General features: G+C 69.7%; 32 protein-coding genes. 11 read left to right on the top strand and 21 right to left on the bottom strand.

Annotated elements, in window-relative coordinates; genetic code table 11:
- Positions 1-194: 194 nt before the first annotated feature.
- The 9 genes from ABF401_RS08325 to ABF401_RS08285 form a co-directional block, all read right to left on the bottom strand.
- Positions 195-6,527, bottom strand: a complete 6,333-nt coding sequence (locus tag ABF401_RS08325; protein WP_353509077.1) for an Ig-like domain-containing protein — start codon at positions 6,525-6,527, stop codon at positions 195-197.
- Positions 6,524-7,297: an FHA domain-containing protein gene (locus ABF401_RS08320; RefSeq protein ID WP_353509076.1), complete on the bottom strand. Its 774-nt coding sequence runs from the start codon at positions 7,295-7,297 to the stop codon at positions 6,524-6,526. The genes ABF401_RS08325 and ABF401_RS08320 overlap by 4 nt, the downstream gene beginning before the upstream one ends.
- Positions 7,298-7,412: 115 nt before the next feature.
- Positions 7,413-9,203 carry a serine/threonine-protein kinase gene (locus ABF401_RS08315; protein ID WP_353509075.1) on the bottom strand — a complete coding sequence of 597 codons (1,791 nt, stop codon included), beginning with the start codon at positions 9,201-9,203 and terminating at the stop codon, positions 7,413-7,415.
- A gap of 1 nt (position 9,204) precedes the next feature.
- The gene (locus tag ABF401_RS08310) at positions 9,205-10,968 is read right to left on the bottom strand and encodes an FHA domain-containing protein (protein WP_353509074.1); all 1,764 of its coding nucleotides are present in this window, start codon (positions 10,966-10,968) and stop codon (positions 9,205-9,207) included.
- A complete protein-coding gene (locus ABF401_RS08305) occupies positions 10,965-11,816 on the bottom strand; it encodes a PP2C family protein-serine/threonine phosphatase (protein ID WP_353509073.1) in 852 nt (283 codons plus the stop codon). The genes ABF401_RS08310 and ABF401_RS08305 overlap by 4 nt, the downstream gene beginning before the upstream one ends.
- The gene (locus tag ABF401_RS08300; protein ID WP_353509072.1) at positions 11,813-12,325 is read right to left on the bottom strand and encodes a hypothetical protein; all 513 of its coding nucleotides are present in this window, start codon (positions 12,323-12,325) and stop codon (positions 11,813-11,815) included. Before ABF401_RS08300 ends, ABF401_RS08305 begins: the two co-directional genes overlap by 4 nt.
- Positions 12,326-12,426: 101 nt before the next feature.
- On the bottom strand, positions 12,427-13,929 hold the full coding sequence (locus ABF401_RS08295) for a hypothetical protein (RefSeq protein ID WP_353509071.1): 1,503 nt from the start codon (positions 13,927-13,929) through the stop codon (positions 12,427-12,429).
- Positions 13,926-14,459, bottom strand: a complete 534-nt coding sequence (locus ABF401_RS08290) for a hypothetical protein (RefSeq protein ID WP_353509070.1) — start codon at positions 14,457-14,459, stop codon at positions 13,926-13,928. Before ABF401_RS08290 ends, ABF401_RS08295 begins: the two co-directional genes overlap by 4 nt.
- A 508-nt stretch (positions 14,460-14,967) precedes the next feature.
- Complete coding sequence (locus ABF401_RS08285; RefSeq protein ID WP_502908205.1) at positions 14,968-16,449, bottom strand: CCA tRNA nucleotidyltransferase; 1,482 nt, start codon at positions 16,447-16,449, stop codon at positions 14,968-14,970.
- A gap of 321 nt (positions 16,450-16,770) precedes the next feature.
- Between ABF401_RS08285 and ABF401_RS08280 the strand changes: the two genes are divergently transcribed.
- The 9 genes from ABF401_RS08280 to ABF401_RS08240 all read left to right on the top strand — a co-directional run bounded on the left by ABF401_RS08280 (position 16,771) and on the right by ABF401_RS08240 (position 26,715).
- Positions 16,771-17,256: an NUDIX hydrolase gene (locus tag ABF401_RS08280; RefSeq protein WP_353509068.1), complete on the top strand. Its 486-nt coding sequence runs from the start codon at positions 16,771-16,773 to the stop codon at positions 17,254-17,256.
- A complete protein-coding gene (locus ABF401_RS08275) occupies positions 17,253-19,541 on the top strand; it encodes a DUF6049 family protein (protein ID WP_353509067.1) in 2,289 nt (762 codons plus the stop codon). The genes ABF401_RS08280 and ABF401_RS08275 overlap by 4 nt, the downstream gene beginning before the upstream one ends.
- Before the next feature lie 106 nt (positions 19,542-19,647).
- A complete protein-coding gene (locus tag ABF401_RS08270; protein WP_353509066.1) occupies positions 19,648-21,654 on the top strand; it encodes a protein kinase family protein in 2,007 nt (668 codons plus the stop codon).
- Positions 21,655-21,657: 3 nt separating this feature from the next.
- The gene (gene sigM, locus ABF401_RS08265; protein WP_353509065.1) at positions 21,658-22,227 is read left to right on the top strand and encodes an RNA polymerase sigma factor SigM; all 570 of its coding nucleotides are present in this window, start codon (positions 21,658-21,660) and stop codon (positions 22,225-22,227) included.
- 57 nt (positions 22,228-22,284) lie between these two features.
- Positions 22,285-22,764 (top strand): cupin domain-containing protein, encoded by a 480-nt coding sequence (locus ABF401_RS08260; protein ID WP_353509064.1) that lies wholly within the window; start codon positions 22,285-22,287, stop codon positions 22,762-22,764.
- 135 nt (positions 22,765-22,899) lie between these two features.
- A complete protein-coding gene (locus ABF401_RS08255) occupies positions 22,900-23,634 on the top strand; it encodes an RsmA family anti-sigma factor (protein WP_353509063.1) in 735 nt (244 codons plus the stop codon).
- Positions 23,635-23,772: 138 nt separating this feature from the next.
- On the top strand, positions 23,773-24,840 hold the full coding sequence (gene trxB, locus ABF401_RS08250) for a thioredoxin-disulfide reductase (protein ID WP_353509062.1): 1,068 nt from the start codon (positions 23,773-23,775) through the stop codon (positions 24,838-24,840).
- Between the two features lie 99 nt (positions 24,841-24,939).
- Entirely contained in the window at positions 24,940-25,263 is a 324-nt protein-coding gene (trxA, locus tag ABF401_RS08245; protein WP_331930561.1) for a thioredoxin, read from the top strand.
- A gap of 141 nt (positions 25,264-25,404) precedes the next feature.
- Entirely contained in the window at positions 25,405-26,715 is a 1,311-nt protein-coding gene (locus ABF401_RS08240) for an N-acetylmuramoyl-L-alanine amidase (protein ID WP_353509061.1), read from the top strand.
- Here ABF401_RS08240 and ABF401_RS08235 read toward each other — a convergent pair.
- The gene (locus ABF401_RS08235; RefSeq protein WP_353509060.1) at positions 26,706-27,389 is read right to left on the bottom strand and encodes an N-acetyltransferase; all 684 of its coding nucleotides are present in this window, start codon (positions 27,387-27,389) and stop codon (positions 26,706-26,708) included. The two genes, ABF401_RS08240 and ABF401_RS08235, sit on opposite strands and share 10 nt — an antisense overlap.
- A gap of 156 nt (positions 27,390-27,545) precedes the next feature.
- Here ABF401_RS08235 and ABF401_RS08230 point away from each other — a divergent pair, with 156 nt between their 5' ends.
- Positions 27,546-28,565 carry a glutathione S-transferase family protein gene (locus ABF401_RS08230; protein WP_353509059.1) on the top strand — a complete coding sequence of 340 codons (1,020 nt, stop codon included), beginning with the start codon at positions 27,546-27,548 and terminating at the stop codon, positions 28,563-28,565.
- Between the two features lie 62 nt (positions 28,566-28,627).
- On the opposite strand, the gene ABF401_RS08225 is transcribed toward ABF401_RS08230, so the two are convergent.
- The 11 genes from ABF401_RS08225 to rpmH form a co-directional block, all read right to left on the bottom strand.
- The gene (locus ABF401_RS08225; RefSeq protein WP_353509058.1) at positions 28,628-29,461 is read right to left on the bottom strand and encodes an alpha/beta fold hydrolase; all 834 of its coding nucleotides are present in this window, start codon (positions 29,459-29,461) and stop codon (positions 28,628-28,630) included.
- A gap of 92 nt (positions 29,462-29,553) precedes the next feature.
- On the bottom strand, positions 29,554-30,444 hold the full coding sequence (locus ABF401_RS08220; protein ID WP_353509057.1) for a metallophosphoesterase family protein: 891 nt from the start codon (positions 30,442-30,444) through the stop codon (positions 29,554-29,556).
- A 159-nt stretch (positions 30,445-30,603) separates the two neighbouring features.
- Positions 30,604-31,485 (bottom strand): Fpg/Nei family DNA glycosylase, encoded by an 882-nt coding sequence (locus tag ABF401_RS08215; protein ID WP_353509056.1) that lies wholly within the window; start codon positions 31,483-31,485, stop codon positions 30,604-30,606.
- A gap of 1 nt (position 31,486) precedes the next feature.
- Positions 31,487-32,578 (bottom strand): ParB/RepB/Spo0J family partition protein, encoded by a 1,092-nt coding sequence (locus ABF401_RS08210; protein ID WP_353509079.1) that lies wholly within the window; start codon positions 32,576-32,578, stop codon positions 31,487-31,489.
- Positions 32,579-32,841: 263 nt separating this feature from the next.
- Entirely contained in the window at positions 32,842-33,822 is a 981-nt protein-coding gene (locus tag ABF401_RS08205) for a ParA family protein (protein WP_353509078.1), read from the bottom strand.
- 835 nt (positions 33,823-34,657) lie between these two features.
- A complete protein-coding gene (rsmG, locus tag ABF401_RS08200; RefSeq protein WP_353509055.1) occupies positions 34,658-35,518 on the bottom strand; it encodes a 16S rRNA (guanine(527)-N(7))-methyltransferase RsmG in 861 nt (286 codons plus the stop codon).
- An 89-nt stretch (positions 35,519-35,607) separates the two neighbouring features.
- On the bottom strand, positions 35,608-36,243 hold the full coding sequence (locus ABF401_RS08195) for a Jag family protein (RefSeq protein ID WP_353509054.1): 636 nt from the start codon (positions 36,241-36,243) through the stop codon (positions 35,608-35,610).
- Positions 36,244-36,386: 143 nt separating this feature from the next.
- Positions 36,387-37,481: a membrane protein insertase YidC gene (yidC, locus tag ABF401_RS08190; protein ID WP_353509053.1), complete on the bottom strand. Its 1,095-nt coding sequence runs from the start codon at positions 37,479-37,481 to the stop codon at positions 36,387-36,389.
- A gap of 58 nt (positions 37,482-37,539) precedes the next feature.
- Positions 37,540-37,935, bottom strand: coding sequence for a membrane protein insertion efficiency factor YidD (gene yidD / locus ABF401_RS08185; RefSeq protein ID WP_353509052.1), 396 nt, complete (start codon positions 37,933-37,935; stop codon positions 37,540-37,542).
- Positions 37,905-38,273: a ribonuclease P protein component gene (gene rnpA, locus ABF401_RS08180; protein WP_353509051.1), complete on the bottom strand. Its 369-nt coding sequence runs from the start codon at positions 38,271-38,273 to the stop codon at positions 37,905-37,907. Before rnpA ends, yidD begins: the two co-directional genes overlap by 31 nt.
- Positions 38,274-38,280: 7 nt before the next feature.
- Positions 38,281-38,418, bottom strand: a complete 138-nt coding sequence (rpmH, locus tag ABF401_RS08175) for a 50S ribosomal protein L34 (RefSeq protein WP_331925413.1) — start codon at positions 38,416-38,418, stop codon at positions 38,281-38,283.
- 531 nt (positions 38,419-38,949) lie between these two features.
- Here rpmH and dnaA point away from each other — a divergent pair.
- Positions 38,950-40,593 carry a chromosomal replication initiator protein DnaA gene (dnaA, locus tag ABF401_RS08170; protein WP_353509050.1) on the top strand — a complete coding sequence of 548 codons (1,644 nt, stop codon included), beginning with the start codon at positions 38,950-38,952 and terminating at the stop codon, positions 40,591-40,593.
- Positions 40,594-40,635: the final 42 nt, after the last annotated feature.

The raw sequence follows: 40,635 nt of genomic DNA, 5'->3' as shown, positions 1-40,635 counted from the left end.
GTGACGTGGCGCTTGCCGAGCACGGCCCGCTCGATGTTGCCGACGAGCTGGTCGAAGGTGTGGGCGAACCACGTCACCTGGTCCTGAGTGACACTCATGAGTTCCGTTCTCCTGTGGTGCAGTTGGTCGAAGTGGTCGTATGCCGCTGAGCTCGCTCCGCGGTCACGCTGCGTCTGGCGCGGGGTCGGGCCACGTCAGCCGCCCCAGGGGTTGCGGGTGAACGAGTCGCTGCCATTCGAGCCATGGCAGGTCACCTTGACCCAGCCGGTCGGGAACCCGAAGTACTTGCCCGACGTGTTGGTCCCGTTCCGCGGCTGGATCGAGCCGTTGCTCCCGTCGTCCCAGTTGTACGGCCAGGTGCCGTCACTGCTGCTGAACGTGCACCGGATGTTGCCCTGGAAGTTGCTCAGGTCGTACTGCAGGTACTGGCAGTCACCGCTGTCGCATCCCGGGCGGACCCCGGTGTCGCCGTACGGTCGCAACCAGTTGACCTTGGGAGCCGGCGGTGGTGGGGCCGCGTTCGTCGTCGCCGACTTCGGACCGGCCGTTGGACCGTCGCCGGACCGGTCGGCAAAGGGCGTCACGGTGATGGATCGGGTCGTCGAGTAGCCGAGGCCGCTGAACGTGTAGGACGTCTGGTTCGGGCCGAGGGTCGTGTTGACGTCGCCCCTGACCCGGTAGCCCCGGATCGCGTTGCCGTTGTCGGCCGGCTTGCTCCACGAGAAGGTGATCGAGCTGCCCGTGTGCGACTCGCTGATGCCACCGACACCCTTGGTCGGGCCGTACGGGTTGAAGGTGACGTTGTTGGACCAGGCCGAGCAGATCCCGGCCGTGTTGCAGGCGCGGATCTCCATGGCCCGCTGGTTGATCCCGACATTGCCGGTCGTGCCACCGGAGCTCGGCGCCGGCCAGCTGCCCCCGTAGGCGCCGTCGGTCGTCCGCCACTCCACGTGGTCGTAGCCGGCTGAGCGGTGGCTGCCGAGCGAGTAGCTGGCGACGGCGCGGTAATCGGCGTTCGGCGTGCTGACCGCGGAGAGTCTCGGGGTCTGCGGCATGCCGTTCGCCGTGTAGGAGGAGAAGTTCGTCCGCTCCGAGGTGGCCGGGCCGCCATTGGTGGCCGTCACGGTGTACTGCACCGTCTGGCCGCCGTAGGGGATCGTGTCGGTGGCGACCCGCTGGGCGCCGCCGGAGACGCTCGCGACGGGGACCCAGGTGCCCGTCGACCCGGTGCGGCGGTAGACGTCGTACTGGGTGATCGGCGGTCCGTTGGGGTCGGTCGTCGGCCAGGTGATCGTCACCTGGGCGTTGTCCTGGTCGGGTGCCGGGGAGCGGGGGTTGAGGGTGGGCGCCGCCACGGGAGCCGGTTTGCCGAAGGACTGCCCGGTGACCTCGGGCCCGTAGGGCCCCCAGCCCAGGTCGTTGCGGGCCTGGACGCGGATCTTGTAGGCGTCGTTGTTGACGAGACCGCTGACGATGGTCGAGAGCTGGGGCGCCGGGACCACCTTGGTGCCGGTCTGCCCGGCGTTGCCCCCGACATTGACCCACTGCACCTGGTACTGGGCGATCGCGGAGCCCTCGTTGACCGGAGCGGTCCACGAAACGGTCAGCCGGCGGTCGCCGGGGACGACATTGCTGATCGCGGTGGCCTTGGGCAGCGTGTCGGGGCGAACCGGCGGCGAGGAGGCCCCCGACCGCTCCGACCAGCCCACGGCGTTGCGGGAACGGACGGTGAACGTGTAGTCCTCGCCGTTCGTCAGGCCGGTGATGGTGCACGGCGACGCCTGGCAGCTCTGGTCCCTGCCACCGGGGCCGTTGACCCCGACCTCGTACTCGAGGATCGGCAGGCCGCCGTCGTAGGCGGGCGGCCGCCAATCAACGCGCGCCGTGCCGCCGAGGACCCGGTCGGCGACGGCCACCGGGGCGTCGGTCCGGTCTGGCTTGCTGCGCACGGTGACGGTGACCTCGCCGACCGCTGGTGGCCGGCCCGGCGCGTCGGTGACGCGGACCTCGATCCGGGCATCACCGCGAGCCTGCTCCGATGCTGCGACGGTGAGCATGCAGCCGGCAGCCGTTGCCGTCACCCCGGTGCCGGCGCGCACGGTGGCCGCGGTGATCTCGCACTGGGGCGATCCGAGGGGACTGTCCAGGTGCTGCGCCACGTTGACCTGCTGCGTCGTCCCTGCGATGAGCCCTTCGATGTGGGCGGGCCGCAGGGTCGCGCTGGGCGGCTGCGCCGTCACGCGGACCCGGAGCGTGAAGCGCTCGGCTCCGCCCTTGGCGCCGATCGTCACGGTGCCGGTCGAGCCGGCCCGCGCGGCGGGCTCCGCCTTGAGGACGACCGTCCGTCCGCCCTGCCCCGTCTGGCGGAGGTCGACCCGGTCGACGGCCTGGTCCCAGACGGCTTCGTAGCGGACCCGCGACTGGTCGAGGGTGTCGGGCAGCCACGCGCGGCAGAGCCGTGGGATGTCGACGCTCCGGGCCGGGCCGTCGGCGACGAGCCGGACCTCGTGGTCCGGGCAGCGCAGGACCGGGACGTCAGGTCCGATCTGGACCGGGATGGTGACATAGGCCGTCTGAGCCGACGTGTCCTGCGCGCCAGTGGCGTTGGTGACCTCGAGCATGAGCGCGGCCGGGCCGACGTACCCGTTCGTCGAGGTGAGGGTCAGCTCTGTCGAGGACGTTGCCGCCTGCTGGAGGTGCTCGGCGGGCGAGGTCGAGATGGTGTCCGGCGACGTCAGCGAAACGGCGCCGCCGCGGGGGTCCCTGACGTAGTCGGCGAGGGTGACCTTCGCCGTCGCGTCCGCATCCATCCGGATCGTCTTGCCCTGGACGACGTAGGGCTGGCCGTTGTTCCCCGCGGGGACGTAGATGAGCGCCATGGCGACCGCGCCGTCGGCGTCCTCGATGGTGTAGGGCACGACGCGGGCCTCGGGCCGGAGCTGGACGCGGACCTTGCGGCCCTCGATCGTCGCGCCGTCGCCGATGACCTTGGTGATGGTCAGCGACTTCTGGTCACCGTCGAGGTCCCGGTCGTTGGCCAGGGCGTCGACGAGGATGCTCGTCTCGCCGTCCTTGGCGACGCCGGTGTCGTCGACCGCGATGGGCGGGTTGTTGAAGTCCTTCTGGCCCCGCACCGTCAACGTTGAGCGCGACGGGTCGAACATGCCGTTCGTGATGCCGTAGGCGAGCACCTTTGCAGGGCCCTCCTCCGGCGCGACGACCTTGACGGAGTCGTCCTGCTGGCGCGTGAAGTCCTTGAGGACGTCGGCGTCGTTGAGCGTGGCGAAGTCCTCGAGCTCGACGGCGTCGCCGCTCGCGATGAGATCGTTGGCGAGCAGGTCGGCGTGGACGGTGCGGCCCGGGGCGGCGACGATGTCGTCCTCGACGGCGACCGGCGGCTGCGGGTCGCCGGGCTGGACCACACCGACGCGGATGAAGCCCTCACTCGTGAGACCGAACCGGTCACGGAGCTGGTAGCGGATCACCTCGGTGCCGGCGCTGCGCGGGTAGGCCTCGTAGCGGATGGTGGCGGCGCCGAAGCCGAGCACGCGCCCGAGCTGCAGGTCGACGGCGTCACCCTTCTCGCCGACGATTCCTCCGACGAAGGCGAGGTCACCGTCCGGGTCCACCCCGGAGGTAGGGACGGTGATGGAGAGCGTGTCGCCCGCGGTGACGCTGGCCGAGAAGCTGCGCGCCGTCGGCGGGCGGTTGGGCCGTGTCTCGCTCGGCAACGGGTTGATCGTCACCGTGACCCGGCCGGTGGCCGATCGGGCCCGCAGGCCCTCGGGATGGGCCGCGTACTCGAGGACTGCCGTCCGGGGAGCGGTCGCCTTGGCGTCGGGCTCGGGGACGTAGCGCAGCACGCTGCCGGACGCGAAGGCCTGGCCACCGCCGCTGCGGACCCGGACACCCAGCGGGTCCAGCTTGAGCGGGATGCCCTCGGACATGGAGTCGTTGTCGAGCACCGGGATCGTCACGGCGTCACCGACCCGGACGGCTGCCGTGTCATCGAGGACGGTGGGCCGGATCGGCTCGTCGGGATCCGGCCGCTGCACCACGGAGAGCTGGCCGACGGCCGACTGGGTGCCGTCACTGATGGTGTAGGCGACCGTCCCGCGACGCTCCTTGTTCCCGTCGAGCGGCGCGGTCGCCTCGACCCGCACCCACCGGCCCTGGACCACGCTGACCCGCAGCCAGGCGTTGTCCGTGACGACCCGTTGGACCACGAGCACATCGCTGCGCGGGCTGTAGTCGTTGGACAGCACGTCCGCGATGACGGGGGTCAGCCCACGGACCACGGCCGAGTCGGGTGATGCGACGGGCGGCAGCTCCTTGTCGGGGTCGGGCAGGATGTCAACCCGCACGCGACCGACGCTGACCCCGGAACCCGACTGAGCGGCATACGTGATGGTTGATGTTCCTGGTGTCGCGCCGGTCACGGTGAGGACGCCGGTGTCGGTGTTCGTGTCGATGGTCAGCTGTCCGGGTCCCTTGACCTCGGAGGCGAGGCGCAGGCGCGCCTCCGGGTCGGTGGGGTCGGCGCCCGGGATGTCGTTGCCGAGCGGCTGCAGTTGCACCGGCTTGCCCACGACACCGCGCAGGACGTCCGGCTGGGTCCGCGGGGCGACGGCGCGGTCGTCGTCGCCGAGCACCTGGACGGTGATCGCTGACGTGGTCACGCCCCCGTTGTCGTCGCTGACCTCGTACTCGACCTGCTGGTCCCCCTTCTTGCCGAGGGCCCGCACGATGAGGGCCCCGGACCCGTCGACCCCGGTGGCGGCCGGGTCGACCGGCGAGACCTGGAGCGGGTCGTTCTCCGCATCGCGCCAGTCGGCGATGACCCCGACCTTCACCGTCGCGTTGCGGGCGACCGGGTAGCTCGCCTTGGCGAGCTTGGCACTGCCGCCGCGCAGCTTCGGCGGCGTGTTCTCGTCCGGACCCACGATCGTGACGGTGACCTTGGCGGTGGCCCGCCCGTTCTTGGCGGTGGTGCCGTTGTTGACGGTGTACTCGAAGGTGAACCGGTCGGCCTTCGGTTCCTCGGGGACGGTGACCTGCACGGTCTGACCGTCGGCGGAGGCGCTCGTCGTGACGTCCGCGATGGACGCGGTTCCGACGTCGCCGGGGCTGATGGCGAGGATCGAGCCCTGCGAGTCGGTGTCGTTGTCGAGCACGTGCAACGTCGAGGTGCGCCCCGGACGGACCTTCAGGTGGTCCGGTTGGGCCTTCGGCGGGGTCTTGTCGACCTCGTCGTCGATGAGGTTCTCGTCCTTCTTCTTGTTCTTGTTGTCAACCTGCGGCGGTGGGATGACCGAGTTCCAGTTGTCGATCTTGACCCGGTCGCGGTCGATGTCCCAGACGTCGCCGGAGTCGAGGTCGTTGAGGACGATGAGCCCGCGGTTGACGCGCAGCTTGACTCCGTCGACCCGCACGCCGTTCTTCATGGCGCCGAGGCCGACGGTCTGGGTGTCCTGCGGCGAGCCGCAGTTCCTCCCGTAGAAGGAGTTCGAGGGAGCCGCCCACGCGGCGTGCACGCACGAGCCGAGCCGGACGGGGGCCGAGAGGAAGAGCTCGGCGGGGCTGCCCGAGCCGGGCGCTGCCTGGGCGAGCGTGACTCCCGGGCCGGCTGGTTCACCGGTGAGCGGCACCTGGACGAGCCGTGACTCGTCCTGGAGGAGCACGGCGGTGCTGTCCGGTCCGGGCTGCTGCAGCGCCGCATAGGCCGGCTTGCCGGGCTCGGCCCGGCCCACCGAGACCTGCTGCGGCTGCTCGAGCAGGTCGGAGTACACCAGTCCGGTGCCCGAGTCATAGACGACCCAGTGCGGGCCGACGGCCGTCACCTGGGCGCTCTTCGTCGCGAAGCCGAGCTTGACGAGAGCCGGCTTGGCGAACTGGCCGCCGGAGGGCTTGAGGATCGCGAGGACGCCCTTGGCGCTCGACAGCGCGTAGGCGGTCCCGTCGACACCGACCGCGACCGTTGCGCTCGGGCCCACCGTGACGAGCGGCTTGGCCTGGGTCTGCAGCTGGTCCAGCCCGGCGATCCCGCCGCGGTTGTCGACGCGCTGGGCGCGCAGCTCGCCCTTGGCCGGGTCGACCATGGCGATGGTGCCGCCGCGCAGGTCCACCGGCTCCGTCTCGAAGACCCGGTTGCCGGTGGCCGGCTCTGCCTTGGGCAGGACGATCGACTGCGACGTGGCAAGCGTGCCCTCGGCCGGGTTGATCGGCAGGAGCAGGTTGCTCGCCTTCGAGAGGCCGACGACGGCCGCACCGTCCTGGACGACGTCGAGGCCCGACCCGGGCGTCCCGTCGGAGAGCACGCCGGCGTCGAGTTGTCCCGCGGCCTTGTTGATCCGGCCGAACCGTGCTTGGTCGGCGTTGGTGACCCAGATCCCGCCGTCGTTGAGGTCGGCCTTGCGCACGACCTCTCCATCCGATCGGGTGGCAACCCACACGAGCAGCCCGGCAACGAGGGCCACCACGATGGTGGAGATGACTCCGATCCGTCGCTTCGTCGCGGCGGTGCTCATGCCTTCCCCCGATCGGCCGAACCGGCGCCCTCCACTGTGCGGTCCACCGGGCCGTCGTGCTCATCGTCGTCGATGAGCGCGAGGTCCTCCTCGACGACGAGCTTGGTGGAGAGTGCGTGCTCGACGAGCCGCGCCTTGCGGTTCGAGGCGACGCGCCCGACGCCACCGTGCAGGCCGCGCGTGCCGGCGTCGGCCAGTTTCTGGCAGACGTTGTCGAGCTTGCGGTTGAAGCGGGTGAGCGTCCAGCCGAGCCGTTCGGCCGCGGCTGCGGAGGACGGGATCTGCGTCGTCCCGGCCTCGCGCCGCCGAAGGAACGGCTCGCACAACGCGACGATGAGCAGCTTCTGGTCCGGCGTCAGGCTGACTCGCCCGACCGTCGCCTCACCGACCTCGTCGCTGGGCGTCGCGATGGTCGGTTCTGCCTCGACCGACTTGAAGACCGGGCTCGCCACGACGATCTCGAAGTCGTACGTCGTCGGGCCTGCCGTGAACCAGACGATGAGCTTGTGCATGGCCAGGGGGATCCGCGCCCCCGGGTTGAGGAACGCCTGGAAGAGGCCCTGCTCGTCCGCGACCGTTGCGCTGAGCGTCGATCCGGTGTTGGTGAGCCACCAGAAGCCCGCATCGTGCGAGATCCGCAGGAAGGTGCGGTGCAGGTAGGGGTTGTCGTCGATCTCGACGTTCCCCGACCGCCCGATCGTCAGTCCCTCATCGGGTGAGACGGGGTATGTCTCTCCGCAGAAGTCGACTGTCACCTTGCTGTGGATCACGCTTCGAGGCCCCCTGACCCTGTCCCTGTGTCTCGTGTCATTCGAACGTGGTGTGTGTCTACGTGGTGGTGCTTCGTCCCGGTTCATCCGAGCGGTTTGGCGGATTTGTCCAGATCTACCGCGCAGTCTCGCATTCGACCTGAGACCGTGGCGACTCACGCCCACCCCGGTTCACGGTGACGACCGCGCAGAGCTGCTGGCCCTTGGGCACCTTCTCGGTGAAGGTCGTCTTTGTGAGAATCCTCGGGGCCGCCTTGACCGCCTCGCTCTGCCTGGGCGCGACAAACAGGCGATAGCTGTCCCCCACGGCCGGCTGGGGGTACGACCACCGGAACGTGACCGAGCCGTCGCCCGACTCCGCCGCCACCGTCGGCGCGTCGAAGACCGCGTCGGGCACGGCGTTGTCGTCGCCAGGCATCGACACGGTGGGGCTGGGCCGCGGTCCGGCGTCGGTCTCGGCGTCCGAGCCCTCCGGTCGGAGCACGAGGAAGGCCACCACGCCGACGAGGACGACAAGTCCGCTCACGAGACCCCACAGCAGGGCCGGGGTGGGGCGAGCAGGCCCTTGGGGCCGAGCCGTCGTTTGCGGCGTTGGCTCGGACTGGGTGGGTTGCGTGCCCACGGGCCGCCGCACCGTGGGCCCGTCACCGTCGTCATAGCCACCGCCGCCGGCGCTGCCGTCACGGACGAGGGGCGCCGTGCGACTGCTCGACATCGGGTCGGTCACTGCGGTTGGACGCACGGGTACTGGGGCAAAGAGGGCCGACGTGGGCGCGAGACCGGCTCCGGTCGGGGCGAACGGAGCTGATGGGGCAGCTGATGGGGCTCCTGCGTCGCGGCGCCGCCGTGTGTCCGCGTCGAGCGACGTCGCGGGCGAGGACGGTTGGGCGACCACGGTCTGGGGTGCCTTGATCCGCGTGCGGTCGTCGTCCAGGGTCTCGGGCCCCGCTGGTGACCCGTGGACCTGGCTGACCAGTGTCGTGTGACCCTGCTCGTCGAGCACGACGATGGGGGTCCGGGCCAAGCGCTGCTGCTGCTCGACCGCCTGCAGCGCCCTGGCGAGATCGAGGGCCGCCGCCGGTCGCCGGGAAGGATCCTTGGCCAGCGCCTGGGCAAGCAGCCGCTCGAGACCCGGGGGCACGTCCGGGCGGCCCGTCGGGGGTGGTGGGGTGCTGCGGATCCGGGGCAGGAGGGCGTAGGCGGAGTTGTCGCCGCCCGGCACCTCAAAGGGCGACCGGCCCACGAGCAGGTGCCACAGGGTTGCCGCAAGGGAGTAGACGTCGGACCGCTCGTCCCCGTTGCTCTGACCGTAGAGCACCTCCGGTGCTGCCCACGGTACGGAGACACCCATGTCATCCGTGGACTCAGCCACGTCGCCGTCTCGGCCGTCACGCCCGCCCCGACCGGCGATGCCGAAGTCGGTCAGGCCGGGCGCCCCGTAGGCGCTGATGAGGACGTTGGCCGGCTTGATGTCGCGGTGGGTGATGTGCGCCCGGTGCGCCGTCTCGACCGCGCTCGCGAGCTGGATGCCGGTGCGGAGCACCTCCTCGACCGTGAAGCGCTCCGCCCTCGCCCGCATCGCGAGGTTGGGCGGCGGGTAGTACTTCATGACGAGGTAGGGCCGCCCGTCGTCAGCCGTTCCGGACCGGAAGACCTGGACGATGTAGGGGTGGTCGCCGAGCTGGGCCATCGTGTCGGCCTCGTCGACGAACTGGGCCCGAAGCGCGTCGGTCAGTCCCTCGGACTTGAGCACCTTCACCGCCACCGGCATGCGGGGGCTCTGCTGCTCGTACAGGTAGACGTCGGCGTACCCCCCCGAGCCCAAGGGCTGGACGAAGACCAGGCCCGGGATCTGGGGTGGGGCACCCCGCCGCGGATGCCTGCCCGCGTGTCGCGTGCTGGCCATGTCAGCTCATCCCTGGATCGAAGACGAAGGACACCTCGTCGGCCATGGCAACGACGGAGCCGGGCTCGAGGACCTGCTGGTCGTTGGCCCGGAGCCGGACCGGCTGCCCGCCCGGCAAGGCAACGGTCGTCCCGTTCGTCGTGCCGAGATCGCGGATGAGCACGTGCCAGCCCTCGAGCACCACCTCGACGTGGTTGCGCGACACGTCCCGCTCAGGGCTGGGCACCTTGACGACGTGGGGTCGGTCCGTTGCTGCGAGATCGGAACCGAGCGTGGGTGCCCGACCCATGAGGACGTTTCGATCGAGGGTGACGACGTCACCGGTGGAGAGGCGCAGCGCACCGAGCGGGGGCCTGACCATGGTGAACGTGTCCTGAGGAGGTATCCCCCCGCCGCAGATGCGGCAGGAGTCGCCGTGCGGAGGCGTTGGGTGGCCCTGGGAGCAGAGGACGGCGACAACGCTCGGCCCCGAGGCGCCACCCGACTGGTCGCCAGACTGGGCGGCGTGGCGGGCCTGGATCAGGGCACTACGGTCGACGGTCAGCTCGTCGGCGTCCTCGTCCCCTGCCGCCGGAGGGTCCACCTCAAGGGGGGCGGCTGGCGGCGTGGCTGGCTGAGTGACGGGCGGTGGCAGCAGGCTTGGCGCCGGCGGAGGCGTGTGTCGCCCGGAGAACGTCGGAACGGCTGGCCGCGGTTCGGCCGTCGACCCGTGGTCGGGACTGGGTGCGGCTGAACCCGATGCCCACGGGACGGACGAGATCAGGCCTCCGCCGGTTGCAGGGGGTGACGCCGAAGGAGCCGCTGGCGGCAGGGTCGGCGGCGTTGGCGATACGGGTGGCACTGGTGGCACTGACGAAGGGGCCGGCGCCTCAATCGGATCCGGCTCGCCTGCGCCTGCCGACTCCGCCTCGGCAAGAAGCTGTCGGTGCTCGTCGACCGTGACCGTGTGGCCGAACAGGTAGTCGTAGCTGGGGGCGGCCGCCTCGTCCGGCTCCGAGATGTGATGGTCGTCCTCGGAGGGGGTGGGCTTGACCGACCAGGTCGACTCGACGTCGTCGGTGGCAGTGGGCGGCGGGGTGGCACGCCGAGGCAGAACGGCCGGTCCCCGACCCCACGAGGGGAGCTCGGGCTCGCTCTCACTCGAGTGTGCAGAACCTGCCGACGTCAACTGCACACTCGACTCAGCAGGCGGCGCAGCCCCACTCGAGTGTGCAGAACCTGCCGGCGCCAACTGCACACTCGACGCAACCGGCGGCGCACCCCCACTCGAGTGCGCAGAACCTGCCGACGCCAACTGCACACTCGACTGGGCGGAAGGAGGCGGGGGTACGCGGGCCACGCCACCGGCACGGACGATCAGCGTCTGGGCGGGAGCCGGCTCGGTCGCCTCCTTGCCCTCGAGTACCCGGAGCTCCACGCGCTCCGGGTGTGTGTCGAGGACGAGGTCGGTCCAGACCCGGGGGTTGAGGGCACGGACCTCGTGCTCGGTGCCGTCTGTCATCGTCAGCCTGGCCGACACGGGCCCGAACGCGACAATCCGCGTCCGCGGCTTCCAGTGAACGCCGACGAAGTGGTGCGCCTTGCGCGGCCCGCCCGCGGTCAGGACGTCGATGACGTCGTCGAGCTGTCCGCCGTCCGCGGCATCGCTCGCGGTCAGGGTGCGGTCGTCGTCCTCCTCGAGGGCGATGAGCAGATGCATGCCGGGCCCACCGATGTGGGTCCAGCCGTCGGGGGCGCGGTGCACGACGACCGAGGGATCACTCACACCAACGACCTGCTCTCCCCTGTCGGCTCCTCACCCGCCGGCGGCTCATGGCGGGGACGACCGACCGCCTCGCGGGGAGCCGTGTCCTCGTCGACGTCTGCCCCGGACTCGTGTGCCTCCAGCGTGACGACGATGGCCGTGACGTTGTCGCGGCCGCCGGCCTGAACCGCCCTGCGCACCAGCTCGTCCGCGGCCTCCTGAGGGTCAGCGACATCGAGGAGAACGGCCTCGATGTCCGGCAGCCCCAGCTCGTTGGAGAGCCCGTCCGTGCAGATGACGAAGGCCTCTCCCGGGTACGGCGGGAAGACCCAGTGGTCGACCTGGCCCATGGGGTCCCGACCCAGCGAGCGGGTGATGACGTTGCGGCCGGGATGGTGTTGGGCCTGTTCGGCGGTGATGATCCCCCGGTCGACGAGCTCCTGGACCTCCGAGTGGTCGACGGTCACCTGCGAGAGGTGCCCGTCGAGCAACCGGTACACCCGCGAGTCGCCGATGTTGAAGACGACCCAGTGCTGCGAGCCGCCGCCCCCGGAGACGAGGGCGAGCCCCGCGACGGTGGTCCCCATTCCGGTCTGCTCGGGACGGCGGGCTGCTGACTCGAGAATCCGCCGGTTCGCCTCAGTCAGCTGCTCGACGATGTCGCGAGCCTGCAGGACCGGCCGCTCGGCCAGCTCGATGAGGGCGTCCGTGGCGATCCCGCTCGCCACCTCTCCGGCAGCATGTCCGCCCATGCCGTCCGCGACGACGAACACCGTCCCAACGACGCGGGCGCTGTCCTCGTTGTGCTGGCGCACCCGGCCAACGTCGGTGGCGACACCATGCGAGATCGCCGACTGGTCCACGGTCATCCGACCGGGTTCCCCTCAGCCTCGACAGGAGCCCAGGGGCGAACGCGAACCGACGCAAGGACCGAGCGGATCAGCTCGTAGTCCTGCTCGGCGGCCGGCCCGCCCACCGACCCGCTCAGCTGGACGACCCAGCCGGCGGCACCCGCCCGCTCCGGTCGCACGACGTGAAAGAGGTTGGCCTGCAGGATGGTCTCGACGTCCGCGTCTGGCCAGGTGGCATCACAGCCCACGAAGCGGGCGTCACCCAGCTCAGCGGCATACGGCTCACTCGAGACCCCACCACGTGACTGGGCGAGCGCCTCGATGCGACGGAGCGACTCCTCCTCGGTGAAGTCGGCACCGCACTGCTCGATGCTGACGACGACGTTGGGGTCGAAGCCATCCTCCCGGGGCAGCTTGGCGGCCACGGCGGTGCCCGGCGCGTGCACGGGCAGCCAGCCCTCGGGGACGTCGACGGCCACGGACGGCGGGCCGGGGAAGTCCCGGCTCGGATAGGCCAAGGTGCTCATCGAGGTCCTTTCATCGCTCCGTTGGCGGGGCCTTGGTCCCATGCCGGATGGCCGGAGCGCGGCAAGTCAATCAAACGTGCGCCAAATGTGACAGATCAGGCTCATGGGAAGAAGCCACCGATCGTGCCGATGGGATCCTTGACCGCGGCTCCGATCCCGTCGGCGACGTCATCCAGACCGGTGTCCTCGAGGAACTCCTTGGGGTTGACGTCGACACTGAAGTTGACTCCGCCACCGATGCCGATCGCCGCTCCGACATCGACCTTGACCTTCACGCTCTCCGCGCTGAAGTTGGCGTCGATGTTGGCGTGCGCTCCGATCCCGGCGTAGACCTCGCCGCCGGCCGTGCCGCCCACCCCGGCGATGCTGCCGCCGACCTCGCCCCCGGCCTTCACGCCCGCGAAAGCCTCCGCGCCGGCGCTGGTCCGGATCCCGTCCTTCCCGATCGCGACCGAGGCGTCGGCCTTCGCCTCGGCACCGGCCATCGCGTTGCCGCTGGCGTGCGCCGCCAGCGGGCCGTTGTCGTAGGCGACCCCGGCCTCCCCCTTGACGCCGACCATGGCGGAGGCGTTCGCCTTTGCGGCCAACCCGTCCTTGCCGAGCGAGACGGAGGCATCGGCCTTTCCCTCCGCGCCGACGAAGCCGCTCGCGTTGTACTTCCCGTGGGCGCCGAGGTTGCCCTCGACGCCGCCCCTGAGCAGGTAGGCGCCCGCCGTCCCACCGAGACCGGCCGCGAGCGCCCCGTCCTTGATGCCGAACTCGTGGTAGCCCTTGACCTCCGTGCCCGGTCCGCCGCCATAGGCCATCCGGACCGCGTGCTCCTTGTCGGTGACCTTGCCGTCGGCGTCGTAGTACACCGGCTCGTAGTCGGTGTGGCCCTGGTGTTCGGTCCGCTCCATCCAGTTGACGCCCTCGACCCCGCGGTTGATCGCGGTGCTGGCCCCCGGGTGTCGGTTGGCGAAGGCGTCCTCGTCCTCGGAGTTGTCGGTCGGCAGCCACGGCCGGTCGACCCGGCTCTCGCTCTCGCTGCGCCAGCCGGACTCGTGTTCGAGCTGACGGTCGCGGTAGTCGCCGGCGTGCGTGTACCGGTCGTAGCGAACCCGGCCGTCCTCGCCCTCCGTGGCGTTCTCGTAGGTGTGCCGGCCGTCCTGCGTCGTGTGGCGGTAGCTCGTCCCGGACTCGTCACCCATGCTGTCCGGCTGCTTGTCCGGGTCGAGCTGGAACTTCTTGCCCTTGGTCTTGGTGACGTCGTTCAGCCCACCACCACCCGAGCCGGCACCCGACCCGGCGCCGCCGCCCCCAGCTCCGCCCGATCCGCCCGACCCGCCCAGACCGGATGCGGAACGCTGGTCGGCGACGTTCGCCTCGAGCCGCCAGGCCATCGCCTCGAAGACGCCGCTGCACGCCTGCAGACCCGGAACGGCCCTCGTGTTGAAGTGCCGGACCAGGGCCCGGACGTTGTCGCCGCCCCAGCCGGCCTCGATGGAGCGCATCGCGCCGCGGGACGTCGCCTCGATCCGGGTCAGCTCCGCCTGCATCCCCTTGATGACCCGAGCCGACCGGGCGAGCGCCTCGACGTCGGCGCCCTTGGCGTAGGTCGTCATCGGGCCGCCTCCTCGTCGAGCAGCGGCGTCGTCCCCGGGCCGGGCGTCACCTGCAGTCCGCCGATCACGCGACTGAGCTCGGCGTTGTCCTCCCGGTGACGGGTCGACCCGATCGTGCCCGTCACGGTGATGCGGACCAGCCCGCCGTCGACGTCACGCCGGACGAAACCGAAGAGGTTGCGGACGAGCAGCGTGCCAGCCGCTGCGTCGACGTAGCTGAGGTCCCGCCCGAAGAACGTGACTCCCCCGATGTTGTGGCCATAGACCTCGCCGGCCTCGCCCTCGAGGCGCTCGCTGGCGAGCCGCTCGACTCCGTCGAGGTCGTAGCGCACCGTGTGGTCGGCAGGCACCTCGTCGACCGTCACGAGGACGTTGGGCCGGAACTGCCCTTCGGCGGCGGGCCGTATCGCCACGAGCGCCGCGCCCGCGAGGTCACCGACGGCGGGCACCGCCTGCCAGCCCTCGGGCAGCTCCAGCCGCAGGGCGGGTCGCCCCGGGAACGTGGCGCTCGGATAGGTCAGTGTCGGCATGGTGCCCCCTTCGTCAGGGGCAGGCTAGGGGGTGGGCCGCCTGAGGGCGATGGGGAGCGCTCCCCGCCGACAAACGAACAACGACGATGCCGTATGCCGCTGGGCTCGCCGGGTGCCCGAGGTACCGCGGCTGCCCGCCGGGGTGCCATCCGTGATCCCTGTGGACAACTCTGACGGGATGCTCCCCTCGGGGACCTGGCGTGCCGACCTGACACGACACGTGAGGAAGCACATCGGAAGGCTGCGAAGCACTGACATCATCGTCGGCGACGCTCTGGCACCCAGCCTGACGTCGATCACGATATCCGTGGCGTGAGCATCCGCAATCCGTTTGCGGAGCTCTGAGGTCAGGGTAGTTGGCGAAGCGCGATGAGCGGCCCACCAGGTGAGCAGCTTCTCGCTGGCGGCGTCCTTGCCGGTGGGCTCCTCGTCGAGCCGCCGCAACGATGCGGCCAGGGCCGTGGGCTACCTCTCCGCCCTAATCAATGATGCCTACCTGATGCACGCCTCAGTCATCCCGCGCGGCCCACCAGGCGAGCAACTTCTCGCGCGCGGCGCTCTTGCCGATGGGTCCGTCATCGAGCCGCACCGACAACAGGTACTTGTACGCCTCGCCGAGCACCGGCCCCGGCTTGATGTCCAGGATCTCGGCGATCTCGTTGCCGTTGAGCTCGGGCCGCACGGCCGCGAGCTCCTCCTCCGCCGCGAGGCGCTCGATCCGCCGCTCGAGGTCGTCGTAGGCCACTGACAGCCGCTGCGCCTTGCGGACGTTGCGGGTCGTGCTGTCTGAGCGGGTCAGACGGTGGAGTCGCTGCAGGAGCGGACCGGCATCCGTGACATAGCGGCGCACTGCCGAGTCGGTCCACTGACCCTCGCCGTAGCCGTGGAAGCGAAGGTGCAGCTCGACGAGCCGCGCGACGGCCTTGACGACCGTCTTGTCGTAGCGCATCGCCTTGAGCCGCTTGCTGGCCATCCGTGCCCCGACCAGCTCGTGGTGGTGGAAGGAGACCCCGCCCCCCGGCTCGAAGCGTCGGGTGGCCGGCTTGCCGATGTCGTGCAGGAGCGCGGCCAGGCGCAGCACGAGGTCCGGGCCGGGCACCGACTCCTCTGTGCCATCTGGCGGGCCCTCGAGCGCGATGGCCTGCTCGAGAACCGTCAGGGAGTGCTCGTACACGTCCTTGTGCCGGTGGTGCTCGTCGACCTCCAGGCGCAGCGCAGGCAGTTCGGGGATGAAGTGGTCGGCCAGGCCCGTGTCGACGAGCAGGCTGAGGCCGGGTCGCGGGGCCGGAGCACAGACGAGCTTCGTGAACTCGTCGCGGATCCGCTCGGCGGAGATGATCTCGAGAGTGGCCGCCCGCTCGGTCATCGCGGTCCGCACCTCCTGGGCCACGTCGAAGCCGAGCTGACTCGCGAAGCGGGCCGCGCGCATCATCCGCAGCGGGTCGTCGGCGAAGGACTCCTCCGGAGGCGCGGGCGTCATGAGTCGCCGGGCCGCGAGGTCGACCAGGCCGCCATGGAGGTCGACGAACTCGAGGCTGGGAAGCCGGATCGCCATCGCGTTGACGGTGAAGTCGCGGCGGACGAGATCGCCGTCGAGGGTGTCGCCGAACATCACCTCCGGCTTGCGGCTGGTCCGGTCGTACGTGTCCGCGCGGTACGTGGTGATCTCGATGTGGTGCGAGTCCCTGCGCAGGCCGATGGTGCCGAACTCCCGCCCGATGTCCCAGTGCGTGTCCGCCCACCCCTCGACCGTGGCCAGGATCTCGTCCGGACTCGCTTCCGTAGTGAAGTCGAGGTCCGGGGAGGTCCGCCCCAGAAAAGCGTCCCGCACCGGCCCACCGACGAGCGCGATCTCGTGCCCCCGCTGCTCGAACAGCTTGCCGAGCTCCTGCAGCAGCGGGAGCACGGGCGCGAGCTGGGCGACGGCCCCGCGCAGGAGCTCCAGCTGGTTCGGGTCGGGCACGTTCGGGCGGTCGGACACGGGGACCAGCCTAGGTGAGCGCACAGGTGCCCTTCCGCCACCAGCCGACGGCCGTCCCAGCCTCCGACTATTCACCCGTGGCGCACCCGTCGGCGTCGATTCGGCAGGAAGGGCACCGACATTCGAGCCACGGCGCAGGTGTCGGAGGCCGTGGTGGGGCGCTCAGTGGAACGCAACACCCTCGATGCGCGTTGGGCGGGCGGAAGGAGGGGAAGGCACGTGGTGCGCGTGAGCGAGCACAGCAGCATACGGGAATGGCGCTTGAGAAGGGCGTTGGGGCCGGCGTGTGAGGCGGGGGCGGGAAACAGGTCCCTTGGTTATGGTGGCGGCATGACCGCGCAGACCGCCCCCATCCCCCACATGGGGCGGCGGTTGCCCGCGGTCGAGGAGCGCTCTGCCGGCGGCATCGTCGTCGACATCCAGGACGGCTGCGCCCTCATCGCCATCATCGCGAGACGCAATCGCGCCGGGCGCATCGAGTGGTGCCTCCCCAAGGGCCACGTCGAGCCGGGGGAGACGCTCGTCGAGACCGCCGCCCGAGAAGTCGCGGAGGAGACCGGCATCACCGGGCGCGTCCTCGTGGAGCTGGGGACCATCGACTACTGGTTCGCGACGTCCACGAAGCGGGTGCACAAGTTCGTCCACCACTACCTGCTCGAGGCCCTGAGCGGCGAGCTGACCATCGAGAACGACCCCGATCGCGAGGCGATCGACGTCGCGTGGATGCGCCTGGACGAGGTGCACCGCCGGCTCACCTTCCCCAACGAGCGCCGCATCGCGCAGGCGGCGTGGAGCCGGCTGGCAGGCACGGCGTGACCCGGGCCCGGCCGTGGCGCGCCGCCCTCCGGACGGTCGCCGCCGCGACGTTCCTCGCCCTCACGGCCCTCCCGGGTGCGGCTGCCTCGCCGCCGAGCCAGGCACGCTCGGTGCCAGTGATCGAGACCGAAGAGCCCGTCCCGCACAGCGCCTCGGTGACACCCGACACCGAGAAGGCCATCGTCACCCTGACCTCGGTGTCCCCCACCGTCATGGACGGGCGCGGAGAGACGCGGATCGCCGGCACCCTGACTGCCCCGACCTCCGGCCCGCTCGTCGGCACGACCATCGACGTCGTCCTCGGCTCCCGGCCGCTGACCGTCCGAGGCGACATCGACCGGTGGGTCAAGGGAACCGGCAAGGCGTCCGGCGAACGTGTTGCAGAACTGGCGAAGCCGCTGCCCGAGGTGGCGGCGGGTCAGACCGTGCCCTTTGCGATCGACCTCGAGGAGCGACGCGTCCGCACCGACGCCGCCTTCGCCGCGTTGCCGATCTCGATCGAGGCCTACCAACGGGGAGCCTCGACGCCCGTCGGGATGACCCGGACGTTCCTCGCCTGGAACTCACGGGTCGAGTTCGTGCCGCTCCAGCTGGCCGTGGCGATCCCGGTCACACTCGACCCGGAGCTGAAGCTGTTCGAGCGCGATGACACGGTGCGGCGCGAGGCGTGGGCCGCGGCCATCGGGCCCGGATCCCGCGTTGACCGGATCGTCGAGGGCACCGCCGGATCGTCTGCCACGTTGGCCGTCGACCCGTCGGTGCTCCTGGCCGCACCCGGCGAGACAGCGTCAGAGCGCCCTCCCCCAACCGCGCCCACGGGAGGGCCATCCGGCTCGCCGACGACCGGAACCGCGTCTCCGCCCCCGACGCCAGAGACACCAGCGACCTCCGCGGATGGGACGGCGGACGCGGCGGACGGTGAGGGGTCCCCGCTCGTCGACCGGCTCGTGTCCAGCCTGCAGGGGCGGAACCTCATCGCACTCCCCTATGCCGACGCTGACGTCGCCGCCACCAGCGACATCGACCCGGGCAACCTCGTCGCTCGCGAGCTCGTGTCACGGGCCTCCAAGGTGGGCGCTCGCATCGGAGCGCCGGTGCGCGGTGACATCGCCTGGCCGGCGGACGGACTGCTGCCGGCGGGCCGGGACGCGGCCATCCAGTCGCTGTACTCGAAGTCGGCAACGGGGAAGGCTGCCGGGATCATCGTCGACCAACGGGCCATCAGCGCGGCCTCCCCCTACACCCCGACGGCGCGCCGGGTGTCTGACAAGGGCAGCCGCCTCCTCGGCTACGACGTGCGACTCTCGGCGCTGCTGCCCAAGCGGTCCGACCCGACGCCCGTTCTCGCCACCCAACGCTTCCTCGCTGAAACGCTCGTGCTCCTCGGCGAGCTCCCGGGCATCGGCCGGTCCGTCCTGGTCGCCGCGCCCCGGAACTACGACCCCGACCCCGCGGGTCTGGCGGCCTTCCTGCACGCGACCACTGACTCCATCCCCTGGCTGACCACCGCGCCGCTGGAGACTCTGGTGCGAGACGACGTGACAGACGCCCGCCGCCCACAGGAGCGGCCGGCGAAGGCGCCACCCTCGGCCGCACCCAAGCGGACCCTGAGCGAGTTCCGGCTCCGGCAGCTCGCCCAGCAGCGTCTGACGATCGACGCCGTGTCCACCGTGGTCGAAGACGGCGCGGCGTTCGAGCGCACCTACGGCGAGCTCCTCGACGAGCTGACGAGCACCCGGTGGCGCTATCAGCCGGCCGCCTGGTCGAAGCTGCACAACTCGGTGAGCGCCGACGTCCGCAACGCGACGTCAGCCATCAGGGTGGTGCCGCGGCGCATCAACTTCCTCGCCGAGAACGGCACGCTGCGGATCACGCTCGAGAACGGGCTCGGCTACGCCGTCGGGAACCTCCGTCTCGTGCTCTCGCCGATGAACCCCCGCATCCAGATCCGCGAGCAGCCCGGCCCGGTCAGCATCGCGGCAGGACCGGGGGCGCTGCGCAACGTGACCGTGCCGGTCCACGCAGTCGCCGCTGGCCGAGCCGACATCCTCGCGTATCTCACCACGGCGGACGGCACACAGATCGGATCGGCGGCCACGATCCCTGTCTCGTCCAACCCTCTCGACACGACGTTCTACTGGATCGGCGGCGTGCTGGCCGGCCTCGTGCTCCTGGCCGGGGTGGCTCGCGCCGTGCTCAAGGGCACGTCGCGCATCGACGAGATCGGCGATCTGGACACGATCGCCGAGCGTGACGAGGCCGCACAGAGCCGGAAGAACGACTGAGTCGCCCTAGGATGAAGCAGGGCCGCGCTCCGGATCGCAGGTGCGGACGTGGTCACCGCAGAGGTTCCCACGCCCTCTCGTTCGACGCGGCTCAGCACAGGAAGGGGTGACGCAGGTGCACGGCATTGGACCGGGAACGGTGCTCGGAGGACGCTATGCCGTCACTCTACGCACCTCCGAAGGGCCCCATCACGAGCGGTGGCGGGCCACCGACAACACCTTGGACCGCGAGGTCGTCCTCGTGTGCTTCCCCGTCGCGTCGTCCGTCGCCTCGGCGACCCTCGATGCCGCCCGCCGTGCTGCCGGCATCGAGGATCCCCGGCTCGTCCGGGTCCTCGACGTGGGCACCGACGTGGACATCGCCTTCGTCGTCGAGGAACCCTTGACCGGCGCCATGCCGATGTCGCACATCCTGCATTCGGGCGGACTGCCCGCGGAGGAGGTGCGTCGGATCGTCGGCGAGGCTGCGAGCGCCCTGGAGAAGGCGCGTCACCGGGGGCTGCACCACCTCACGCTCACCCCCTCATCGCTCCTCCGTATGCCAGACGGCGACGTGAAGGTCCGTGGCCTCGCGACCGATGCGGCGCTCGTCGACGCCGAGCGATCCTCCGACGAACTGGCATCCCGGATCGACGCCGTCGGCCTCGTCAAGCTCATCTACGCCGGCCTCACCGGCCGGTGGCCCGCAGGCCCGGCGGGGGCGAGCCGCGCACGCCCGGTCGGGCTCGAGCCCGCGCCGACGATGATCGGAGGCGTCGCCGCGCCGTCCGAGATCGCGGTCGGGATCCCCAACGACCTCGACCTCGTCTGCCGCATGACGCTCAACGAGGACCGCGGCCCGGTGTCCCCCGGGGACCTCGCCCTCCAGATCGCGCCGTGGCCATCGGAGCCACCGACGAGCGACGGCGCCACCGGGATCCGGCTGCCGGCGCAGTCCTCCGAGATCACCCCGGCGGGCGGGTCGCCTGCCACCGCACCGAGATACGGACCTGCCGTCGCGGGACCGAGCGGCGATCTCTACGCCCGCTTGGCCGGCCGCCGAGGAACCCACGATCCGGGCGGGGACGCCGCGGGCGCCGGGGCCAGCGCGGGCGCCGCGGGCGCCGCAAACGGCTCGGCTGCAGGGGCCGCGGCGAGCGGCGCTGCCAGTGCCGGTGTCGCTGCTGGCGCGGCAGCCGCAGGCGCGGGACTCGCCAGTGGCGGCCAAGGCGCGGGCGATGCCCTCAAGCCTGCTGGTGCAGCCTCGGGGGTCGCGAGCGCGATGGGGGAACGGGTCAGCTCCTTCGCCCGAGCGGCTGCCGACAAGGCGACGGCACGAGCCGCCGAGCGCCGGATCGGACGACACGACGAGCCCTTCCATGGCGAGGACATCGCCATCGACCAAGCCTTGGAAGAACCTCCTACGGCGGAGATCGCCGCTCCCCTCGTTTTCGGCGGCACGCCCGAGCGGCCCACGGGGGCCCAGTCGCGCATCGCGCTGGCCATCGTCGGCGCCCTCGTCCTCGTCGCGCTGGTCATCGGCATCAACAACGTCGCGAAGATCGGCGAGTCCGACAGCCCGGCCGAGGCCCGGCCCACCGTCACCGTGACGCGCACGCGAGCGACACCGACCGCGTCCGCAACGACCCAGCAGGCGCCGCCCCCGACGACCCCCAGCGACACGCAGTCCCCGAATGACCAGCCCGTGAGCATCGTCGGCGGTTCCAGCTTCGATCCGCAGGACGACGGCGAGGAGAGCCCGAACCAGGTCCCGCTTGCCTTCGACGGTGACCCGAGCACGGCGTGGAAGTCACGGTGGTACGGCAGTGACACGTACAACCGCAGCAAGGAGGGTGTCGGCCTGGTGCTCGACCTCAGCGCACCGACGAAGGTCCGTGAGGTCGAGCTCACCCTCCCGGCCGCACAGGACGTGTCGGTCTTCCTCGCCGACGAGGCCTCCCTGGACCGCACCCAGGAGATCGGAAAGGTGCGGGACACGAGCGGGAGCGTGACCATCAAGGCGCCAAAGGACATCGAGGCCGGCACGAAGGTCATCGTGTGGGTCACGCGGCCGGCACCTGACGAGGCACCCAACCACTACCGGGCCCAGATCGCCGAAGTGGTGGTGCGCTGAGTCGTGGGTCCTGCCACCCCCGTCCCCCTCGCTGAGGCCAGCGATCGGGACCTGCTCGAGCGCCATGTAGCGGGAGATGATCACGCCTTCGGGGAGCTGTTCCGACGGCACAAGGACCGGATGTGGGCCGTTGCCCTGCGCACCTGCCGCGACCCGGAGATCGCCGCCGACGCTGTCCAGGACGGCTTCATCTCGGCCTTCCGAAGGGCCGGCTCCTTTCGGGGCGACTCTGCGGTGACCACGTGGCTGCACCGGATCATCGTCAATGCCTGCCTCGACCGCCTGCGTCGGCTGCGCCCGACCGCCGAGCTTCCGGAGTACGAGCTCGCCGACAGCCGGGACCAGCATTCCTCGACCGAGGTCCGGATCGACATCGAGGGGGCGCTCGCCACGCTCCCTGCGGGGCAGCGCGCCGCCCTCGTCCTCGTTGACATGCACGCCGTCCCCGTCTCCGAGGCGGCCGTGATCCTCGGGGTGGCCGAGGGAACGATCAAGTCACGGTGCGCCCGCGGCCGGGCTGCGCTCGCCCAGCAGCTGGGCCTGACAACCGAACCGCCCGCGCGGGGTAGGTGACCCGTGCCACGAACGCGGGAAGATGTCTCCTGACCCGTGCGACAGAGAGGAACTGTGATGCAGATCAGCGACAACGGGCCCCGGCCGAATGCGTTCGACATCGAGACGGCCACCCGGGAGAACGAGAACTACCGCACCGTTGCCTGGACCGGCACGTATCTCCAGGTCACCCTCATGTCCATCCCCGTCGGCGAGTCGATCGGCCTCGAGGTCCACCCCGACACCGACCAGTTCCTGCGCCTCGATGCCGGCCGCGGCAGGTGCGTCATGGGGCCGGCGAAGGACCAGCTCGACTTCGAGCAGGAGGTCTCGGACGGGTGGTCGATCCAGGTCCCGGCCGGTCGCTGGCACGACGTGGTCAACACCGGTGACGAGCCGCTCCGCCTCTACGCGATCTATGCCCCGGTCCACCATGCACCGGGCATCGTCCAGCGATCGAGCGCCGACGCCGAGCGCGATGAGTCGGCCGGCGTCGACGAGCCACCGGCCTGGAGCCACCAGCCGGAGGGCGGTGCCCCGGACCAGCACGCCGGCTGAGCTGGGCAGAGTCCGCCGCGAGTGAAACCCCCGTGGAACCCCCCGGCGATACTGCACGTCGAAGCACGAGGTCGGCCCCCTGACCGCGGCAGCGCTGGGACGGCCCCCGTCAAAGCACCACCCCGAAGGAACATCGTGGACCTACCCGGGCACCCACCTGAGGCCGCCGACGAGCTCGATCCTGCAGTCGAGGCACGGATCCGTGAGCTGCTCGCTGCTGCTCCCGGCCCCGGTCCCATGCCGGAGCACGTGACCCAGCGCATCGAGTCGCTCCTCAGCGACGAGGTTGCCCTACGGGTCGACCCCGGCCCACTGAACCGCTCCACCCCGGACCAGGCGATCGTCGCCCCGCTCATCCGTCAGCGCCAGAGACCGCGTCCAGTCCTCGCGGTGGCGGCTGTCGCCGCGGCAGCCGCCGTCGTGGCCGTCGGCGGTTCCGCGCTCCATCTCAGCAAGCGGGCCAACGGCACGGCCTCTGTCGGCGGCTCCAGCGTGACGATGACCCCGTCGGCGACCTCACCATTCCGGCCCAACTTCCACGTCCAGCTCTCGGACACCGCCTACACCGAGGCCAACCTCGCAGGGCAGGCCAGGGCGATGCTCAGGTCCCCCGACGCGCCGATCGAGACCCTCGCCGCGGAGGGGCCCAAGCTGGGTCCCATCGCGACGGAGATCGGTCTCGAGTCCTGCCTGACCGCCCATTCGCTGCCGACAGACGTCCCGGTGTACGTCGACCTCGCCACCTTCGAGGGCAGTCCGGCGGCAGTCATCGTGGTGACCGAGGGGGGTCGCAGCACCGTTCGCGTCGTGGAGCGCACGTGCACCCTGGGCCACCCCGCACCGCTGGCGGGTGCCACACCCGTCCCGTGAGTCCCACGACACCCTGCCGTATGCCGCTCAGCTCGCTGGGTGCCCAGCGCCAGCTTCGTGACGTCGCCACGACGGGAATGCCGAGCGCCTAGGATCGGTTGAGGCGAGCAGCAGTCCCCTTCCAAGGAGCATCACCACATGTCGGAAGACGTCCGCAACGTCATCATCATCGGGTCGGGACCAGCTGGGTACACGGCCGCCATCTATGCAGCCCGTGCCAACCTCAAGCCGCTCATCTTCGAAGGTGCCGTCACCGCGGGTGGCGCCCTGATGAACACGACCGAGGTGGAGAACTTCCCCGGCTTCCGGGACGGCATCATGGGTCCGGAGCTGATGGAGCAGATGCGTGCCCAGGCCGAGCGCTTCGGCGCCGAGCTCGTCACCGACGACGTCACCGCGGTCGACCTCAGCGGCTCGGTGAAGACGGTCACCGATGGTGCCGGCAGGACCTACTCCGCGGCAGCGGTCATCCTCGCGATGGGCTCCGCCTACCGCGAGCTCGGGCTGCCCAGGGAGAAGGAGCTGTCCGGTCACGGCGTCTCCTGGTGCGCTACGTGCGACGGCTTCTTCTTCCGCGACCAGGACATTGCCGTCATCGGCGGCGGCGACTCGGCCATCGAGGAGGCGACCTTCCTGACGAAGTTCGCCAGGTCCGTGACGATCGTGCACCGGCGTGACGCACTGAGGGCCTCCAAGATCATGGCGGACCGGGCGTTCGCGAACGACAAGATCAGCTTCGCCTGGAACAGCGAGGTCGCCGAGATCCACGGCGACGGCAAGCTGACGGGTCTCACGCTCCGTGACACGCGGACCGGCGACCTGCGCGAGCTCGCCGTGACCGGCATGTTCGTCGCCATCGGCCACGACCCGCGCAACGAGCTGCTCAAGGCACACGGAGCAGCAGACGGAGCAGCAGCCGACACCGGCGAGGTCGCCCTCGACGACGCCGGCTATGTCCTGGTCGAGGCACCGTCCACTCGCACCAACGTGGCCGGCGTGTTCGCGTGCGGAGACCTGGTCGACCACACGTACCGCCAAGCCATCACGGCGGCCGGCACCGGGTGCTCCGCAGCCCTCGATGCCGAGCACTACCTCGCCGCCCTCGAGGACACCGCCTCGCCTGAGCGGGCCGCACATCAGGCCGCGCTCATCGATGAGACCGCCTCGGGCCCCATCCCGACGTCCTCCGTCGGCGCAAACGCCTAGCCTGACAGACCTGTCGACCGCCACCGTCGCCGACCACCCGCCCAGCCCGCCGCCACCGGCCAACCGAGCCCAGCGGCATACCCAAGGGAGAGACCCAGCATGGCACTGAAGGAAACGACCGACGCCACGTTCGCTGATGACGTCCTGATGAGCGACAAGCCGGTGCTCGTCGATTTCTGGGCGGAGTGGTGCGGTCCCTGCCGCAAGGTCGCTCCGATCCTTGAAGAGATCCACGAGCAGTACGGCGACAAGGTCGAGATCGTCAAGCTCGACACCGACGCGAACATGGACACCGCGGCTCGCTACGGCGTCGTGTCGATCCCGACGCTCAACGTCTATGTCAAGGGCCAGGTCGTCAAGTCGATCGTCGGGGCGCACCCCAAGCCCAAGCTGCTGCGGGAGCTCGAGGAGTTCATCGCCTGAGCCTCCCGCACATGGCCCTCCCGCACGTGGCCCTCAGGGCGCGCCGTGCGGTGAGCTCGCCCCGATGGGGTGGGTCCGCTTACGGCGGTGCCACCCCATCGGCGTACTACAGTGCACAGGTCCCGTCCCCGAAGGAGGCCCGTGACCCCGCCCCAGGCCGTCGTGCTCCGTCGCGGAGACCGCGGACTCGCCGTCGCCGACGTCTGTGACCGGCTGGTCATCACCGGTGACCTGCCTGGCCGATGGATCGCCAGCGCCGGGCCGCGCGACACCGTCGAGTTCGGCGAAGAGGTCGAGCGGGCCGTCAAGGCCTTCCAGCAGCGCCGCGGGCTGCTCGTCGACGGGGTCGTCGGTCGGTCGACCTACTCCGTCCTCGACGGTGCCCGGTGGTCGCTCGGCGACCGCGTCCTCCGGTACCTGCCCGGGCACCCCCTCGAGGGCGACGACGTGGCGCAGCTCCAGGCCCGCCTTGCCGAGCTCGGTTTCAGCCCGGGCAAGATCGACGGGATCCACGCCGAGGCAACGGATGCCGCCCTCCGCGCCTTCCAGACGGGCGTCGGCCTCGACGCCGACGGGACGCTCGGCCCGGAGACGATGCACGCCTTCGCGGCGCTGCGCAGGTCCGTGACCGGCGGCTCGGCCATCGCGCTGCGGGAACGGGAACGGATCCGGCGGGGCGGCTACAGCCTCAGCGGGCGCACCATCGTCCTCGACCCGGGGCACGGCGGCGACGACTTCGGGACCACGGGGTTCGGCCTCGTCGAGTCAGACCTCGCGCTCGACCTGGCGCACCGCATCGAGGGGCGCCTCACCGCTCATGGCGTGGAGGTCGTCTTCACCCGGACCAGCGGGCCGGGTGGCGAGGAGTCCGAGCGCGCGGCGCTCGCCAACTCCCTTGACGCCGATCTGCTGCTGTCCATCCACACCGAGCACACCGAGCACACCGAGCACACCGGCCACGCTGACCATGGTGGTCACGCCGGCCACTCCGCCGGGGTCGCCGCGCACGGCGCCGCGACGTTCTTCTACGGACAGGTGGAGCAGCGCGGCGACCAGAGCGGTCAGGGACCCGGTGCGGCGGCCGCGCCGCGCGGCTGGTCGGTCATCGGCGAGCGTTTCGCGGACCTGCTCCTGCGTGAGGTCGTGGCCCGAAGCGGCCTCACCGACTGCCGCACCCACCCGCGCAGCTGGACCCTGCTGCGCCGGACCCGGATGCCGGCGGTCCAGCTCGACATCGGCTACCTCAGCCATCCGACCGACGTGGCCGTGCTGTCCAACTCGCACACCTTGGACCGCATTGCCGAGGGAGTCGTGGTCGCGCTCCAGCGCCTCTACCTGGGCGAAGCCGACACCGGCCACACCGGCATGCTCAGACTGGCCGACCTACGCCGCCACCTCGAGTCGATCGGTATGGCTCAGGCCGGGCAGGCGCGTCAGGCCCCTCACGGTTGACCGCCCAGCGACCGGCGCTGACCGACACGGGCACGGGTGACCCCATCTGGAGGTGTCTCAGGGACGGGGTGGGCGCCCGGCACCTTGGCGAGCGCCTTGCGCACCGCCGCCGCCGCGCCATCACGGATCGTCACGATCGTCCGCAGGTCCAGGCGTAGCCGCGGGTAGACCGGGTGGTCCCTCGCCACCCGGAAGCCGAGGTTCTCCACGAAGGTGCTCTCCAGGACACAGGGATGCTTGCCCACAGCGTGGGGACGTGCCGCGATGACCTCGATGGACCGCTCCCTGTGGCGCAGGGCCTCCTTGACCGCCGACTGGACGAGGACCTTGCGCAGCCCCCGACCGTGCTGGTCGGCGTTGATGCGCACGGTGACGAGCATCAGCGTCGCCGGGTCGGACGGCGCCGTCGGGAAGGCGGCGAGCCGCGGCACGTAGCGGGCGGGCGCGAGGAGCACGTAGCCGACGGACCGGTCGTCCACGTACAGGATGCGGCCAGGCGCACCCCAGTTCGCGGTCACCTCCCGAACCCAGTCGGCCAGCAGGTCGATCGGCTCCGTGCGGAGGATGTCGCCGTTGCGGGGAACGGTCTGCCAGAAGGTGCACAGCCCTGCTGAACTCGAGTCACCAGCGAGGTCGGCGACGCGATCGACGGTCAGCGGGCGCAGGTCACGCACGGCACAGCTCCTGCCGTCCGAGGTCCATGCCCCCATTCTGTCCCGCAGGGATCGAACGCGCTTGGCCGGCCCCGGCTGGCATGGACGCCACCGGCCTGCAACGGGACCCGACGCGGGGAAGTCGGCTCAGCGGCATACGGAATCTATGGTTGGGGCATGACAGAGCCGGGCAGCTACGTCGAGCCGAGCTACGAGCGGGACACGCGGTACATCACCACTCGGATCACAGCGGACGGTCGTGACGGCTACCCGGTGGAACCTGCGCGGTACCGTCTCGTCGTGGCGCGCGCGTGCCCGTGGGCCAACCGGGCGATCATCGTGCGCCGGCTGCTCGGGCTCGAGGACGCCCTGTCGATGGGGATCTGCGGCCCGGTGCATGACGATCGAAGCTGGACCTTCGACCTCGACCCCGGGGGAGTCGACCCGGTCCTCGGCATTCCACGGATCCAGGACGCCTACCTCAAGCGCGACCCCGACTACCCGCGCGGGATCACCGTCCCTGCGATCGTCGACATTCCCTCGGGCGCCGTCGTCACCAACGACTTCGCCCAGATCACACTGGATCTCTCGACGGAATGGCGTGCCTATCACCGCGAGGGAGCACCCGACCTCTACCCCGAGCGGCTCCGCGACGAGATCGACGACCTGGCCCAGGTGAACTACACCGAGGTGAACAACGGGGTCTACCGGTGTGGGTTCGCGGGGAGCCAGGAGGCGTACGACGAGGCCTACGATCGCCTGTGGCGTCGCCTCGACTGGCTCGAGGAGCACCTGGCCACTCGGCGCTACCTCGTCGGCGAGCACATCACGGAGGCCGACGTGCGGCTGTTCACCACGCTGGTCCGCTTCGACCCGGTCTACCACGGCCACTTCAAGTGTAATCGGGTCAAGCTCGTCGAGCTGCCGAACCTGTGGGGTTACGCGCGCGACCTCTTCCAGACACCTGGCTTCGGCGACACGATCGACTTCACCCACATCAAGGCCCACTACTACGTCGTCCACCGCGACATCAACCCGACCGGTGTGATCCCGGGAGGGCCGGATCTGTCCGTGTGGGCGTCGGAGCACGACCGTGCGGCGCTGGGCGGGTCCCCCTTCGGTGACGGAACGCCGCCCGGGCCGCCCCGCGAGGCGGCCCCGCCCGAGCACAACCCTGCACTGGCCCTCCTTGGTTGATGTCGTATGCCGCTGAGTTTCCTTGCGCTGCAAGGAGACTCGCGTGGGCGGTGGGGCGGTGATCAGCCGGCCGCGCGGCCGATGAAGTCGGCAATGGCCGGCGCCAGAGTTGTTGCGGGAACCTCGTGGAACCCGCCCTCGAGCTGCTGGTACTCACCTCTGGGCAGGCCCTCAGCCACGGCTCGAGCCGCCGCCGGGAGGAAGGGCAGCGTCGTGCCGGTGCTGCTGACGGCGAGGACCGGGGCCTCGATCCTCGCGAGCAGCTCGTCCGGCATGACGGGGCTGGGGCCCATGCACAGGCCGTCATAGCGGACCGTATAGGTCAGGGCGAGCAGGCCCTCCCACATCGGGGTGTCGCGCATCCCGTCGAGCATCTCCTCGGGGAGGCCGACGGCGCGCGTGTGGAAGTAGCGGAGGATCCCCTCCCGGTCGCCCTTGGCCTCGAGCTCCTCGAGCGTCTCGATGTAGCGCTCCGGCCATGGCGGAGCACCCTCGACCTTGTAGGGCGGCTCGAGCACCGAGGCCGTGGCCACCGGGGCGCCCGCGGCAAGGGCCTCGAGGACGAGGGCCCCGCCGGAGGAGACACCGTGGGCATGGGCGTGCTGACCAGCGGCCTCGTCCGGGGCCGTTGCCTCGATGACAGCAGTGAGGTCCTCGACCTCCCGCTGGACGGCGTACGGCTTGGTGTCGCCACTGTCCCCACGACCGCGGCGGTCATAGGCGACACCGGTGAATCCATGCGTCACGAGGGCCTGGGCCAGCTCACGCCCCGCGGTGCGGTCGTTGAAGGCTCCTCCCACGACGACCACGACGGGGCCGGCGCCGTAGGCCTCATAGGCGATCGGCGTCCCATCCGCTGAATGGGCGACCGCGTGGGTGGTCTGGTTGATGGTCATGTCTGCTCCTTGGCTCGAATGGATGCGTGGCGGTGACATCCCTGCGTCGATGGGCCACCCGGGTTCTCGACATGTCGGATCGCGACGTTTCCTCAGCGCTTGGTCGAGAAGACGGTCCGCCGCTGGTCCTTGGGCAGCGATGCGATGTGCTCGAGGACGGTTTCGCTGATTGCAGGCCACGACTTGTGCTGCTCGACCGGGACGACCGTGCCCACGACGTCGTCTGGGTGGACCTCGATGAGGTTCCAGGACTGGGGGCCGTCAACGCCCACGAGCAGCTCCCGGGGGGCGCCGGCGTCGTCGACATAGCTCACGCCGCCGGCAACGAAGACGGGAATCGTTCCCAGCGTTCCGAAGCTCGTCACGTGGAGGTGCCCGCTGAGGATGGCGCGAACGTCGGTGCCCTCGAGAGCTGCACGGAGTCTGGTGACGTCCTCGAAGTCGAGCAGCTGCATCATCGGCGAGTGGTACCTGATCGGCGGATGGTGCATGACGAGGATCGTGCCGTGCTCGGCTGGTCGTGCGAGCTGCGTTGACAGCCAATCATATTGGGCGTCGGAGAAGCCGCCGTGATGGAACCCCGGAAGGGCCGAGTCCATGCTGATGATGCGCAGCCCACGCACGAGCGTCACGCCGTCCTGCGGCTCGTCGGTGTCGATGCCGTAGAGGCCCAGGGCCAGTGCTCGGCGCTCGTCGTGGTTCCCGCCCGTCATGACAATGGGAACCCGGAGCCGTTCCCCCACCGCATCGACGATCTCACGGAGAAGCGTGTAGGCCTCGGGCTGCCCCCGGTCGGTGAGATCGCCTGACAGGACCAGCGCGTCGAAATGCTGGGCCGACTGCTCAACGCGAGCGAGCGTCTTGTGCAGCTGCGACACCGTGTCGATGTGGCCGTGCAGGAGCGCGTCCCCGGCAAGCAGGTGCACATCGCTCAGGTGCGCGATGACGTGGGTCGGTGCGGGCAGGCTTCCGGCAGGGACCATGGAGAGAGCGTATGCCGCCGGGCTGACGTCGGGGCGCCCCATCACCCTCACGTGAACCGCGTGGGGCCACCATGGCCGAGGCCATCGAGCTCGCGCCTTGGCCGCCGGCGACCCGTCGCGGCTGGGGCAGACGCGAGGACGCCTTGCGGGGTGGCCGGATCAGCGTTTGCGGCGTCGCTGGCAGCCGGGACACCAGTAGAGCGTCCGACCTCCGAGGGCCTGCTCGCGAATCCGGCGCCCACACCGATCACACCTCTCCCCCGTCCGCTGGTAGGTGTGGAAGCGCCGCTCGAAATGGTCGCCGAGCCGCTCCCCGGTGAGGCTCTCGGTGATCGCGAGCGATGACCCGTCCGCGACCAGCTCGGCTGCGGCGTCGACCTGGTCCTGCATGGTGAGGATCTGCGAGAAGGCCGCCCCGAGCGGGAGCAGCGTGACGAGGTCATCCCACAGCTGGGCCCAGAGGCGGCGCCCGAGCTCGCGCCCCGGGGTGAAGGGATCGATCCGGTGTCGGAACAGCACCTCGCATCGGTACACGTTCCCCACGCCGGCGAGAACGGATTGGTCCAGCAGGAGCTCGGCAATGATCTTGCGGCTCTGGGTGATTCGTGTCCAGGCCCGACCAGCGCCGTCCGCGAGCACGTCTGGCTCGTGGAGCGGGTCCGGGCCCAGCTTGTCGAGCACCAGCTGGCGCGACTGCTCGTCGATGAGGGCACAGATCATGGGTCCGCGGAGCTCCGCAACGTGCTGCCTGCCCTCGAGCCGGAGTCGCGCCGGTGACGTAGGCGGGCTCGCAGCTGCTCCATGTTTCACGTGAAACGAGCCGATGAGTCCGAGGTGAACGTGGAGGGTGAGGTCCGGGAGGTCGCGGAAGTCGATGAAGAGGTGCTTGCCTCGGGCCGAGGCGTGGTCGAGGATGCGGCCGTCGATCAGCGCGGCGTCGGCTGCGAACCGCCCTTGTGGACTCGACACGCCGACCTGCTGGCCGCCCAGGGTTCGGTTCAGGCGAGCGGCGAGGGCGTGGATCGTGTGACCCTCCGGCACGTCAGGGGTTTGACTCGAAGCCCATGATGCCGAGGATTCGCCTCAGGTCCTCCATCGACGCGAACTCCACGGTGATCTTTCCCTTGCGCTGTCCCAGCGCGATGTTGACGCGGGTCTCGAGATGGTCGGACAGACCTGCGGTGAACTGGTCCAGCTGCGGATGCCGGCCACCGGCGCGGGGTCGCCGCGGTCTCGGAGCGGTGTCACCATCACCGATGGCGACCAGCTCCTCGACGTTCCGGACGGAGAGCCCCTCGGCGACGATGCGCTGCGCCATGCGCTCCATGGCGGCGCCGTCGGGCAGCCCGAGCAGGGCTCGCGCGTGTCCCGCGCTGAGCACCCCTGCGGCGACGCGACGTTGCACGAGGGGAGGCAGCTTGAGGAGACGAAGCGTGTTGGAGATCTGTGGGCGCGAGCGACCGATGCGCTGGGCCAGCTCTTCGTGCGAGCAGCCGAAATCGTCGAGCAGCTGCTGGTAGGCCGCCGCCTCTTCGAGCGGGTTGAGCTGGCTGCGATGGAGGTTCTCGAGGAGCGCGTCCCGCAAGAGGGCGTCGTCGGTGGTGTCCTTGATGATGGCCGGAATCGTTGCGAGATCGGCCTCCAGCGTCGCCCGCCAGCGACGCTCCCCCATGATGAGCTCGAACTGCTTGCCGTCGGCCTCGGCAGCCTGGTCCGCGGGGATTCGACGCACCACGATCGGCTGGAGCACTCCGATCTCACGGATGGAGTGCACGAGCTCCGCCATGTCGTCCTCGTCGAAGACAGACCGAGGCTGCTTCGGATTCGGGCGGATCAGCTCGAGGTCAATCTCCGCGAACTGCGCGCCGGGGACCGGTGTCAACCCGCTCTCTGAGGGCGCGTCCTGGTACCCGGGACCGCCCTCGACGAGCGCCGGTGACTGGCCGTTTGCCGATCCGGTGTGACTGGCGCCTGAATCGACCTCACGCCCGGTGCTGGCGACCGATGAGGCGCCCTCGCCCCCCGACTTCTGGTCCGGAAAGAAGACATCGACGGGACGGCCGGATCCGCTCGTCGGAGCACTCGGGATGAGCGCCCCCAGTCCCCGACCCAATGCCCGCCGCTTCTCCGCCATGTCCAGTCCCCTCAACATCGTCCCCGCGACTCTCGCGCGGCCCAAGTCTAGGTGAGGGCTTGGCTCCTTCCGATGAGGCCTCCCTGACCGGAGCTTGTGTCACCGGTCCGTGTTTCACATGTAACCAGGCTCGCCTATCGGACGTCCGGCTCCGCCACGCTCTGTGATCGGTCGTCGCGATGGGGCGCCGCACAGCCAGGCGCCGTTTCACGTGAAACATCGCCACTCTGCTGGTCGGCCCCTCTGACGGCGGCGCCCGTTCTTCAGATGTTGCCGGCTTCGCCGCGGTCGGCAATCTCGCCGGCCGCCTCGAGATAGGCCAGGGCGCCGCTGCTCGTGGGGTCGTAGGTGAGGACCGTCTCACCGAAGCTCGGCGCCTCGGACACCCGGACCGATCTCGGAACCGTGGTCCTGAGCACCTCTGCGGGGAAGTGCTCGCGCACTTCGTCGGCCACCTGCGCCGACAGCCGCGTCCGGCCGTCGTACATCGTCAGCAAGATGGTCGAGACGTGCAGTTGCGGATTGAGGTGCACCTTGACCAGGTCGATGTTCTTCAGCAGCTGGGACAGCCCCTCGAGGGCGTAGTACTCGCACTGGATCGGGATGAAGACCTCCGACGCGGCGACCATGGCGTTGACGGTGAGGAGGCCGAGGCTGGGCGGGCAGTCGATGAAGACGTAGTCGTAGTCGTGTCCCGTCTCAGCGGCGGCTCGGATCGCCTTCTGCAGCCGACTCTCGCGAGCCACGAGCGATACGAGCTCAATCTCCGCGCCGGCGAGGTCGATCGTCGCCGGAGCGCAGAAGAGCCCATCGACGGTGGTGCACGGCTGGACCACCTCCAACAACGGGGCGCCGTCCACGAGGACGTCGTAGATGGAGGGCACCTCGGCGTGGTGATCGATCCCCAGCGCGGTGCTCGCATTTCCCTGCGGATCCAGATCGATGACGAGGATCCTGAGGCCAGACTGTGCCATCGCAGCCGCGACGTTGACCGTCGTCGTCGTCTTCCCCACTCCACCCTTCTGGTTCGCGACCGTCATCACCCGAGCCTGGACCGGCTTGGGGAAGGGTCGACCGATGAGCTGGATCCGCCGTCGGACGTTCTCGGCGACCGCGTGTTCGTCCTCGAGCGATCCCATCCCGTCACCGTGGTCGACGGTGTCGGTTTCACGTGAAACGGCCGTCGTCGTCGCCTTCACGACCGCTTCTTCCACATGGTTTTCCCCAGCATCCTGGGTGGCCACTTCGTGCGTGAATGCGTCGCCTTGGAGATCGATGTCCACATCACTGTCCACAGGGCTTCCCCCACCGCTCTTGAGATCCGGTTCTGACGTCAGGGGAGGATCCCGATCCTCGATCCGAGACCCTGTACCGACGGCGAACGCCGCGGTCGCGCCGACGTCCGGCGCCGAGTCGAGCGGCCCGACACCCTCGCCCGCAACGGCCAGGTCGCGATCGGCGTCAGCCGCAGCACCACCCACGAGCGGCGAAGGGATGGGTGGATGCAGCCCGACGTTCTGTTGCTCGTCAGTGGCCGAGGACGTGAAGTAGATGTTCGCCCCGATGGCGCGACCGTCCGAGGACCGCGTCTCTGCGTGGGTCCCGCTCCGAAGGGCCGCGCCAAACCCTGCCGACCTCCAGGGGCCGGTCGAGGGGAAGGCCTCGGCACTGGCCGCGTCCATGCCCCCGCCGTCCGGCTCCACCATTCGGGTACCCGCAGCTCCTGGGCCTGTCCGAGGGGCACCGCTCGCGGACGCGTCTGGGTCAGCGTGGGGGCGCGGCGACTGCGCGAACCCCACCTCAGCCGACGACGACTCGGGAGACACTTGCTCCACCTCGGCGGAGTCGGAATCTGGAGCGCGTGACTCCTGCCCCTCAACGCCGCCGGAGCCCTCCTCCTCGACTGTTTCACGTGAAACGGATGCCGAGACGTCGACCCACCCGAGGCGTCGATGTTCTGCCGTCGGCTCTGGAGCGGCGGAAGGCCAGCCTAGGTTGCTCACGGGGTGGTTACCTCCAAGGTGTGACGGTTGCCGTCCCTCCGGAACCTGCTCCGCCAACGGGATGGTCTCATCTCGATCATCGGGGACGCCGGCGCTGTTCGCGAGGCGACGAGCCGGTGGAGCGACCACCTCGAGGACGATCCGTCCTGCGCCGGGCCGAGCCGGCGCTGCTCGAGGTCATGGTCCGAAAGAGTCGTCGATCGATGGCCTCACCGATGGTCACACGCAGGACGATAGTCGGGTCGGGGACCATCCCCTCGCCGACCGACTCAACGTCCGCGTGGCGCACTCCGAGGCGCTGCAACGCGGCTCGGTGCTCAGCCAGCTCATCGGCAGCACGGCTTCCCTTCAGCGCAAGCAGGGAACCCCGTGGAGACAGGAGCGGCAGAGTCCACTGCGCAAGCTGGACGATGCCGGAGACCGCGCGTGCGGTGACCCACGGCGCGGTGAGCCGATCCCACATCGACTCTGCTCGCGCCGTGTGGATGACCACGTTGTCCAGGTCCAGCTGCGCGGTGACACCCGAGAGCCAGCCGGTCCGCCGGGACAACGGCTCAACCAGGTGCAGCTCGAGATCCGGTCGAGCAATCGCCAGCGCCAGTCCGGGTAGACCGGCCCCGGAACCGATGTCGATGACCCGCTGCCCGCGGGCGTCGGCCGGAATGAGGAAGTGGACCAGAGCGCAGTTGAGCACGTGTCGGTCCCACAGTCTCGGCGCCTCTCTGGGTCCGATGAGGCCGTGGGTGATGCCGGTGTCGGCCAGCACCCGCACAAACTCCTCGGCGCGGGGCAGGTGCTCACCGAAGACGGCTGCCGCGGCTTCCGGGGTCGGGGGCACACCATCGACGAGGTCGTCCTGCCGGTCGGATTGCGGGGACGGGTTCGTCGCGCCTCCCGGGGAGTCGCCAGAAGCGGCGCTTGTGTCAGAGTCGGACACGCCGTCTCCCCCATCCTCGAGTTCGTGGCGGCCGCTACCGCCAGCGCAGGCCATCGCCGGCGTGTTTCACGTGAAACCGTGCAGCGAGATCAAGCCGGGAGGATGACGACGTGCCGGTTTGGCTCGACGCCATCGGATTCCGAGACGAGTCCTGCTGCAGCGACGACGTCATGCACGATCTTGCGCTCGAAGGCGGTCATCGGCTCGAGATCCTTCTTCACCCCAGAGGACTGGACCTCCGCAACCGCCGCCTTGGCAACCGAGACGAGCGTGGCCCGACGGTCAGCCCGGTATCCAGCGACGTCGAGCATGAGCCGGCTCCGCTCGCCCGTTTCGACCTGAACGGCCAGGCGCGTCAGTTCCTGCAAGGCTTCGAGGACGCGGCCGCCGTCACCCACGAGTCGCCTCGGGACGCGGCCCTCCTCGGAGTCGACGATGGCCACAGCCGCACGGTCGCCATCCACGTCGACGTCGAGGTCCCCGTCGAGGTCGGCAATGTCCAGCAGCGTTTCAAGGAAGTCGGCGGCGATCTCGCCCTCTCGCTCCAGCTGACGAAGCCGGGTGGGCCGGCCGTGGGATTCGCTCCCAGTCGTCACCTCAGGGCTGGCTTCGAGGCCTGCTTCTACACTCGTCGGCCCGCCCGCCTCGACGTCCGACTCGGCGCTTGAGTCAGCGCTCACCGTCGGAAGGATCTCGGCATCGGTCTGCGGCGTCACGTCGCTCATGGGAGAAGTTGCTCCTTTATTCACAAAGTTCCCACAACCTGTGGATAACCGGCGATCCGCGGTTGTGTGTTCACGTCTGGATGATGTCCCGGCGGGCGTCACGCTCGAGTGCGGCCCACCCAACCGGAGGGCTGTGGCGCCCGCTAGGTGCGGTCCTTCGCGGATGACGGCTTCTTCGGACTCTGCTGTTTCTTCCCGGGTTGAGAGCCCCCGCCGGCCCCCGTTTTCGAGGGCCCTGCCTTGACAGCACCGGACGCAGGCCGGGGGCCGCCACCGGAGCCCTTCGCACGCTTCTTCCCCTTGGGCTGCTGCCGCTGTCCGGACTTCGGGCCCTCGACCTCAGGCTCCGCGGAAGCCTCGAGCCCGGGCACCGTGACGTGCTTCGTCTTGCGCCCCTTGCGGGTGTCCCGCTCGACCATGGCCTGGTAGGCCAGCGAGCCGGGGGCGGGCATGTTGCGGATGACGTAGAACTGCTGCCCCATGGTCCAGAGGTTCGTCGTGGTCCAGTAGATGAGCACGCCGATTGGGAAGTTGATACCCGAGATCGCGAAGAAGATGGGCATGAGGTAGAGCAGGACCTTCTGCTGCTTCGCGAAGGGGTTGTCGAGCGCAGCGGCCGGCATGTTCTTGCGCATCAGCTGGTACTGCGTCGTGAACGTCGTCGCCGACATGGCCACGATGAGCACGGCCGCGAGGATCTTGGGGCTGAGCGTCGTGGACGTCACGAAGGAGTCCGAGAGGCGGGCACCGAAGATCGTCGAGTTCTCGATCGCCAACGCGACCTCGTTGGTGATCGGACCGATGCCGGGCTGCTTGCCCTCCGCCTGCGCGCGCAGGTTGTTCAGCAGCTGGAAGAGCGCGAAGAAGAACGGTGACTGGAGCAGGATCGGCAGACAGGAGCTGAACGGGTTGGTGCCCGTCCGCCGGTAGAGATCCATGATCTCTTTCTGCTGCGCCTGCCGGCTCTCCGGATCGGACTTGCCCTTGTACCGCTTCTGGATCTTCTGCATCTCGGGCTGGATGAGCTGCATCTTGCGAGACGAGTGGATCTGCCGCACGAAGAGCGGGATGAGCAGGATGCGCACGACGACCGTCAGGCCGACGATGGAGAAGGCCCAGGCCCAACCAGACAGGTCACCGCTCAGTCCGAGCTTCTCGAAGACCCAGTGGAAGGCCCACATGACCCACGCTTCACCCAGCTTGATGGGGTAGAGCAGGGTGTTGAAGAATTCGCTCAACGGATGTCCTCTGTCGTCATGCGGTGGTTGTCGCTACCGCTTCGCACTGGTCGGCAAATCATGCCGGATGGTCAATTCGATGGGGCGTTCCCGGCGTCGGTTCCGGGCCGAACTCGTCACCGGGAGGTCGATAGTCCTCAGGCTTCCAGGAGTTGCGCTCATCCCACGTCATCGGGACGGGGTCCACGCCACCCGGGGTCCAGGGGTGGCACCGACACAGCCGCCGGATCGCCAGCCAGCCGCCCTTGAGCGGGCCGAACCGCTCGAGCGCCCCCACTGCGTAGGCGGAACAGCTCGGGTAGAAGCGGCAGGTCTGCGGCCGCATCGGAGAGATGAGCCGCTGGTACAGCTTGACGACCCAGATCAACGGCAGGGCCAGCGCTCGTCCGAGCGATCGGCGGGAACCCGACCCCCCACGCGTGGTCACGAGGACGCCTTGGAAAGTGAGCGGCATACGCGATCCACTTGCAGCGCAAGGGAGCCCGCGAGCTCGCGGTAGGTCGCACGGGCGGCGGCCGGGTTGGCGCGGACGACAACGTCAACCCCGTGCGGTATGCCGCTGAGCTGGGTTGCCATGATTCCCCGCAGTCGCCGTTTGGTCAGGTTTCGCGTCACGGCGTTCCCCACGGCCTTGGACACGACGAAACCGACGCGCGGCGGAAGTTCCGCCCGCGCATCGGTCCGGTTGGCATGCACGACGAGGAGTGGCCCGCCCGCTCTGCTGGCACCTGGTCCTCGCACTGCCGACGTGAAGTCCGCCCGATCACGCAAGCGGTGACGTGCCGGCAGCACGTCGGTCTCAGGCCGAGAGCTCGGAGCGGCCCTTGCGACGACGGGCAGTGATGATGGCGCGGCCGGCGCGCGTGCGCATGCGCAGACGGAAGCCGTGCGTCTTGGCGCGGCGACGGTTGTTCGGCTGGAAGGTGCGCTTGCTCACGAGGTTCTCCGTTGCTTGCGGGACGGACGGCAGGCGCCGACCCGATCCCGAGTCCAATCGAGTGGTTCAACTGCAGATTGCTGCTGCTGGCGACCGCAATCGGCAAGCCCATGGATCGACGCCACCGCAACCAGGCGCGCGCCACGGGCATGCGAAAGAGGTCGCCGACACGCTCGGTCAACGATACGTGAGCGGCGGAAGAGGGGTCAAACCCGGCCTCTGCCGCCCGATGCCGAACCGCAAAGCCTCCATCTTGGGCCATCGCAGCTCACGCGCAAGTCGACACGCCGAAGGTTCGTGCTTCTCGCAGACGGGGCAGTTGTCAGCCGCATCCCGGTGTTGTTAGGTTGCGGATCGCACGATGTCCGGCCGAGTGCGCCCTCCGCCGTCATGCACAGGGTGTGGACAATCGTGTGGAAAACGTCCGCATCGGGGGCCACGAGATGACAGGCTGGATACCGGCCTGTGCTCACAGCATGTCGGACAACCGAGCAGGGCGGGCAACAGAGCAGTCAGGGACAGGGTGAGGCAGTGACGGGCGGAGACGTTGACTACGGCCAGGTCTGGCATCAAACCCTCGCGTCGCTCGGCACTGCGGGAGTCACCGCTCAGGAGCGGGCCTTTGTCCGGTTGTGCCGGCTCGTCGGCGTGCTTGATCAGACCGCTGTCGTCAAGGTACCCAACACCTTCACCAAGGACTTCCTCGAGACCCGGCTCCAGGGCCAGGTCGTCGCCGCGCTCTCGGCGCATCTCGGGCATCCCGTCCGGCTTGCGGTCAGCGTCGACGAATCCCTCGACCAGGACAACCTCGGGCTGATCACGGACGAGCCGACCGGCCAACCCGCGCTGTCCGACATGGGCCGGGTCGCGCATGCTTTCGGGACGCGCGACCCACGACTGAATCCGATGCCGCCGCTCGTCGTCAGCGGAGACCCGCTCAAGGACCTGGATGCGAGCGCTCCCGACCTGTTGGCGGCCGATTTCGATCCGGCCACGACCCCGATGTACTTCGCCCCTTCGCCGAGTCCCAACGGGGTGGCCGCGGACCATCTGCAGCCGGGCCAGGTGCACCACGGTCAGGTCCCCGGTGGCGAGAGCGGCCCGCTGCGACAGCAACGACCCGAGCCCACGGCCCAGGCGAGCGACACGCGGCTGAACCCGAAGTACACCTTCGACACCTTCGTCATCGGCGCGAGCAACCGGTTCGCGCACGCCGCCGCTGTTGCGGTCGCGGAGGCGCCGGCGAAGGCGTACAACCCCCTCTTCGTCTACGGCGAGTCAGGGCTGGGCAAGACCCACCTGCTCCACGCGATCGGGCACTACGCCCGGACGATGTTCCCCAACGTGCGGGTCCGCTACGTGAACTCCGAGGAGTTCACCAACGACTTCATCAACAGCATCCGAGACGACAAGGCCAGCGCCTTCCAGTCCCGCTACCGCAGCGTGGACGTGCTGCTCATCGACGACATCCAGTTCCTCCAGGGCAAGCTCCAGACCCAGGAGGAGTTCTTCCACACCTTCAACACCCTGCACAACGCGAACAAGCAGATCATCATCACGAGCGACCTGCCGCCCAAGGAGCTGTCCGGCTTCGAGGACCGGATGCGGACGCGATTCGAGTCGGGCCTGCTCACCGACGTCCAGCCGCCTGACCTCGAGACCCGCATCGCGATCCTGCGCAAGAAGGCGATCCAGGAGCGGATGTCGGTGCCGGACGACGTGCTCGAGTACATCGCGAGCAACTTCAGCACGAACATTCGCGAGCTCGAGGGTGCGCTGATCCGCGTCACCGCCTTCAGCAACCTCAACCGCCAGCAGATCGACCTGCCCCTGGCCGAGATCGTCCTCAAGGACGTGCTCCCCAACGAGACGCCCAACCAGGTGACGGCGGCGACGATCATGGCCGTCACGTCCGCCTACTACGCGGTGACGATCGAGGACCTGTGTGGCTCGTCGCGGTCCCGCCAGCTCGTCACCGCGCGACAGATCGCCATGTACCTGTGCCGTGAGATGACGGACCTGTCCCTGCCGAAGATCGGGCAGCACTTCGGTGGCCGCGACCACACGACGGTGATGCACGCCGACCGCAAGATCCGCGAGCTGATGAGCGAGCGTCGCGCCATCTACAACCAGGTGACCGAGCTGACCAACCGGATCCGTCAGCAGTCCACCTGAGCTCTGCAGACATCAGCCGTATGCCGCTCAGTCCCGTCGCGA

The sequence above is a fragment of the Intrasporangium sp. genome (genome assembly GCF_040414665.1).
GTDB lineage: Bacteria > Actinomycetota > Actinomycetes > Actinomycetales > Dermatophilaceae > Intrasporangium.
Note: the sequence above shows the minus strand (reverse complement) of the source record. Positions and strands in the feature narration are given on the sequence as shown.

Coding starts and splice junctions, on each gene's coding strand:
- ABF401_RS08315 (WP_353509075.1), bottom strand. CDS start 9,203: ATGGCCAGCACGCGACACGCGGGCAGGCATCCGCGGCGGGGTGCCCCA.
- ABF401_RS08325 (WP_353509077.1), bottom strand. CDS start 6,527: ATGAGCACCGCCGCGACGAAGCGACGGATCGGAGTCATCTCCACCATC.
- ABF401_RS08280 (WP_353509068.1), top strand. CDS start 16,771: ATGACCGCGCAGACCGCCCCCATCCCCCACATGGGGCGGCGGTTGCCC.
- trxB (WP_353509062.1), top strand. CDS start 23,773: ATGTCGGAAGACGTCCGCAACGTCATCATCATCGGGTCGGGACCAGCT.
- ABF401_RS08300 (WP_353509072.1), bottom strand. CDS start 12,325: ATGAGCACCTTGGCCTATCCGAGCCGGGACTTCCCCGGCCCGCCGTCC.
- ABF401_RS08225 (WP_353509058.1), bottom strand. CDS start 29,461: ATGACCATCAACCAGACCACCCACGCGGTCGCCCATTCAGCGGATGGG.
- yidD (WP_353509052.1), bottom strand. CDS start 37,935: ATGCCGCTCACTTTCCAAGGCGTCCTCGTGACCACGCGTGGGGGGTCG.
- ABF401_RS08295 (WP_353509071.1), bottom strand. CDS start 13,929: ATGACGACCTACGCCAAGGGCGCCGACGTCGAGGCGCTCGCCCGGTCG.
- ABF401_RS08195 (WP_353509054.1), bottom strand. CDS start 36,243: ATGAGCGACGTGACGCCGCAGACCGATGCCGAGATCCTTCCGACGGTG.
- ABF401_RS08210 (WP_353509079.1), bottom strand. CDS start 32,578: ATGGCGGAGAAGCGGCGGGCATTGGGTCGGGGACTGGGGGCGCTCATC.
- trxA (WP_331930561.1), top strand. CDS start 24,940: ATGGCACTGAAGGAAACGACCGACGCCACGTTCGCTGATGACGTCCTG.
- ABF401_RS08220 (WP_353509057.1), bottom strand. CDS start 30,444: ATGGTCCCTGCCGGAAGCCTGCCCGCACCGACCCACGTCATCGCGCAC.
- ABF401_RS08260 (WP_353509064.1), top strand. CDS start 22,285: ATGCAGATCAGCGACAACGGGCCCCGGCCGAATGCGTTCGACATCGAG.
- ABF401_RS08230 (WP_353509059.1), top strand. CDS start 27,546: ATGACAGAGCCGGGCAGCTACGTCGAGCCGAGCTACGAGCGGGACACG.
- ABF401_RS08305 (WP_353509073.1), bottom strand. CDS start 11,816: ATGACCGTGGACCAGTCGGCGATCTCGCATGGTGTCGCCACCGACGTT.
- ABF401_RS08290 (WP_353509070.1), bottom strand. CDS start 14,459: ATGCCGACACTGACCTATCCGAGCGCCACGTTCCCGGGGCGACCCGCC.